Below are 55,683 nucleotides of genomic sequence, written 5' to 3'. Positions count from 1 at the left end.
CACCGTGCCGTCTTTTCCCTTAAGTCTGATTTCACATCGCTGCAGACCCTGTTTTTGCAAAACACTTGCGAGGTGTTTGGGGAAAAGCGCTCTCCCCTCTGCCTCGGCAATAAAACGACTGAAGGGTGTATTGACCAACATTTGCCTCTCGATTCCCAGCAGCTGCGCGCCGGTAAGATTTACCTCCCGAATCAAGCCGTGCGCATCAAAGGTGAAATAACCGACCGGCGCAAAGTCATACAGTTCGAGATACTTATTCCGCGAAAACTCAATCTCCTCCTGGGCACTGCGCAGTTCTTCATTCTGCATCTCCAGTTCGATCCGGTGCACCTCAAGTTCATGGACGAGCCCCATCGTCTCTTTTGCGTTCCGGGGTGGATGCGCGGAGTCCGTTTGCGCCCGCAACAGCTCTTCCACCTGCCGGCGCAACTCGGCCGGGGCCGATCGGCTTTTGTCTTTATCGATACCCATTATTTACTTCCTTTACTCTCTAGCAGAGCCTTGAGCCGCGCATTCTCCTCGCGCAGTTCCGAGTTCACAGTCTTAAACGCAGTGATGTCCACGAAGGTGATCACCACCCCGGCGATGACATCCTCCATGGTGCGGTAGGGCATGATGCGCACCGAAAACCAGCGCCCATCCGTGGCGGAAATCTGCTTTTCCGAAAAAGTCAGCTTCCGCAAAACTTCTCGCGCTTCTTCGGCCATGTCAGGGTAAAGCAGCTTGCTCGCGATATCCGAAAGCGGGCGCCCCACATCGCCGGGGATCAGCTTAAAGATTTTATCCGCCCCGGGGGTGTAGCGCCGGACATTGAGCTTGTTGTCCAGGAATACGGTGACGATTTCCGTGCTGTTGAGCAGGTTACGCATATCGTCGTTCACCCGCGAAAGCTCATCCATCTTGGACTGCTGCTCGGCGTTCACCGTTTGCAGCTCCTCGTTTAAGGACTGCATCTCTTCCCGGGAGGTGGTCAACTCCTCGTTGGTGGATTGCAACTCCTCGTTGGTGGACTGCAGCTCCTCGTTGGTGGAGGTGAGCTCTTCCTGCGAGGATTGCATCTCCTCGCGGGTCGCCTGCAGTGCTTCGCTGACCTCCTGGAGCTCCTGCTCCAGTTCGAGCACCCTGGCGCTGCCGACCGGAGTGATCCGGGAGTCGGCTGGCGTTTTCTTTTTCAGAACCGTTGCCACGTCGGTGAAGACGATCATCACCATCCCCCGCAACGCCTCGGGGTTTTTGACCACCTGGATGGTTATATCAACGGACTGTGTGCCGCCATTGGCCTCGATCTTGAGACCCTTGGCAGTGATCTTCTCTTTTTGCCGGATCGCTTTCTGGAAGGCGTTTCGCAGATCAAAACGGAGCCCTTCCCGGGCCATGGCGAAAATATTCCAGTTGGCCTTGCCGGCCGCCGGTTCGAGATATCTCCCGGTCCGGCCGCTGACATAGAGAATATCACCCAGGTCGTTGGTCAGAACGGCAGGGGGGGAAAAGTGCTGCAGAAGCAGTTGATCCGCGAGAGACTGGAGGTTGTCTGCAGGTTTCAAGATCTTTAACTCCTTGGAAATTCCCGGCCGAGGGTGGACAAACGACGAGGCAAACGCGAGCGGCTCGGAGAGCACGGCTGATTCGCGCCGCCGAAAGAGTCGCGACTTGATGCTCAACGGCGCGAAGAGATGGGTAAAGGTGCTGACGGCTTCCGAACTTCCCAAGAAGAGAATCCCGCCATGGTTCAGGCTGTAGTGAAAGAGCGGCAGAAGCTTTTTCTGCAGTTCCGGCGTCAGATAGATCAAGAGGTTGCGGCAAATGAGGATATCGAGCTTGGTGAAGGGAGGGTGCATGATGACGTTCTGCGTGGCAAAGGTCACCATCTCCCGAATCTCCTTGCCCACCCGGTAGCCCTTCGGTTCCTTGACAAAAAAACGGCGCAGCCGCTCGTCGGACACATGCGCAACGATATTGGCCGGATAGACCCCTTGCCGGGCATTGTCGATGGCGTCCTGGTCCAGATCGGTGGCGAAAATCTGCAGCGTGAAATTCTCCGTGGGCTTGAGCTGTTCCAGTGCCTCCGTGAAGGCAATCCCCAGCGAATATGCCTCCTCGCCGGTTGAGCAGCCGACCGACCAAGCCCGCAGCGTTCCGCCGGCCGGGCGATCCGCCAGGAGTGCCGGAATGGCCTCTTCTTGCAGTTGCGCCCAGGCCTCCGGATCACGGAAAAAGTTGGTTACGCCAATCAACAGTTCCTTAAAAAGTAACTCAATCTCCTGGGGATTCTCCTGCAGAAAGCGAACATAGGCGGCGATCCCGTTGATCTGGTGAATGCCCATGCGTCGCTCGATCCGCCGGTAGACGGTGTTTTTTTTGTACATGGAAAAATCGTGGCCGGTTTTGGCCCGCAACAGAATGACGACCTTTTCCAGGGAGCTTTGCTCCTTCGCCTCCAGCGGCAACCCCTCGGGCTTGGCCACGACCAAGTAATGCTTGAGATAGTCGATAATCTTTCCGGGCAACTCCTCCGCCGGGGCGACCAGATCGACGAGCCCGGCATCAATGGCGTTTTTGGGCATGCTGTCGAACTTGGCCGAGGCAGGTTCCTGCGCCAGCGTCACACCCGCTTTTTCCTTGATGGCCCGCAGGCCCATCGAACCGTCCGTGCCCATCCCCGACAGGATGACCCCGATACTCCCATTCTGCCGGTCCTCGGCCAGGGAAGAGAAAAAGTAATCGATGGGGAGCCGCAGGCCGCGGGGCGCCGTCGGATCGAACAGATGCAGCACTCCGTGCAGAATGGACATGTTTTTATTGGGGGGGATCACATAGACGCAGTTCGGCTTAACCCGCATCCGGTCCCTGACCTGAAAAACCTCCATCCCGGTGGTGCGCTGAAGCAGCTCGGGCAGGAGCCCCTCGTGGTTCGGGTCCAAGTGCTGGACGATGACAAAGGCCATGTCGCTTTTTTCCGGCACATGCCCCAGAAACTGTTCCAATGCCTCCAGCCCGCCGGCAGAAGCACCGATACCGACAATGGGAAAAAGGAGGTTCTTGGGACGAGGGGGGGCAACAACTGACGAAGAGGTGGGGGTTTTCTTGCCTTTTTCCAATGGTTCCCGTTGCTTTTTCACAACAATTCCGCCCATGTTTTAATATTATCCGAAAAAGACGCCATCCCTCCAAGATACTCATCGTACGTTACAACACACTCTTCCTGTCTGTGCCCCTCAGACAATTCTCTGACCACTTCATTATATCTTGAAAAGAGAGCCATAACTACAACAGAGGATTTTCCCGGATGATCTTGAGGAGCACCCGAGATATATTCCGGTCACGGTAACTGAATCTGAGCTCACCCTCTTTGAGGTGCGAGCTTGCAGCGCGGAGACAACGATTGACGGTGTTGCGATTACGAGATGCCAGCACACTTTCAAGGTGCTGTTTCGTCATGACGCTTTTTTCATAGGACAAAGACGGGGACTAAAATAACCGAAAAATGAAATATTTTTGGCGAAGCAAGAATGGTGCGCCCGGAGGGATTCGAACCCCCGACTCCCGGCTTCGAAGGCCGATGCTCTATCCAGCTGAGCTACAGGCGCACACGCACCATGGTTGCAAACAGACCTGCTTACCACCCCACGATGTTTCGCGGATCGGAAAGCACCTGCCAGGCCCGTTCCGTGATCTCGTCGATCTCGGCCACGGTAACGGAAAGCGGCAACCATAAATAGATCACATTGCCGATGGGGCGCAGCAAGAGCCCCTGCGCAAGCCCGGCCAGATAGATCGGCCAGCCGACTCGCTCCTGAAGAGCGTAAGGGGTCTTGGTTTCCTTCTCCTTCACCAGCTCCATGGCGCTGATCATCCCGATCTGCCGGAGATCTCCGACCCAGGGCAGGTCTCCAAAGCGTCGCATCCGCGCCTGGAGATGGCTGATCTTGGCCGGCAGCCCGGCCATGGTCTGCTCTTCGGCAAAAACCTGCAACGAACCAAGAGCCGCAGCAGCTGCCAGGGGATTGCCGCTGAAGGTATGGCCGTGGAAAAAGGTTTTTCCCGCCCCGTAGTCTCCATAAAAGCCCTGAAAAACCTCTTCGCTGGTCAGCGTCGCAGCCATTGGTAACATACCAGCAGTCAGCCCTTTTGACAAACAGAGAAAATCAGGCGCCACCCCGGCCTGCTCCAGAGCAAACAGGGTGCCGGTGCGACCAAACCCAGTGGCCACCTCGTCAAAAATCAGATGCACCCCATATTCCCTGGTCAAGGCGGCCAGCTTTTGCAGATACTTGGCCGGATAGATGATCATCCCCCCGGCGGCCTGGATAAGCGGCTCGATGATCAAGGCGGCAATTTGCGCCCCTTGCTCGGCCAGGAGTTCGGCAAGCGGCTGGAGGCACTGGCAGTTACAGCTCTCTTGGACAAGCCCGACCGGACATCGGTAACAGTAAGGGGATGGCAACCGATGGGAGTGAAAAAGCAGCGGGGCAAAGGGGCCATGGAATTCCGGCACCCCGCCCAGGCTCATGGTGCCGATGGTGTCGCCGTGGTAGCCGCGCTCTATCCCCACCAGCTGGCAGCGATCCGGCTGCCCAATCTGCCGCCAATACTGGAGCGACATCTTGATCGCAATCTCGCAGGCCGTGGAGCCATTATCGGAATAAAACACCCGGGAAAGCTGGGGCGGGGTCAGCTGCACCAGCTGCTCGGCCAAGAGAATCGCCGGCTCATGGCTGGTGCCGGCCAGCAGCACCTGATCGAGCCGCGTCAGCTGAGAGCGGATTTTTTCGATTATGGTTGGATGGCTATGCCCATGGACAATGCACCACCAGGAAGAAATCGTGTCGAAATAGCGTTTCCCCTGCTGGTCGAACAGGAAAATCCCCTCTGCCCTGTCGATAAGGAGCAGGTCGCGCTGGGCATAATCCTGCATCTGGGTGTACGGATGCCAGAGGAACCTCTTGTCTTTCTCCTGGAGGGTTGGCACGGGGGCTCACACGCCGCTGACAATCTTGTAAATTGCCGGATACTGACGGTGTTGTTCCGCATAATCAAGGCCATAACCAATCAGAAAGCCCTCCGCCACCACAAATCCGGCATAATCCACCGCCACCTCAACCTCCCGCCGTTCCTTCTTGTCGATCAGGGTACAAATTCTTACGGATTTGGCCTTTCTGGCAGCCAGGTGTTCCTTGAGGCAGGCCAGGGTTCTGCCGGTATCGACAATATCCTCCACCAGCAGGATATCCTTCCCGGCCAGCTCGAGTTCGGTGTCCTTGGCGCACTGAATGGCGCCGGAGGAACAGGTGGCAGAGCCGTAACTCGAGACCCGAATAAAGTCTATCTCCATGGGCAGCTCGATTTCCCGGACCAGATCGGCGAGAAAAATAAAGGCCCCATTGAGAATGCCGATCACAACCAACCGGCGCCCGGAATAATCACGGGTAATGGCCTGGCCAAGCTCCTTGACCCTCTTGGCGATATCGTTTTTAGAAACGACCTCTTCCTTCTCAATCATCTGTCCCTCTTTTCTGCTCCCACAGCAACACGCATCATCATGAATGGCAAGGCCAATAGTCGACAAGCCGTTGCCACAAAATAAGTTCGTCATTGGGGTGGTTAAAGCATTATAAAACGAGCCGCAGCATTTTCGTAACGGCTCCTGAAAATCGTTGACGTTGGCCAGGTGGAGCACCTATAAATAAAGGATGCAGCCTCTTGTCCGGAAGATTTCTCCGGACAGCCTCCATGCTTGCCAAAATAGAAAAGGAGCCCCGCCATGAAACGCTATGAATGTTCGGTCTGTGGTTACATCTACGATCCGGCGGACGGAGACCCGGACTCAGGCATCGCCCCGGGCACTTCTTTTGAGGATCTGCCGGATAACTGGGCCTGCCCTATCTGCGGAGCCAGCAAGGATCAGTTCACCCCCATCGACTGAAATCTAGAGCAGGATATCACCGGTGATACTGGCCCAGGTTTTGTCAAGCTCGGCAGAAAACGAATTGACAAACTGCGGCACATTGACCTCCTGGAACGGACGGTGGTGTTCTTCTATCAGCGCCCAGGAAAAAGAGCGCAAGGCGTCCTGCGTTGTCACCTTGGGCTGCCCCAGACAGGCACCCTTCATGGAGGCGAAAATATTCGCCAGATTCACCAGGGCCACCGGCACCGGGTTGGTCGTAGCCTTTTCCGGCACATGATGGAAGTGCATCACGTCCAGATAGGGTTGCGGCAGGCCGATGCCTTCGGCAAGCCAGACACCCGCCTGCCCATGATCCACGCCGATATACTCCTTTTCCGCCCTGACCATGTCTTGCATCTCTTCGGACGGCTGGGCACACTGCGGGTAAAAATTCGGCGACATGCCGTCCAGGACCAGCATGCCCAGATCATGGAGAAGGCCGCATAGATAGAGATCGGCCGAGGTGTTTATCCGAATTACATCCCGCAGCATCTCGGCAATTCTGCCCACCACCACCGCATGTTGCCAGAAATCCTTGGAGACCGAGGCAAAACCGCTGAAGGCCTGCGCTGATCTGGCTGCCCTGATGGTATCGACAAGCACTTCTTGGACCTGCTTGACTCCGACAATAACCATGGCCAGCGGAACGGTGCCCACCATGTTGGCCCTTCTGTAAAATGGCGAATTGGCTGTCTGGATAACCCGGCAACTCAGCACAGGATCAAGGGAGATCAAATCTGCCAGCCGCCGGGTATTGTCAATGCCCGCGCTGCTTTTCATCATGGCGGTCAGTTCGGCGGCCACAGCGGGATTCACTGGCAGAACCGCCTCCGGATGCACCCGAGTGTGCAGCTTACCGGGAGTCTGCCGATTTTCCTTGTCGGGCATGGGGGGGATGGCGATGGCTGCCCTGGTTTTTTCCGGCTTTTCGAGCCGTTCCATGCCCAGGCCCGGCTTGACCGGCGGCTTGCGCGGCTTTTCTTCGACGCCATCGGAAAGCACTTTCTGCAAAATGGAAGGATTCGCCTCTTCGCCATCACGCCCGGCAACTTTTTTATTAGCCAAATCCAGCCTGGCCACCAGCCGTTCACAGAACCGTTTATAAAATTTCAGTTGCAGAAACACATTGGAAGTACTGACAATCTCGGGTTCAACCCGCAGGATAAAGGATTCCGTGCTTGCCACCACATCGGCGGTCCGTTTTATTTCGGTGACCAGGGCCATTTCCCCGAAGCAATCCCCGGTGGTAAGGGTGGTGAGCAGAATGGGCTTTGCTTTTTCCGGCAGCCGTTTTTCCACCCGGACCTCGCCCTTGACTAGAATGTAAAAGGCCCGTTCGGTTGTGTTTTCCTTGATGATCACCGTGTGGGGAGGAACCCGGAGCCATTTGCTCACCTGGAGGAATTGCTTGAGCTCATGATCATCAAACCCATGGAAAAAACTCACCTTTTTCAGGAATTCAATCTGTTCGTCAAGATCGATCTCTTTGTGTTTCTTGCCTGAGGCCATGATTTTTCCTTCGTTGTTGCACTACTGCCGTTGCACTGCTGCTCCGAAATGCCCCAGCTATTTTCCGAGACAAAACTCTGCAAAAATCATATCCAAGACATCATCCGTGGTTGTTTCCCCGATGATGTCCCCAAGAAAAGCCAGCGCAGCCTGGAGATCAATGGCCAGGAGATCCGGCGGTAGGTCCGCAGCCAGCCCCTCGCCCACCTGTTGCACGGCGACGAGGGCACGTTGCAAGGCGGCGGCATGCCGCACATTCGGCGCGGCTACCCCCGGCTCCTGAAGACCATGCCCGCCGGTGGCTGCCTCGTACACCGCATTCTCCAGGTTGTGGATGCCCTCGCCGGTTGTGGCGGAAATGGCGACAACAGGTGCCCCGGGGAAAGCCTCTTCATACAGCCCAAGATTCAGGGAGGTGGTCCGATCAATCTTATTGACCACCACCACGACCTTCTTGTCCGCCGCCACCGCAAACAGGGTGCGGTCTTCAAGCTGCAACCCTTCTACCCCGTCAAGAACCAGCAAAACCAGATCGGCCTCTCCCAGTTTTTGCCGGGCGCGGCGGATTCCGATTTCTTCCACCGCTTCGACGGTTTCCCGGATGCCGGCCGTATCGACAATGCGTACCGGCACCCCTTTGATGTCCAGGCACTCCTCAATGGTGTCCCGGGTTGTTCCGGGAAGATCCGTGACAATGGCCCGGTCTTCCCGCAGAAGGCAGTTGAGCAGACTGGATTTGCCGACATTGGGCCTGCCGAGAATGACCACGGAGACCCCCTCGCGGATGATTTTCCCCCCTTCCGCCCTGGCCAGCAATCGGGCCAGGGGTTCCTGCACATCCTGCACCAGACGCGCCGTGAGCGCTGGAACGTCGAGGATCTCTACCTCCTCATCGGGGAAATCGATGGCCACCTCCATGATAGCACGAACCGCGACCAGCGCGTCACGAATTTTCCAGATCTCCCCGTGCAAGCCGCCGCGGAGCTGACTCACCGCAAGGCTGGCGCCCTCCTTGGTTTTGGCGCCCAACAGCTCGGCCACCGCCTCCGCCTGGGTCAGATCGATCCGGCCATTGAGAAAGGCCCGCTTGGTAAATTCTCCTGGCTCTGCCAGACGGGTGGCTGGGAAGGTCACGATCTGGGCCAGTATTTCCTGCAGCAGCAGATAACTGCCGTGGCCGTGGATTTCCACCACATCTTCCCTGGTGTAGGTCTGCGGCGCCCGCATGTACACGGCGAGCACCTCATCAATGGGTGTCCGGGTTTGCGGATGGACAATGGCGCCAAAATAAAGCCGGTGGCTGATGAATTTGGACGGGGGATTTTTCGGTTGGAAAAGCTGCTGGAGGATTGCCTGGGACTGGGGGCCGCTTATCCGGATGATGCCGATGCCGCCGGCACCGGGCGGCGTTGCTATGGCGGCAATGGTCGCCTCGTTGAAATCCGGGAAATCACGCATACCATAGGCTCCTTGCCTGGTGAAATCCGGCACCGGACAGCAGCTCGCCCGGCTGACCCGGCAAGCTGCTCGTGTTGAATGCCTAACAAGCGGCGACCACAAGGGTTGTCGCCCTGCAACCCTCCACCGTTGCTCTACTGATTATCTGTTACAAGCCTGCGCCTGCTCGCCCTTTTTTCGGGCCATTACTCCGGACTGTTTTCTGCGCTTTTCTTTTTCCGGGGAGAACGCCGCCGCCCTTTTCCAGGCAGATAGATGAGCACCTTCTTAAACAACCCCTCTCCCACGCTGCGGCTTCTGATCTCGGTGTCGTCCTGCAGGGCCATATGCACCATGCGTCTTTCCGCGGGATTGATGGCGGGAATGGTTCTGGTTTTCCCGGTTTCCTTGACTTCCTGGGCCAGGCGCAGGGCCCGCGCCTGGAGCTCACCCATCCGATTCTCCCTGAACCCTGCGGCATCGAGGGCAAAAAGAACCTTTTGCGGGAATTTTCTGGTGATGATCTTGCGCAACACATATTGCAGGCCGTCAAGGGTCTGCCCCTCCGGCCCGACAAGGACCTCGACAAACTCCCCGGTGATCTTGGCATGGACCTTGTTGTTCTGATCCTGCTCCATGCTGATTTCCGATGGGCAGCCCATGAGTTCGAGAATCTTGGCGATATCCGCCCGGATTGCCTCCATCTCCTCGGGGGTGACAGGATCTCCCACCACCTCTTCCGCCGGCTCAACATTGGCAGGAGACTGTTCAGCCCTGGCCCGCGGCGGACTCGGTTTCCTGTCCGAAGCGGGCTTTTCCGATCTGGTCCGTGGCATACTCGTTTTTTTCTCCGGCGCCGGTCGCTTCTGCTCGTGCCCAACCTCTTTTTTGAGAGAGACCTGCACCGCCGCCTTTTTTCGGCCCAAGCCGAAAATGCCGGTGGAACCGGTGGAGATTATGCGGATATCAAGCTCTTCCCGCGGCACATTCAGCGCCGCGCAGGCATTGCCGATCGCCTCTTCAACATCCGTTCCCTTATATTCCATCTTGGCAGACATCGTGTGACTCCTCCATCTCAGGCCATTTTCCGGCAGCCCGGCGTGTTCTCTTGGCAATTGTGGCCGGGGCTGCCCCTTACGCACTCCGTAAGTCAGCCAGTTTTATGCAGCGGCCTCATGCCGATTAACGAGGTACTGCTGACCAATGGACAGCAGGTTGTTGACAAACCAGTACAAAACCAACCCGGAAGCAAAATTCAAAAACATAAAGGTAAAGATGAGCGGCATGAACATCATGACCTTCTGCTGGGTGGGGTCCCCGGTGGCCGGGGTCATTTTCTGCTGGAGGAACATGGTTGCCCCCATCAGCAGGGTCAGCACCGGAATCCCCCCGAGAAACGGAAGATCGAAGCCGATCGACAACCGATCCGGCGCAGCCAGATCCGTGATCCAGAGGAAAAAAGGCGCGTGCCGCAGCTCGATGGTCTGGAGCAGCACCTTGTACAGGGCGAAAAAGACCGGAATCTGGATGACCATGGGCAGACAACCGCCCACCGGATTTACCTTGTAGGTCTGGTACAGTTTGATCATCTCCTGCTGCTGCAACTGCTTGTCGTCCTTATATTTCTCGCGCAGCTTCGCCATCTTGGGCTGCAGCTTCTGCATGGTCTTCATGGACTTCATGCCTTTCTGGCTCACCGGCCAGAAGAGCAACTTGATCAGCACCGTCACCAGAATGATGGCCACTCCGTAGTTGCCCACGTAGCCATGGAGAAAATTGAGCAGATAGAGGGTCGGTTTGGCCATCACGTCAAACCAGCCAAAATTGATACTGCGCTCCAGCTCGTGGCCGGCCGCCTTGAGCGCCCCCATGGTCTTGGGTCCGAAATACACCGAGTAGGTGTACTGCTGACGCTTGCCAGGCTCAATGACGTCGCTGGCCCCGGCCAACACCGTGGTTACCCTGTTTTCATCCTGCAGGGAAAAATGGGCGGTGTGCTGTTCGCCGGTGCGCGGGACAATGCCGCAGAAAAAATAGTTATCCTCGTAGGCTGCCCAGCCGAGCTTGCCGGTGAAGCTTTTGCTTCCCTTTTTCAGGTCGTCTGCCTTGAGTTCCTTCAAAACCCCATCGAGCAATACGGCGGGGCCGACGGAGACCATCTTGGTTTCTTTGGAAAACGGGCGGTTGTCAAGGGTGAGATACGGGGCGCCCTGCAGAGGGGCGGCGGTGTTGTTGACCACCTCAATGGTCAACTCCACCAGATACTGCTGATCGGAGAACCGCATGGTGCGGACAATCTCAAGGCCCGAGGGCAACTTGCCGCGCATGGTCAGCACCGCACCATCCTGCTCCGCCTTGAGCGGAGCAGCCTCATACACCACCGGCGGGATGCTGCCCGGCTCAATCCCCCAGGAAAAATTCAGGGGCAGATTGTCGCCGCTCTTTGGCTGGAGAAGCTCCTTGTTGCCGGAATCCTTGGGCAAAGCCTCCCGGTAATCCTTCAATTGAAAACTTTTCACCATACCGCCCGACTCTGTGACCACTGCCGAGTACAGGCTGGTTGTTACCGGAATCTCGCGCCCTTGCCGCACGGCAGCGCCGGCCAGCTGGACAGCCGATAGGCTTGCCCCAGTAACGGGAGCCGGCGCCTTGGCGACACTTTTCTCCGCTTCCTTGCCGCTTTGGGGGGAGGAGGCGACTGTGCTTTCCGTGACCGGAGGGGGAGTGGGGACAAAAAAGTACTGATAGCCAAGCAAAATGGCCAAGGAAAGGAAGATGGCCAAAAAAATTCTCTGTGTTTCCATAAAATCAATCCTTGTCAGGCTCTATTAAGTTGGGTGCAGGCCTGAAGCACCCGGAGCAACGGTGCCTGCTGTCGCCTCAAGAAGATCTGTCCACCGGATCAAACCCGCCGGGGTGAAAGGGATGGCAGCGCAGAAGACGGCGCAAGGCAAGATACAGACCACGGGCAGTCCCGTGGAGGGCAAGCGCCTCTATGGCATACTGTGAACAGGTGGGGGAAAAACGGCAGCTCGGCGCGAAAAGGGGAGAGATACACAGCTGGTAGCACCGTATCAGGGCAATGAAAATTCTTTTCACATCACTCCCTTATTCCGGGGGAAAACCCTGCCGCAACCAGAAAACATGCCGGGCATAAGGATATCACGAGACCTTCACCGCCACTACGCCCGAACCTGTTCCCTTGCCGACAGCCTTACGCCGGGCAAGAAGCGCCTGCACCGCCGCTTCGACCTCCCGAGGAGAATTGGGCACAAACCCGGGCCGCACGGCAAAGACCACATCGGAAAAAGGCTCGATAAAATCTCGATTATAACGGAAAAATTCCCGGATTATTCTCTTGAGCCTATTCCGCTGCACCGCCTGCCGTACTCCGTGGATGCTTATTCCCAGCCTGTTACCCGCGGTGCTGTTCGGCACATAGATCAGACTGAAGTTCTGACCACGCACCCTTTTCCCCTGCTCATACACCAGCCTGTACTGCCAAGGCTTGACCAGCAACATGGCCTTGGGAAGAGCCTGGGCTTTCATACTGCGCGTATGGTGCTTTTCGTCCGGACTGGAATAAACAGGCTAAACAGTCAGCCGCTTACGGCCCTTGGCCCGACGACGGTTGATAACAGCCCGCCCGTTCTTGGTCTGCATTCTGGCCCGAAAGCCATGGGTGCGGTGTCTTTTGAGATTGCTGGGCTGAAAAGTTCTCTTGCTCATAATCGTCTTCCTTTCTCTCTTCTGTTACGGCCTCTCGTTGGCCTTCCTTCAATTTTTGCTGTCTTGCAGCAGCTGGAGCCTTGCGTCACAGGCCATTGGGGGATACCCCGAAAGCGCGCGAAAAATCTGCCCAGCAATAAAGCAGGCTATATTACCCAGAGCCATACGACATGTCAAACGTTTTCCCAAGATGGTTACTGATCCGAAGATTCCTTGTCAAGACCGAACAACTGCCGGACAAAGGCCAGTTTGATCGCAGGATTGTCGTGGGGAGCGCTGTTTTTCAGGAAAACCATGGGCTCATGCAGCAGCTTGTTGACAATGGCATTGGCCAGCATCTCCACCGACCGCCGCTCATTTTCCGACAGCGATTTCAGCGTGCTCAAGGTTTTCGCCACCTCGGCCTCACGGATACCGTTGGCCTTTTGCCTGATGGCCGTAATGGTGGGGGCCAGCTCCATGCCTTCCAGCCACTGCCCGAACTTGACCACCTCCTCGGCGACAATGCCTTCCGCCCGCAAGGCCTCCTTTTCCCGCTCCGCCTTGTTCACATCGACCACGTTTTTCAGATCATCGATATCGTAGAGGTAGACATTGTCCAGATCGTTGAGTTCCGGGTCAAGGTCGCGCGGCACCGCAATATCGATAAGAAAGAGCGGCCTGTTTTTCCGTTGCCGCATGAGCGGCTTCACCTGATCTTTGGTGAGAATGAGGTCGGTGGCGCCGGTGGAACTGACCAGAATATCAACCTCCGCCAGCTGGGTGGTCAACTCGGCTAAGCCCACGGCGGTGCCGTTAAACCGGTGGGCCAGCTTGACCGCCCGCTCCAAAGTCCGGTTGGCCACGATGACCCGGCCGATCCCCTGCCTGACCAGATGCTCGGCTGCCAACTCCGCCATCTCCCCGGCCCCCACCAGCAAAACAGACTTGTCCTGCAGGTTGCCGAGGATCTTTTTTGCCAGCTGTACTGCCGCGTAGCTGATGGAAACCGCGCTGCCGCCGATATTCGTTTCGGTGCGCACCCTTTTGGCCACGGAAAATGATTTGTGCAGCAGCCGGTTCAGGATGACGCCGGTTGTTTTCTGCTCCAGCGCTTCGCGGTAGGCCTGCTTCAATTGCCCCAGGATCTGGGGTTCTCCCACCACCATGGAATCAAGGCTTGCCGCCACATTATACAGATGTTCCACCGCATCCTTGCCCTGATACAGATAGCTGTACTGCTGGGCTTCGGCGTCGGCAAGACCGCTCTTGGCAAAAAGAAAACCGCGCACAGCCACCGCTGCCGCGGCAGGATCGCTGGCCACAAAAATAACCTCCACCCGGTTGCAGGTGGAGAGAAAACAGCACTCCTGGCAACCCTCGATGTCCATCAAGGTCAGCAGCGGCCCGGCGCAATCCCCGGAAAAGGCCAACTTCTCCCGCACCGCCACCGGAGCGGTCTTATGATTCACGCCGATGATGACGATGCTCTCAGCCAACATAGGAATGCACTCCCCCCAAGAGATAGGTCACACCCCAGAGGGTGAAAAGAACCGCACCAAACCCGACAATGGCCATGATTGCCGCCCGCCTGCGCCGCCAGCCCATGGTGAGCCGCTGGTGCAGGATGGCGGCATAGATCAGCCAGGTAATCAACGACCAGGTTTCCTTGGGGTCCCACTGCCAGTATGCCCCCCAAGCCTGCTTTGCCCAGACCGAGCCGGTAATGATCCCCAGGGTCAGCAGCAGAAAACCCAGAGCCAGGCAGTGCTGATTCAGACTGTCAAGGGCCTCCAGAGAGGGCAACCGGCTGTAGAATATCCCGAATTTTTTCTTCTTGATCTCCCGTTCCTGCAAGAGATACATAACCCCGCCGCAGAAAGCCAGGGCCATGAAACCGTTGGCCATGATGGCGATGCTGGCATGCACCGGAAGCCAGTTGCTTCTAAGAGCCGGGGGCAAGGGTGCCATCTCCTGGGAGGAAAAGGCGGCGATCAGCATCAGCAGGGAAACAAGCGGCGAAACAAAGACACCAAAGTTTTTCACCCGGTACCGCCACCAGAAAGATAAAAAGGCCCAGGTCATCGACCAGGCAAAGAAGGAAACCGCTTCATGGTTGCTGGTTAAAGGGGTGTGCCCGGCGGCGACATAGCGAACAATAAAATACACGGTATGCAGGATGCCGCCGGCGAGAAGAATCGCCCGGGCAACGGTCCGCACCTGTTTCTGTTGGGAAAGAAAATGGGCCACATACACCGCGGTGGCCAGAAGGTACAGGTACAGGGTGAGTTGAAAAAACAGGGTCATCGCGTCGCTCCTGAAAGTTGCTGGTATTCCTGCCGAGCGGCCTCAAGGCAGCCAAGGGGCACATCAGAGCCCAGAACTTCCTGAATATGCCCAGCAAGCTTCTGCCAGAGACCATCTTTAATCCACACCGCCATTGCAGGGTCGGCCAACCGGGCAAAAATCAGCTTATTTTCCGCATGCGGCCTGCCTTCGGCCAAAACAGTGTCCCGCAGCGTCCCAAGAATATTCACCAATACCCCATATTCTGGGCCAAACTGGACCTCCAAGGCCTGGCGCAACGCGCTGGCCAGGGCCGGACTTTTCCCCGCGGTGGAAACGGAAAAGGACAGGTCTCCCCGCCGGGCCGTGGCCGGAAGAATGAAGTTACACCATTTCGGCACATCCGCCACATTGAGCAGGATATTGCGCTCTTCTGCCTCGGCATGAATTCGCTCCTGCACAGCCGGGTCATCGGTGGCGGCAATGACCAAAAAAGCCCCGGCCAGATCCCCTTCCTGATACAGGCGAGGCAGCCAGCCAATCGTCCCGGCCCGTTGCAGGGCGGACAGCGCCTGGCTCAAATCGGGGCTGATCACTTTGACCAAAGCGCCATGGGACAGCAGCCCTTGCACCTTGCGCTCGCCAACCCGCCCGCCGCCGATGACCAGGCATTGCCGCCCGGCGATCTTGAGGCAGACCGGGAAATATTGAGAATTATCCGCGGCCAAGGATTTCCACCCGCACCCGTCCGGCAAGCGCTGCGGCAAAGCGGGTCGCATCGTCGGTGGTCCCGACAATGTCGGCATAATGCATGGGCACCGCGATCTTGGGCCCGATAGCGATAGCTGCCTGCGCCGCTTCCTCGGCGGTCATCACATAGGTGCCTGAAACAGGCAGCAGGGCAATATCCGCCTGGATATGATTCATCTCCGGAATATAATCGGTATCGCCCGCATGGTAGACCCGCACTCCGTCAACGGTGAGAATAAACCCCAACCAGTTGTTGGACTGGGGATGAAACTGCTTATTGGTGTTGTACGCGGGAACCGTCTCGATGGTAATGCCCTCCACCTCGCACCGCTCACCCGGAGCAAGGGTGACAATCTTTCCCTGAAGTCCCTTAAGCTTTGCCGCCGCCTGTGTTTCGGTAACAATAAGGGTGGAGGGCTGCTGGATCGGGAGTACATCGGCGGGAGAGCAGTGGTCGTAATGCTCATGGGAGATACAGATGATATCGGCAGGCGGCAGCCCCTGCCCAAGCTTGAAGGGATCGAAATAGATAATCTTGCCCCCGGCCCGCAGCAGAAAAGCGTCATGGCCGAGCCAGTGAAGATTTTTAAAAATTTTCTCTACCATAGCCCCTTCCATATTTTTACCCAATCCGCTCTATAATCAATTTGACACGTTCCGCAATCTATTATAGTCATAACCGTACAGTTTTCTTGCAGAACTTAACCCATTGCCCCCCATCCTTTCGGCCCAGGAGATCTTCCATGCCAGCAGGAACCTTTGCCGTTTCCACCTCGAAGGCCATGCAATTTTTTGACATCACCGCCCAGGTGCAAAAGGGTGTGACCGCAAGCGGCATTGTTGATGGCGTCTGCCATGTGTACAATCCGCATACCACCGCCGGGCTGACCATCAACGAAGGAGCAGACCCTGCGGTGCAGACCGATATCCTGACCGCCCTGCAAAAAATCGTGCCGACGAATCATCCCTACCAGCATCTGGAGGGCAATTCTCCCGCCCATGTCATGGCCTCGTTGGTCGGCAGCTCAGTAACAATCTTTATTGAAAATGGCCTTCTGCAACTTGGCACCTGGCAGAAAATCTTCTTCTGCGAGTTTGACGGCCCTCGCTCCCGCAAGGTCTTGTGGCGCATCGCCTAGCCGTTCTTGCCAAGTCGCACGGGGAAAAAAATCAGAACATCCCTTTGCGCAACAAATCCCGCTCCCGCAGACGCACATACTGGAGAAGCGTTTCCTCTTCTCCCTTGGTAAGGTCAAAAAGGATACCGTAACAATATTTTTTATTGTCTCCCCGGGTTGCCCGCATTACCTTTGCCTTACTGATGTTCATATAGGTGCCTGCACTCAGTCCGGTGCCGGCGCCGGGAAAAAACACCGACAGATCAAGGAGAATATCCCCCGGCTCAAGGGGAGCAAACCTGTCCGTGCTCACAAAAATGCCGTTGGCGCTGACATCAATGACCTGGAACCCCTGGCGCATTTCATTTTTATGCATGAACATGACCGTGCTGCCGTTGGGCACGCCAACCCGATAGTTGGTCCGACGCTGCAGGCGAAACAGGGTCGAGGGAAACTCGGTAAAGATGCTGCTTTCGGTGGTGCGGCTTACCCGGACCCGCACCTTGTTCCAGACCATGGTTTCGTCCTTGAACAGGATATGGATAATTTCCTGGGTTCCGGGCCAATCAATGGGCTTGTCAATCTCAAGCATCCGGTCATCGTAGCTGACGATGACCGTCTTGGGAGACTGATAGCCTTTATGCACCAGGGAAACGAGTTCCCTTTTTTCCCGTAGCCGGTCAAGAGCCATCCGGATCAGCTCCGGAGACTCGGTGGATTGCGTCCCGTTTTCCAGGGTTATCCATTGTCTTGACATTTTTCCATCACTCACTGCTTGTTAAAGCAATCATTTTTTTAACCAAAAATTACCGGAAGCTGCCATGGACACCAAAGAAACACCCCCCACTCCTCTGAAAGCAGCAAACATCTGCTTTGGCCTGAACCGGGAAACCGATGAGCGTTCCCTGGCTGCATTCCTGCAGCGATTCGCCGAGCCGACCTTCCTGCAGACCCTTATCCCCCGGCTGGAAGAAGGGGAAATCACCTCCCTCCTTGATTTTCTTTCCCGCCTGATGCATAAGCATTGTAGCGAAAAGGAGTATCACCGCCTGTTTCTCAAGGATTGATGGTATCGCAACAACTCCCAGCTCCTGTTGCGTGGTCGCAAGCAGGGGCGAACCCGTCATTTATACTCACAAAATAGCATATCATCAAGGAGAGCGCAAAGGTGAGCCAGAATATTATCAGAGATCTCCGGGCCTTTCTCGAAATACTGCGCCGGGAAGATTCCCTGCTCGAGGTTTCCGCCCCGGTTGACCCGCATCTGGAGATTGCCGAGATCCATCGGCGGGTCATCGCCCAGGGCGGTCCTGCCCTGCTGTTCACCAATGTCAAAGGCAGCAGTTTTCCGGTGGTCACCAACCTCTTCGGCACTGCCCGCAGGCTTGAGCTGGCCTTTGGCAAAAGTCCCCAACAATTCGTGGCCGATCTGGTCAGGACGGCGGAAACCCTGATGCCGCCAAGCCTTGGCAAGATCTGGGAGATGCGCTCCCTGCTCAGCCAGGCCACCAAGGTGGGCTTAAAAAAGGTCCCGGCGGCCAAGGCCCCCATCCTGGAGGTCTGCCAGACCCCGGCCCGGCTGAGCGAGCTGCCCCTGCTCACCTCCTGGGCCACGGACGGCGGCGCCTTTGTCACCCTGCCTCTGGTCTACACCGAGCACCCGGACGGCCGGGGCCACAACCTGGGCATGTACCGCATCCAGCGTTACGACGACCACACCACCGGCGTCCACTGGCAGATCCACAAGGGCGGCGGCTACCATTACCATGCCGCGGAAAGCCGCAACGAAGCGTTGCCCATGACCCTGTTCATCGGCGGGCCGCCGGCCCTGATGCTGGCAGCCATTGCCCCCTTGCCGGAAAACATCCCGGAGCTGATGCTCGCCTCCCTGCTGCTTGGCGAAAAGCTGCCCATTACCCGCGATCCGGCCGGCGGCCACCCTCTGGTTGCCCACGCCGAATTCGCGGCCAAGGGCTTTGTCCCGCCCCATATGCGGCGGCCCGAAGGCCCCTTTGGCGACCATTACGGCTACAACTCCCTCACCCACGACTACCCGGTTTTCCACGTGGAACGGCTCTACCATCGCCGCGACGCCATCTATCCGGCCACGGTGGTGGGCCGCCCCCGGCAGGAGGATTTTTACATCGGCGACTATCTCCAGGATTTGCTCTCTCCGCTCTTTCCCCTGGTAATGAACGGGGTGCGCCAGCTCAAGACCTTCGGCGAGACCGGCTTCCACTGCCTGGCCGCGGCCAAGGTCACCAACCGCTACCCCCGCGAGGCCTTTGCCTCGGGCCTGCGCATCCTGGGCGAAGGCCAGCTCTCGCTCACCAAATTCCTGATCCTCACCGACGGCGACATCGAGGTCACGGACTTCAAACGGCTGTGGGTCCATGTGCTGGAGCGGATCAACTGGCAAACCGATCTCTTCGTCTTTGCCAATGTCTCCCAGGACACCCTGGATTACACCGGCCCCTCGGTGAACAATGGCTCCAAGGCCATGATGATGGGGCTTGGCAAGGAACCCCGCCGCATCCTGCCCGAATCCTTCCACGGCCAACTGCCCCAGGGCTGCGACCGGGCAGAGGTCTTTCTCCCCGGCACCCTGGTGGTTGAAGGGGAGAGCTTTGGTGCGCAGCAGGATCTTCCCGCCCGCCTGGCCCACTGCCCGGCGCTGGCCGACTGGCAGGTGGTCGTGCTGGTTGACGATGCCCAGGCAGCCACGGAAAATCTCCAGGAATTTCTCTGGACCGTTTTCACCCGCTTCGAACCGGCCGCAGATATCCATGCGGCCGCCACCGAATTACGCCGCTTCCACCCCACCCTGACCCCGCCCATCATCTTTGACTGCCGCCTGAAGCCCTGGTACCCGGAGGTTCTTGCGGTGGATGAAAAAACCCGTCGCCTGGTGGACGAAAAAATTAACGATATCCTGCCGCCCCGCTTTCGCTGAGCAAAGAAATTTTTTCCCATCTTTCTCTTAAAGATTGACGACCCTTCTGCCGAATAGCTATGGTATAGGAAAGGCAATCAATACGCATGGGGAGTTCATCATGAAGATCACCACGATTACTCCTGGCCAGCAGGATGTTTCAACCCTCGGCAAGGGCTCCGCCTCGGCCACGGGTCCCTCTTTTCAGGAGATCCTCGCCAATGAACTGGCCGCGGCCAAGAGTACGGCTACCCCAGCCATGGCCGCCGCTTCTGCCACCGCGCCAATCCCGGCAGCACTCCGGCTGGACGGCCTTACCCTGACGGAAGACACTATCAGCACCCTGGAAAAATTCAGCACCGCCTTGGGCAACCCTGCTTTTTCCGCCCAGGATCTTGAACCCTTTGCCGCTGCCCTTGAAGATGAAACCGCAGCCCTGGTCAGTCTGAAAAATCAGCTCCCAGGAAACAACCCTCTCTCCTCCCTGCTTGAGCGGGTGGCCACCGCCTCGTATGTCGAGGCCGCCAAGCTGAGACGCGGCGACTACCATGCCTGAAGCGCTTTCCCCCCACCCGGAACATCCCGCCCTTAAACGCCTGTTGTCTTACCGCCCCCTTGCCGCGCCCTTCTGCGCCTGATCCCCAAAGCACATTTCCATGCCCGAAGAACGGCTGCAAAAAATCCTGGCCCATGCCGGCCTCGCCTCCCGCCGCAATGCCGAAGAGCTGATCCGCCAAGGAAAAGTGACGGTGGACGGTAAGGTTGTCACCGAAATGGGCGTTCGGGTTGACCCGGACAAACAGGTGGTTGCCTTTGAGGGGCGCCCGCTGCGCCAGGAGGAAGAAAAAATATATCTCCTGCTCAACAAACCCCGGGGCTATGTCACCACCCTCAGCGACCCACAGGGCAGGCCCATTGTCTCCTCCCTGCTCACCGGCATCACCAGCCGGGTCTTTCCCGTGGGCCGCCTTGATTTCGATACGGAAGGCGCGCTCATCCTGACCAATGACGGCGATTTTGCCGAACGCATTCTCCACCCGCGTTTTGAAATAGAGCGAACATACCAGGCTGAAGTGCGCGGCCTGCCAACTGGGGAAAAAATCCGCCTGCTCGAGGAGGGATTCGAGCTGGAGGGGAAAAAAACCTGGCCCGCCAAGGTCAAGATCATTGCCAAGGAACCCGCGACAACCACTCTGGAAATCACCATCCACGAGGGCCGCAAACGGCAGGTCCGCATGATGTTTGCGGCCATCGGCCACCGGGTTCTCGCGCTCAAGCGCATCGCCTACGGAGGCCTGCGGCTTGGCGCCTTGCCGACCGGCAAATACCGGCGACTTACCCCTGCGGATCTCGCCCTTATTGTCTCTTAAAAAAAATCCTCTTTACAATTGAATACTTAGCTGTTTAAGATGTTTTATCTTGCTGTATTTAATCTTGTTTTTTTAACGGTAGCACATCGGAGAAGGACGATGAACAAATCGGAGTTGATCGAAGCACTTGCGGAAGAGATGCATGTTCCCTTACGGGACGCAAGCTCAGCCGTGACCACCATCCTTGAGGCCATGGGCGATGCCCTGGCAAATGGCGAGAGCATAGAAATCCGGGGTTTTGGCAGTTTTGTGGTCAAGGAGTACGACTCATATTACGGTCGCAATCCGAAAACCGGAGAGAAAATCAAGGTCAAGCCGAAAAAACTTCCCTTTTTCAAGGTCGGCAAGGAACTGAAGGAACGGGTCAACGAATCGGCTGATTAATCGTCGCCTTCCTCCTGCCCTGGCTCTACAATCTCGCCGACAAGATCATAGGGGTGGGCCTCGGTGATCAGCACATCCACAATATCCCCCGGCTTGCCAACCCCCGCATTGATATACACACAGCCATCTATCTCCGGGGCCTGAAAACGGGTCCGCCCTTCCAGCAAAAGATCGGTTTCCCGGCTCCAGCCTTCGACCAGCACCTTTTCCACCTTGCCAACCATGGCCTGGTTCCTAACAAGAGAAATCCCGCTCTGCAGCTCCATGAGCCGCTGACGGCGCTCGCTTTTCTCCTCTTCGGTGCAGTGTCCGGGAAGATTGTAAGCGGCGCAACCCTCTTCGTTTGAGTAGCCGAAGATTCCGACATGCGCCAGTTGCTGCGCCTCCATGAAATCGGCGAGTTGCTGCACATCCTCTTCGGTCTCCCCTGGGAAACCCACCATGAAGGTGGTTCGGATAGCGGCCTGGGGCAGAATCGAACGAATCCGCGCCAGGAGCGCCTCGATCTGCCGGCGGCCATAGGGACGGTTCATCCCCTTCAACACGGAATCCGAGACATGCTGGAGCGGAATATCCAGATAGGGAACAATCCGGGGATTGGCGGCCATGAACTCAAGAAGCTCGGCATTGACCCGAGTGGGATACAGATAGAGCAGGCGGAACCAGGGGATATCACTGGCCGCCAGCAGGGCGCGCAACAACTCCACCAGATGCGGGGCGCCCTGGCCAAGGTCATGGCCATAGGCGGTAAGATCCTGGGCCACCAAGGTCAGCTCTTGCACCCCGTTTTCCGCCAACATCTCCACCTCATTCACCAGGTCGGCAAGATGCCGGCTGCGTAGCTCGCCGCGCAGGGAGGGAATCAGGCAATAGGCACACCGGTTGGCGCAGCCCTCGGTCACTTTCATATAGGCCCGGTGCGCCGGAGAAGAAAGCTTTCGCGGCATGGTGGAATCTTGTAGAAAAGTGGGCGGGGCAATATGCACCTGCGGTTTTTCTGCCTCGGCAAGCTCCTGCACTCTGCTTACAATATCCTGGGTTCCCTCGGTGCCGATGAAGAGATCGACCTCCGGCAGCTCGCTAGCAAGATCAGCGCCGTAGCGTTGCACCATGCAGCCGACCACCACCAGCTTTTTTTCAGGCCTGCGCTCCTTGACCTCCGCCAGGGTCAGGATCTCTTCGATCCCCTCCTCCACCGCGGACTGAATGAAGCCGCAGGTATTGACCAACAGAAGATCCGCCTCTTCCGCCTCCTCGCAGGGAACGAAACCAGCCTCGACAAGCAGGCCAAGCATGAGTTCCGTATCCACCAAATTTTTGGGACAGCCTAGACTGACAGTAAAAACGGTACGCATCATCGCCTCAATAGTTTTTTTTATGCTGCAGCCAGACCGCCAACACAGCGCACAAGTTCAGTCACCAACCCCTGTGAACGCTTACGAAATTCCTTGCTCTGAAAAGAGGGCTGCCAGGGGTTCTGCCATAACAGGTCCGAAACCATCAGAACTGCCGCCAGCTCAACCCGACGAAAGGCCGCAACCTGCATCAACGCGGAACACTCCATGTCCACGGCAAGAATACCATCCTTGCCATAACGGACAACCTTTTCCCTGGTCTCACGGTACAGGGCATCGGTGGTCCAGATCGGCCCCTCCCTGAGTTCCTTGCCCGTGTCGGCAAAAAATTCCTTCAGATCCTTGCGCAACCGGGGAGAGGATTCGCTCTTGCCCGCCATGGGGTAATGGCCGGAGGTTCCCTCCTCGCTGACACCCCAGGTCGGCAGCACCAGTTCGCCCACGCCAAGATCCGGCTGGAGCGAGCCGCACCAACCGCAGACGATGATCCGTTTGGCCCCAAGAGCGATGAGCTTTTCCAGACAGATCACCGCCATGGGCGCGCCAACCGCAGGCCCCGCCCAGAACATGGGGGGCGATTCGGAGAGATGGAGGTTGCTGTGAAAAAGAAAATGCCGGGTCCAACCTGCCTGGCCTGAAATCTGCGTTGCCTGCCGGGTCTCGGAGGGATTCACCAACAAAATCCCACAGGGTGGGAGGTGTGGCTCGTTTTTGCTACGACAGGGCTGGACAACAACTTCGCTCATGACCGGAGGCCCCCAGAAAACGGAAAAGGCCGCAGGGTTTCCCCTGCGGCCTTACAAACCAAAAATATCGCGAAAAAATTACTTCAACAGCGGATTCGCGAACAGCAGGATCAGGGAGATAACCAGACCGTAAATGGTCAGAGACTCGATCAGAGCCAGACCGATGATCATGGTTACGGTGATCTTGCCGGAAGCCTCGGGGTTACGAGCGATACCGGAGCAAGCGCCGCCGATACCTGCGCCCATGCCGATACCGCAACCGAGCGCAGCAACGCCAACGGACAGCGCGGCAGCAAGGCAGATCAGGGCAAGGTTTGCACCGGAAGCTGCGGTGGTAGCCGCCTCAGCACCAGCCTCAGAAGCCATGGCCACGGTGGCCAGAGCCAAAACCATCAATACGGACAAAATTCCTGCTTTCTTCATCGTACTTCCTCCAAAAAATTTTTTATAATTGGCCTTCTTCATTAGTTCACAAGGACCCGGATACACTCATTAATGGGCATGCTCCATGGCGGCGGAAAAATAGAGAATCGAGAGCAGCAGAAAAACCAGCGCCTGCACGATGGAAACAAACACACCCAAGCACAGAATTGGCAGCGGGGCAAAGTAAGCGCCCGCCAGCATGAACAGGATGCCCAGCAAGGTCTCCTTGGCCATGATGTTACCGAACAGACGAATGGAGAGCGAAAGAATACGGGCGAAATGGCTGATAAGCTCGATGGGGAGCATGAGGGGAATCAGCCAGGGAATGGGCCCGAGGAAATGCTTGATATAACCAATGCCGTGGAACTTAATGCCCAGAATATGTGTGGTAAAAAACACAATCAGGGTGCAGGCCAGAGTGATGTTGAGATTGGAGGTCGGAGACATGAATCCCGGCATCAGGCCGATCATGTTCGCCACCAGAATGTAGAGGGCAAAGGTGGCCAGCATGGGGAACATCATCCGCGCCCCTTCCTTGCCCATGTTGTCCGCCATGAATCCCTCAAGGCCGCCGATGATGACCTCCCAAAAATTCTGGCCCTTGCCCGGCACCAGGGACATCTTGCCCAGGGTCAGCTTCGGAACGATGATCAAAAAGAGCATGACCAACCAGGTGTAGGTCATGTGCGGAGAAACCAGCTTGGCCAGCAAGGTGTCCCCAACCGGACCGTGGGGAACAGGCAGCCCCAGATGTTGCAGAATCAACGAGATAAATAGTATTGGATGTTCCATGGACCGTACGACCCTCCTTAACCTTGTACTACTTTGTCGAATAAATACTTCTTGCTGCGACCATAACGGCAAGCCCGATACCCAAGAGCACGGTGGACAGGCCAACCAGCAGTGCGGGAGTGTGAACCAACCGGAACCTGACCAGAAGGAAAAGCACCCCCACGACCACAAACAGACGCAGATAATATCGCATAAAGAACAACGGTTTGACCGCCTCAAGCGGTCCAGCCAGCAATTTGAGCAGATCCCGTTTTAAAAACAGGAAGCTCACGTTGGCAATCGCTCCGCCGATAAAAACGGAGCGGGCATGAAACCCTGAATACCCCAACCAGGCCAAACCGGTGAGCACCCCCAGCAACAGCCAACTCCAGACCATGACCTTGCCGAGCGACATCTCGCCCGGTGATGCGGGAGAACCACTGGCCGCCATCAGAGATCCTTGCGGCTGGCCATGTCATAGAGGTTTTTAAACGCCGCCGCCACCCCGAACCCGAGAAAAATCAGGGTCAACCAGGGCGAGGTTCTGCCGTCAAACACCTTATGATCCAGATAATAACCGATGCCGACTCCGATAAAGATGGAGAAGGCCACGGACATGCCAACGGTGCTGAACTGGGCCAGCAACCGCAGTGTATCCTTTCGGTTATTGGACATCTTCAGCCCCTGTGCCGTTGCTCTGGCAGAGAATCCATCGATTTACGACCGATAGGATTACTATCATTGCCTCCCCCCAAAGTCAACGGCTTTTTTCTCATTTGGCCAACTTTTTGAATGAGCATTCAGTTTTCTCCAGCGCCATGGCCAGCTCGGCTTCGCTCTGGGCTCCCGAGATAAAAAGGGCCTCGAACTGGGAGGGCGCAAGCCAGATTCCCTGGGCCTGCATCTGCCGGAAATGCTGGCCATATCTGGCGGTATCCGCCTGCATGGCGGAGTCGAAATCCACCACCGGCCCGGCAGTAAAGAAAGCGGTCATCATGGAGCCCACCCGATTCAGGGTGGTCTGGCCGGGCAGGTATTTTTCCGCAAGCATGGTCAGACTCTGGGCAAAGCGGGCCGCCTTCTCCTCCAGGGCGGCATAAAAACCGGGCTGGGCCAATTGCCGCATGGTGGCAGCGCCCGCTGCCATGGCCAGGGGATTGCCGGAGAGGGTTCCGGCCTGATACACCGGGCCCACAGGAGAGATGGTGTCCATCAGTTCTTTTTTGCCGCCATAGGCCCCAACCGGCAAGCCGCCGCCGATGATCTTGCCCAGACAGGTGAGGTCCGGCATAACGCCATAGTATTCCTGCGCTCCGCCCAGAGCCAGACGCAGGCCGGTGATGACCTCGTCGAAGATCAGGACAATGCCCAGTTCCGTAGTCAGGGCGCGCAGCTTTTGCAGAAATCCCGGCTGGGGCGCGACAACCCCCATGTTCCCGGCCACCGCCTCGATGATCACACAGGCGATATCCAGTTTTTCATCCCGCAGGGTCTTTTCCAATATCTCCACGTTATTATAAGGAATGGATACCGTGTTCTTGACAATATCCTCAGGCACCCCGGGGCTGCCGGGAATACCGAGGGTGATCACCCCGGAGCCTGCCTTGACCAAGAAACTATCGGCATGGCCATGGTAGCAGCCGTCAAACTTCACCACCACATTACGACCGGTGTAACCCCGAGCCAACCGGATGGCGCTCATGGTCGCCTCGGTGCCCGAGCTGACGAAGCGCACTTTTTCCACCGAGGGCAGCGCCTTGATCACCAGCTCGGCCAGTTCAATCTCCAGAGGGCAGGGGGCGCCAAAGCTGGTGCCGTCTTGCAGGGTTTTTTCAATGGCCTCGACCACGGCCGGGTGATTATGCCCAAGGATCATCGGCCCCCAGGAGCAGACAAAATCCAAAAACTCATTGCCATCCACATCATAAATTTTGGAACCGGCAGCTCTTTGAACAAAAAGGGGCTCGCAGCCCACGGATTTACAGGCCCGCACCGGGCTGTTCACTCCGCCGGGAATAAGCTGCTGCGCCTTTACAAACATGGTATGCGACAGGTCGGTCTTCATGCTCCTGGCCTCCTTGACTTCTCAATAGTTGCTGGTTCCGCACAACAAAAAAACGCGGACACCTGTCAATGACAATGCTACACCACCTGCGACAGGCACTTCCTGTCTCCGGCGAGCGGAAAATATAGCAGGCTGCTGCCACGCTGTCAAAATTCTTTCAAGGACAAAAAAAACACCGCGCCCAAAAACCCTTTGCTTTTCAGCATCCTTTCCCTTGACACGACAAAGCGGTTCATAGCAATATGAGGGGCAGAAGCAAGCAATCATAATGATTATTCTACCAGCAGAACCATGCCAGGAGGCGCCATGGAAATACATGACCCGAATCTTCATCTGAAACTTATGGAAATGTGCGACTGTTATCTCGGCACAGACTATGCCGCCACCATCCAGAAGGTCGCGGACGCCCCCTCCGCCGACACCCAGGAAGACGCCCTCCGTTATCTGGCGCTGGCCCTGCTTTTCACTCTGACCGAACAGGCCCGGCAGCTTTCCTTCAAACGAAAAAAAGACAAGATTACCGTCACCATCAAGCACGAGGATGAAAAGATCGCCCTGCGCCCGCCGACAAAACCTGTTTTCGACAGGATCATCGCCATTATGCGCACCATCCTCCATCTGGATGAAGACAAGGGGGGGTTGCCGCTGACCCTTGGGCTTAAAAATGACCAGATCGAGGTCCAGGTAAAGGTCGAACGCACCGCGGACAAGGAAACCCTCAAGGTGAAATTTCCCGAATTGGGCTAACCGCTTCGGTCCACCCTGCCGACAAGAAGCTGCAAGCGGAAAACCTTCGGCGAATCGCCTTCGGATTTTTTTCCGCTACCACCCAACGCCGCTCTGCCCTATCAAGGCGCAACAACTGACTGTTTTGCCTTGACAATCTTGGCAATGCCAATAAATAATCAAACATCTCCTGCATATTCGCACGTCTTTGGGAGCAGGCTCTTTTTCAGGCTTTTTTTTGCCTCCCAGCAGCACATGACCATAAGGAGCCGGTGATGACCAAGAAAAAAAGCGGACCCGAAGAAACAACGCCCTGGGAGCTTGCGGACCTGCCTGTCGCTCCAGCCGGCGCCAAACCTGCGGATGCCGATCTCCAAAAAATCATCCGCAAGAACTATCGCGAACCCATTCTCGAAGATGATACGGTCTGCGCCGAAATCGATGGCCGCACCCACCGGGTCTGCGATGTCGGCAATCGCGGCCTGGGCCTCATCGTCCCCTCCCTCGGCGGTTTTCTGGCAGGTGCGACATGCAGCGTCACGCTGCATGTCGGCGACAACACCATTGCCCTCCGGGGAAAAGTCACCCATACCTCTCCCAGCGAAACCTCCGGCGAGTGCCACTGCGGCATCGAGTTCATCGACCTGAGCAAAAAGGACGAGCAGACCCTCCAGCATTTTCTGACCACCCACCACGCCAGAATCTTTGGTGGGACAAGCCGCCCTGCCGATCTTGGCCTGGATTGAACCACAACCTCATCATGGACCCAGGGAAGAATGGCGGCAAAAAATAAACACGACATCATGGATGCCCTCCTGAAAGGCTCAGCGGAGGACGCAGCCCATGAAACCCCCTCCCTTGCCAAGCTGATTCATCGCACCGGCGAAAAGGCAGGCCCCAAACATCCTGACGGAAGCGCATCATGCAGGGATAAGAAGGAAAACCCTGGGGGCGACAGCAAGAAAAAATCCACCCACTATCTTTCCGGCGAGATTTTCGCTGATCTGGATGAAGCGCGGGATAAAATAAACGAACTGGTGCATCAGCGGTTGAAATCCCGTGTTTCAAAGTCCCGGATTGTCGATCAGGCGCTCAGAATGATCCTCAAGGAATTCGAGGAAAAGGGCGAGAAAAGCCCCCTGATCAAAGAGATTTTAAAGGGCATTCGCCAGAAATAACAAGAAGTTGGCCGCAGCAGGCCCGGAGACTTCACAATGATAATCACCTGCCCTCATTGCAAAAAACAGCACAATATCGATGAAAAAAGAATTCCGCCCAATGTCAAGATGGCGCGTTGCCAAGGCTGCGGGCAACAGTTCCCCCTTGACATTCCCCGCGAAGAAACACCGGCTCCTCCCCCCCCACAGCCCGCAACAATCGAGGCCGAGCCTGCTCCTCCTGCTCCCACCCCCGCAGCTCCATCCAGCCAGGAAACTAGAAGAATCGGCGTCTCGCTGAGCAAGGGCGGGGTCGGCAAGACCACAACCTCGGTGAATCTCGCGGCCGGACTTGCCTTGGCGGGCAAAAGGGTTCTCCTGGTTGACACAGACACCCAAGGGCAGTCGAGCTTCATGCTGGGCGTGAAACCCAAAGGCGGCCTTACTGAGCTGGTAACCGGCGAGCTACCCCCCGAGGAGGCAATCATTCAGGCCCGCAAGAACCTGTGGATCCTGGCCGGCGGCAAATCCCTGGCAGGCCTCAAGCGCCTCATCGACCGCAAGGACTACGGCGGCGAACTGACTATTGCCGAGGCCCTGACCCCGTTGGAAAAAGACTACGATTACGTGGTGGTGGACACCTCGCCGGGCTGGGATCCGCTCACGGTCAATGTTCTTTTTTATGTCAACGAACTGATGACCCCTGTCTCCCTGGAGGTCATGTCCATCCAGGGGTTTGGCGAGTTCCTGAAAAGCATCGCCTCCATCCAGAAATTCCGCAAGGAGGTTCAGCTCCAATACATCCTGCCCACCTTCCGCGACATGCGGGTGAAGAGGGGGACCGAGTTTCTGGAGGAGATTGAAAAAATTTACGGCGAGAAGGTCTGCGCCCCGATCCGCTACAACGTCCGGTTGTCCGAGGCTCCGGCCTATGGCCAGACCATTTTTGAGTTTGCCCCCGGATCAAACGGCGCCCAGGACTACCGCGATCTTGTCCGCAAGGTCACAGGCGAACCGGATCTTTTCACCTGAGCCGCCCTTTCCGCGGACTAAAATCACATACAGATAACTGTTCAGCAGCGCCGCTTCGCTGGTGCCACAGATGCGAGGAAGAGGTCTGCGAAGCGTGCTGTTGCCCAGGAGCAGGCCGATGACAGCCGCGTAGCGGGGCGAAGCAGATGTGGTGCTGCTGAACAGTTACAGAGGATGCTACCCATGGACTTTGAGAGCAAGCTGATTCCCATTCTGCGCGAGGGAGTCGAGATCGTGAAGATGATCTCTTTTAAAAAATTAAAAGAAGCGCTGGCCAAGAAACATCCCGACCGGGATGCCGCTTTCCTCGCCAAGGTTGCCGGGGCGCTGGTCAATACAATCTTCGGCTCTCCGGCCTATGATGAGCCCTTTGCCGTCTTTGCTAGAAACCACGCGAACCTTATTGCCCACGAGCAGACCAAGGTCGGAGCAATGCTTGAGGAATTGCGGATTCCCCTCACCGATGCCCTCCGCATCCAAGCCCTCTGCGACCATCAGGAGGGCCAGGACAGCACCGCCACCCTCCAGCAGGCACAAGCCCTGGGAATCCTGCTGGCTGACCGCGACCTCCCCCTGCCCCACAGCTTCATCGAGCTGGTCCGCAGGCTGGGCAGCGGATTTGGCCTGCTGTTGCCGCCCGCGCCAAACACCGACGGGGCAGCAACACCTTAACGACTGCTCTCAGCCCTCAAGCTCGTACTTCTTGATCTTGCGCCAGAGGGAGACCCGGTCAATACCCAGCGATTGGGCGGCCAGGCTCTTGTTATCCCCGTGTTCCTTTAACACCCACTCGATATAAGCCCGTTCTTGATCGGCAAGGCTCGGGATGCCGCCGCTTTTCCGGCGAAAGGTCTGGAAAGAGGCGCCGCGCAGGTCTTCGGGCAGGTGGCCAACCTCAATGGTGTCACCGCTGGCCAGGGCCACCCCGCGTTCGATGATGTTTTCCAACTCCCGGACATTGCCGGGAAAATCGTAGCGCATCAAAATATCCACCACCTCCGGCTCGATGTTGCGCACCTCCTTATGCATCAACACCCCGTATTTCCGAATAAAATACTGAATCAGTAGGGGCAGGTCATCTTTGCGCTCGGCCAGGGGGGGGATCTGGAGCGCCACTACGTTGATCCGAAAGAACAGATCCTGCCGAAAATGCCCCAGCTTCACCTCTTCCGGCAGGTTCCGGTTGGTGGCCGCGAGAAAACGGACATTGACCTTGATCGGCGCAACCCCGCCGAGATGCATCACCTCTTTTTCCTGGATCACCCGAAGGAGCTTCACCTGCATGGACGGTGACATCTCCGTGATTTCGTCGAGAAAAAGCGTGCCGCCATCGGCCATCTCCACCAAGCCCTTCTTCATTTCCACCGCGCCGGTAAAGGCCCCCTTCTCGTGACCGAAGAGCTCATTGGCCAGCAAATCCTCCTGAAAGGCGCCGCAATTCACGGACAACAGGGGGCCGTTTCGCCGGTTGCTGCAGGCATGGACAAATCGAGCCAGCAGCTCTTTGCCTGTGCCCGACTCCCCGCAGATCACGACATTGCTGTCCGAGGTGGCAACCTGGCTGGCCGTGGCCAGCAGCTTTTTCATCCCCGGATTATCGGTGATGATCCGGGCCTCTCCCTGAAAGGCCTTGAGGTGCTCCCGCAACCTGGAATTTTCCCGCTTGAGCCTGGTTTTCTCCAGGGCTTCCCGCACCACCTTGCGGACCTCGTCGAGCTTGTAGGGCTTGGCGATGTAGTGGTAGGCCCCGCCCTTCATCGCCTCGATGGCCGAGTCCACCGTGGCGTAGCCGGTGATCATGATCACCTCGGTGTCAGGATACAGCTCCCTGGTGCGCTTGAGTATCTGCATACCGCCGACCTTTTCCATCTTCAAATCGGTCAAGACAAGGTCGAAGATATTCTCCTCCAGCAGATGCAAGGCCCGGGGGCCGCTCTGGGAGGCGGTGACCTCGTAGCCCTCTTTTTTTAAAACATGCTTAAGGTTATTTAAGGCAATCTCTTCGTCGTCAACGACCAAGATTCTTGCGGGTTCGTCATTCATAATCATGTTCCTGTTGCTCTCCCGGGAGCCAAATGATGAAAGTGGTGCCAAGGCCGGGGCGGCTGTCCACAGTGATGGTGCCGCCATGCCACTCGATAATGTCATGCACTATAAACAACCCGAGACCGGAGCCCTTGCCCACGTCCTTGGTGGTGAAAAACGGATCGAAGATCCTCTTGACATGCTCGGCATCGATCCCCGGCCCGTCATCCTCGACGAGGATCTCCACCTCGGCAAGTCCGGTGGCCAGGCCGATGCCGCGAGCGGAAACCCAGATGTGGCCGTCGGCTTTCACCGCGTCTATGCCGTTCTTGATCAGGTTGAGGAGCACCTGCTGCATCCGCTGTTTATCGGCAATGATGTTAAGATCATCCGGCACATCCACGGCAATCACCACCTCGCTGGGGGCATGTCCGCGGATAAGCAGGATGGTTTCCTCCACCAGGGTTTTCAGGGGCAGCTTTTCCTTCCTGACCTCCTTAATCCGGGAGAATTCCAACAGGGTTCGCACGATGTCCCGGGCCTTGTCCGACTGGACCTCTATCTGGCCGATGAGACTCTTCTTGAACGCGATATTGTCTTCTTCGATCTCCTCGCCCAAAATCTGGGCCGAGGTGGAGATGTTGGACAGAGGGTTGTTCAGCTCATGGGCCACCCCGGACAACAAGGTGCCCAGCGCCGCCAGTTTTTCCGACTGCACCAACTGATGCTGCCGCATCTGTAGTTCCTTGGTCATCCGGTTAAAAGCGGTGAGCAGGGACCGGATTTCCGGTTCACCTTCTCCCACCGCGATCTCCACAAACTCCCCGTGAGAAATCCGCTTGGTGTAGCCCTCAAGCGCCTTAAGGGACGTCACCACCTTCCTCCCCAAAAGAGCGGCAATGGTCAGGGCGAAAACAAACAGACAGACCATGGAGGCAAGGAGAATATTCTGGGTCGTTTTCAGAAGGGTTTTGATCTTGTTCTTCACCGCCCCCCGGGTTCTTTCGCCAAACTCGGTAAGTTCCTTGCCCGAGGAGCGGAGTTGATCCTCGAGTTTTTCCTGGTGGCGGCTCATACCGGGGAAATCAGCACCCCTTGCAACCTCCAGATAATAGGCATGGAGTTGGCTCATGTGCCCGTTGTAGGCCTCGATCACCCGTCCCAACTGCTCCAACTCCAAGGCGGAAACCACCAGCCGCAGAGCCGCCGCGTTATTTTCAAAAAGATCCCGGATCTTCTCCCAGTAGAGCTGATTTTCCTGAAAATCCTTTTCCTGACGGTAGAGAAAATAATTTTTCTCGAACCGCCGCACCTCCAAAATCGTATTGAAAAAATCCTCGACAACCTCGCCGAAGGCAACCTGATCTTCCACCCGCTTGACAATGCCATAGGTCAAAACGGCTGAGCCCACCATGAGGGTGAGCAGCAGGTAGAAGCCAAAGGTGATCTTCTTGCGTATGCCGAGCTGGAACATGATCTGCCTTCCTTAATTCCGCGAGGGTGCCGATTTCCCTGCCGATTTTCTGTTCAAATGCACAATACCCCCACTGAAAAACAAAGTCCAGAGGTTGCATTTGGCAACACCGCCTTTCCCATTGCAACACCAGTTTATCTTATTGATATTATTAAATATTATTTTTTTATCAGAACAAGCGTTGCGATACTGAAACACCACCACCAATTAGCAACAACAACAGTAACCAGCTGAAACAAAACGACAAAACAGAATTATCATGGAGTGGCACGCTTGTTGCTAAATAACATAGGCAACAGCAACAAAGCATTCAATCTGTTCGAGCAACATACACATACAAAGGAGAAACGCCATGAACACCATCCTGAACCGAATCGACCGCCTGATGATGGCCGTTACCTTTGCCGAGGCCAACGAACCCGAGCTGGCACAAGAATGCCTTGGCAACAGGAAACCGACGCTGGGCAAACAGCCGAAACAGACCACAAAGATGGCTGGCGGCCAGGTCGTAGCGCACCACACCGCCCATTGAACCGAACACTCTTACCATTGGAACGGCCCATGAGCGCCCTGACGACGATGTTCAAAAAACTTGAAGAAGCCATGACTGCGGCGACCTTTGCCGAAGCCGGCGAGTTTGAGACGGCGCGCCAGCTCCTCAAGACCAACAAGAATGCACACAAACGGGTGCTCCTGGGAACCGACAAACCAGAAATCGCTGCTAGAACCATCAACTACGCCTTGCATCTCTGCCAGCGCCTCGGAGGCGGCCTGGAAATTTTTCATATGCTGCACCTGCTGGAAGATGAAGCAGCTTCCGGGCTGAGCCAGGCAAAAGAACCCCTCGCCGCGCTGAACTCCTCTCTGCAAGAAAAGGGCGTTATCTATCAACCGTTCAACAGCCCCGGTTGCCTGGCGGACGAAGTGCTCAAGCATGCCGGAAACCGCCGGGATATCCTCTGCGTTGTCTTCGATGTGCTGGAGCCGGACGGCACCAACTGCCGCAAGGCAAAAGAAAACATGATCGCCAAATTTCAGGCCCTGCACTGCCCTGTCATGATGTACGCGGGATCATCTGTCAGAGCCTGACTTCTATAACTAAACTTCATATCAATAAGGGAGAAAAGATGACCATCACCACCTTTGACAAAAACATGTCGGCTGTCGCCTTTGCCGAGGCCGGCGAACACGACACCGCCCGCCAGATTCTGGGTGCAAACGCCACAAAACAGTCCGGGAAATCTCCGGCTCCGGCAGTAAAGCGCAAACCCTACCTGAAGACCGTCATCTTCGGGACGATGTCGCTTTCCGCCTATTATATGCTCTTCACCAACGAAAAACTGGTCACCGAGATCTTCACCATGGGCGGTTGGCGCTGGGTGTATCCGGTAGGGGCGGCCTTCTTCTTTTCTTTCATCCACGGGGCCTTTGCCAGCAACCTGCTGAGCGCCATTGGCCTTGAAGCAAAAAAATAAATCCGCCGCCCCGGCTTATCTAAAGGAGATATACCCACAATGAAGAAGTTATTGCTCATACTCATGTTAGCCCTTGCCCCCCTGTCCCTGCTCGCCCAGTCGGCCTTTGCCGCTGGAGACGGGCCGTCCAAGGATATGCTCAAAGGCATTATCACCGAGGTGAATGCGGTGGACCGCACCATCGTCTTCCAGAAAGATGACACCAAGGAATTCATTACCCTTGTCATGGGCGAGAAGATGCTGCCCGAAGACATGAAGATGAACCAGAAGGTGCTGATCAATCTGGACAAACATGCTGCCAGTGCCAATACGATGAAAGATATCTCCATCATGTTCATCGACATGAGCGTCAGCAAGCTCCTTGCCCTGCTGGTTATCGGTGCGGTGGGCGGATTGCTCTCCGGCTTCATCGGCTCCGGCGGCGCCTTTGTCATGACCCCGGCCATGATGTCCTTGGGCGTACCGGGCGCGGTGGCGGTGGCCAGCAACATGTGCCACAAGTTCCCCAAGGCCATGGTCGGCGCCTACAAGCGCTGGAAATACGGGCAGGCAGACATCAAGCTCGGTCTGGTCATGGCCTCCACCGCTGTCATCGGCGTGCAGATCGGCATCAAGATCCAAAAATACATCCTGAACCAATTCGGCGGCGCAGGCTCCAACCTCTATATCAGCGCGGTTTTCATGGTTGTCCTGGTTTTTGTCGGCGGCTACGTGTTCTATGATGCCTGGAAACTCGCCAAGGGCGGCGGCAAAGAGACCGTAAGCAAGTTGGCCATTGCCATGCAGAAGATCAATCTCCCGCCCATGATGCACTTCAAAACCGCCAAAGTGACCATCTCCGCCTGGATCACCATCCCGGTCGGCCTGCTCACCGGCATGCTCGCCGCCACCATCGCCGTGGGCGGCTTCGTCGGCGTCCCCGGCATGATCTACGTGATCGGCGCCTCCGCCATGGTGGCCAGCGCCACCGAGTTGATCATCGCCTTTGTCATGGGCGCCTGGGGTTCCGTCCAGTGGGGTCTTTCCGGCCTTATCGATATCCGTCTCGCCCTGCTGCTCCTGGCCACCTCGCTGATCGGCGTCCAGCTCGGCGCCCTGGGTACCACCTATGTCAAAGACTACATCATCAAGGTGGTCATGGCCACCACCATGCTCATCGTCGCGATCAGTCGTGGCGTCAAGATCCCCGGCTATCTCATCGATCTTGACCTGATGAGCCCCATTAGCGCCAACACTCTTGCCCTGCTCGAAGGCATCAGCTTCTGGTCCCTGGTTACAGCCTTGGGTTCTGCCGCGCTCATCATCATCGTGGCCATGGTCAAGGGAATGACCGCCGACCGCCACAGCAAGAGGACTCTTGCCGGAGTAAGCAATGGCTAAGTACCGAAAGATCCTCGTTGCCTACGACGGTTCCTCCTCGGCCCGAAACGCTCTCTCCCTGGCAAGCCAGCTTGCCAGGGAGGACAAGAGCTGGATCAAGGTCCTGGCCGTTGTCCCCCCCTACCAGGGGGATTTGGAGCTCCTCGGGGTTTCGGATATCAAGGCGGCCATTACCGGCCCCGGCCAGGCGCTGTTGACCGAGGCCCGGCAACTGGCGGACCACGAAGGAGTTCACATCCTGACCAACCTGGAACAGGGTGAACCCTACGAGCAGATCGTCCATGTCGCCGAGGAAGAGAACTGCGATCTCATTGTCATGGGTCGCCGGGGCAAGGGCAAGATGGAGCGGACCCTCATCGGCAGCGTCACCGCCCGGGTCATCGGCCATACCAACAAAGATGTCCTGGTGATTCCGGAAACCAGCAAGCTCTCCTGGGAGAACATCCTGCTGGCCACGGACGGCTCCACCTGCTGCGACAACGCCCTGGCCCGAGCCTTGGAGATAGCCCAGGAACGAAAAGTAAAACTCTCCGCCGTTTCCGTGGTCTATACCAATGACGAGTTTTATGCGGTGGGCCAGGACGTTATGAAGGAACTGTACCAGGAAGCGGACAAGGTTCTGGACAAGGTCCGGAAATGGGCCGGGGATCTTGGGGTGCAGACGGAACTGTTCGTGCGGGATGGGGAGCCCCATCAGGCCATCATTGCCATGGCGGCGGAAATCTCCGCCAGCCTCATCGTCATGGGTTCCCATGGCCGGAAAGGCTTGACCCGTCTGCTCATGGGCAGCGTCACCGAACGGGTTATCGGCTACGCAGGTTGTCCGGTTCTGGTCTGCCACCTGTAATCTTTCACTTTACAAATCTGTTGTTTTCCACGGGCGCTCATCTGAGCGCCCGTTTTTTTCAGCGAAGGCCTTCCGCCAAGCTCTCTTGCCCATGGCATTCCCGCCCGCCTTCGGGTATCTTCACTCCCATGCTTCTCATCCATCCTCCTGCCGCCAAAGCCTGCGAACCGCCCGCCGGGATTGCCCGTCTGGCCGGGACCCTCCGTGGCCATGGCCTGACCTGTACCCTGCTGGACGCCAACCTGGAAGGCCAGCTATTCCTGCTCGCCGCCCCAAACCATGGCTCGGATACCTGGAGCCTCCGCGCGGGCCGGAATCTCTCCGATAATCTGACGGCCCTGCGTACCCCGGAGCTGTATCAGAACCCTTCCCGCTACCGACGGGCGGTGGCGGATGTCAACCGGGTGTTGGAACAAACGGGCAAGCGCCACCAGCTGTCCCTCTCTCTTGCCAACTACCAGGAGCATGGGTTCTCGCCCTTGAGCAGCACCGATCTTATCCGGGCCGCCGAGGCCCCCGAGACAAACATCTTCTTTCCCTACTTCGCGACCCGGCTTCCCGGCCTCATCGAAGAAAACCAATCTGCTCTCGTTGGCATCTCCTTAAACTACCTGAGCCAGGCCCCCACCACCTTCGCCATGGTCGGCTTTCTCAAAAAACGCTATCCCGGGCTGCCCATCGTGCTGGGGGGCGGGCTGATCACCTCCTGGCTGCGCAACCCCGCCTGGAACAATCCCTTTGCCGGCTTGGTCGACCATTGCCTTGCCGGACCCGGAGAAGAAGCGCTGGTCCGTCTCCTTTCCGGCGATTTTTCCCCGCGCCACCAGATGCCTTCGTATGCCGGCCTGCCGCTTACCGACTATCTGGCCCCCGGCCTGATCCTGCCCTACGCCGCCTCTTCCGGCTGCTACTGGAACCGCTGCCTGTTCTGCCCGGAAAAAGCCGAAGGCAACCCCTACCTCCAGATTCCCCCGGCCACGGTGCTGGCCGATATCGCCAGCCTCAAGGCCGCCACCCGACCTAGCCAACCGGCCTTGCTCCATTTTCTCGACAACGCGGTGAGTCCGGCCCTGATGCAGGCCCTGGCCGCCGAGCCGCCGGGTCTCGACTGGTACGGTTTCGCCCGGATCAGCCCCCTGCTGGGCGAGGCGGATTTCTGCCGGGCCCTGCGCCGCTCCGGCTGCCGGATGTTGAAGCTGGGCCTTGAGTCCGGCGACCAATCCGTGCTCAACGCCATGAACAAGGGCCAGGACCTGGCTCTGATCGAAAAAGTGCTGCAGACCCTGGCCCAAGCCGGGATCGCCACCTACATCTATCTGCTGTTCGGCACCCCCTCGGAATCCTTGACCGAAGCGCGGCGAACCATGGATTTTGTGGTCCGCCACCATGCAGCCATCACCTTTCTCAACCTGGCCGTGTTCAACATGCCCATCGGCAGCCCGGAAGCGCCCTTCGTAACACGCAGCGAGTTTTACGGGGGCGACCTCTCCTTGTACACCGATTTCGAGCATCCCAAAGGCTGGTCACGCAAGGAAATCCGGCGGTTCCTCGACCAGGAGTTTAAAAGGCACCCCGCCATTGCCCAGATTCTCCACCGCGACCCGCCTATTTTCACCTCCAATCATGCCGCTTTTTTCTGCTGATTGCAGAGAAGCCCAAGTCCATCCGTATTCTGTCCCAGTCTTTTTTTGTTTTGACAAAATCCCTGACGATTACAGATAATGATCTTAAGCTATCGGCCTTGCCAACCCGGCAAGATACCGCTGCCGCCGGTCCTGTTGGCAAACATCTGCGAGGGAGGGTTCTATGTATAAAAAAATCATGGTGGGCTATGATGGCACGAAATTCAGTGATTGTGCCTTGAAGGAGGCAATGGCCCTGGCAAAGAGTTCGGGCGCGAAACTGCTGCTGGTGACCGCCCCGGAAATCGATGTCGAGCTCCTGTCCTTGGCGCCGAAGGCAAATGAACTGATGGAAAAAAAGGCCCGCACCGATCTGGATATGGCGGCGGCAAAGGTGAAAAAGGCCGGGCTCACCTGTGAGACAAAGATCATCGTCACAACCTCCACCTCAGAAGAGCTGGTGGAAACAGCCAAAAAAAACAAGGTGGACCTGATCGTGCTCGGCACCCATGGCCGCACCGGACTCATGCGGCTGCTCATGGGCAGCACCACGGCGTGGCTGATCGGGCATGCCCACTGCAATGTGCTGGTGGCGCGCTGCCCGTAAGCCGCTATCCTTCGGCTCGAGCGTGGGGGAGGGCGTGACTACTTCACTCCGCAGGAACTGTTCAGCAGCGCCGCTTCGCTGCTGCTGCAGATGCACGAAAAAGGCCTGTCCGCTATACATCTGGTATGCGGACAGGCCGATGACAGGTCCGCGAATCTGAGACTCCGAAGCAGATGCGGTGCTGCTGAATGGTTACTACCCGCAGACCGGGCAGCCCTGCATGGCAAAAGGCTTTTCCAACCGACAGGCGGCAAGCAGGGCATCGTCTCGAAAGATATCCAGAGTCGGGCCATCGGCCCTGACCTCCCCCTCGTGCAGGACAATGGTCCGCTCGCACAGCTCCAACACCATATCCAGATCGTGGCTGGTGAAAATCCGGGTGTGGTGAAAATCTTTCAACAACGCCATGAGCTGCCGCCGGGCAAAGGGATCAAGTCCGCTGGTCGGCTCATCCATGACCAGGATATCCGGCGACATGGCCAGCACCGTGGCGATGGCCACCCGTTTTTTTTCCCCGCCGGAAAGCCGATAGGGCGGCTTGTCGCGCAGATGCTGGGCCCCCACCCTCCCCAAGGCTTCCTCCACCCGCTTTTCCACCTCCTCCCCGGCCAAGCCCAGATTCAACGGGCCAAAGGCCACATCGTCGAAAACCGTGGGCATGAACAGCTGGTCGTCCGGGTCCTGAAAAACCATGCCCACCGTGCGCCGGATCTCGGGCAGGGTGGCTTTATTCAGGGGAAAATCGCCGATGCGGATCGTTCCCTGGCTGGTTGCCAGATAGCCGTTCAAATGCAGGAGCAGGGTGGACTTGCCCGCGCCGTTGGCGCCGATGATCGCCACCGATTCGCCATGGGTGATCCGAAACGAAACGCCCCGCAGGGCCTCGGTTCCGTCGGGATAGACATGACGCAGATCCTTGACCTCGACAATATGATGGCTCATCCTCGCCCCCCTGTAGCGATCATCCCCAGAAAATGGGAGACATTGACCAACCGAAAAAAAAGAAACAACCCCGACCAGCCCACAAGAAAAAGAAATTCCCTGACCCCGAACCGGGTGGTGCGCCGCGGGTGAAATTCCCCGCTGAATCCCCTGGCCAGCATGGCAAGATGAATCCGTTCCGCCCGCAGCCAGGTGCGCAGCAGGAGATGGCTGAGCAACGAGCCGTAGGAGCGCAACCCCAAGCCCTTGTTGCCAAAAGCCCTGAGTTCGCGGGCCCGCGCCGTTCGGCCACCTTCTTCGGTAAGGACAAACAGATAGCGGTAGAGAAAAAGAAGCTGCACGGTGAAAATCCGGGGCATACCCAACTGATCCAGGGCCTGGCAGATCGCGGGAAAGCCGGTTACGGCTACGAGGATGAGGGCACCGCCGACGGTGAGCGTCGCCCGGACCAGAATGGAGGCGAAGGACAGCCAACCGCCGCTGATGCCAAGGGGGCCGAGACGGACCAGCACCGTCTGATCAAAAAGAGGGTTGAATATGCCCACCATCAAAGCAAAAGGAAGGACAACCACGACCTTCCTGGCGATATGGCGGGCTGGCAGATTACCCAGCGCCATGACCACCGCCGGGTAAAGGAAAAAAGGGAGCAGCGCGGCCAGCTCGTATTTCCCCAGGGAAACCACGGCCAGGATAAAGACCAAGGTCACCAACACCTTGGCCCTGGCATCGAGACGATGCACCCCCGTATCCCCGGTGGCCAGCAGGTCAAGCTGTCTGAAATCCCTTACTGCTCCGGCAATGGATGCCATCCGCTTCTCCCAAGCAAAAGGGGGGAAGAGGCATTCAGCCTCCCCCCCGTGTTCATAGGATCATCAACTTTCCGTGCGGTTTCAGGCCGCCCCACCCCGTTTCCGCAAAAAAATCCCACTTAAGAAGGCAATGGCCAGGGTCAGCAGGCCACCGACAATCCCGGCCACGCTGGTCCCTAGGGGCGATTCCGCCCCCCCCTCGTTTTCCGGTTGTTGCACCGGTTCTTTGAACGTATAATCGGGCAAAAAGGCGACTGATTCCTGAAGTGCGGCAAGTTTGGCGTGCAGCCCTTCCTCCGGGCCGGCAAGTTCTTCGGTGCCCGTGACCTTGGCAATAGCCCATTCCAGGCCGTCCGGATTTTCCGAGGCAAACCAGGAAACCAGACCGCCGGTCAGCAGAGCCAGAGCAAGAAAGGCTGCCAGGACGTTGCGCAACGGGGTTGCGCCGAGGGGCTTGGCGTCCTGGACGCTCTGGATGATTTCCGGACGGGCCTGATAGACAAAGGAAACCACGGCACCGGTCACCAACCCCTCAACCACGCCGATGGCCAAATGTATCGGCTGCATAAGGCTGACAAAGGTGGCAAAGGGCAGTGAGGAAATCCCCGAAGCCACCGTCTCCAAAACCACGAAGAAGGCTCCCAGTTGGAGACCGATGATGGCGGCCACCGTGGCGGCCACGGTTATACGGATCTTGCTCGGCGCATTGCCAACCAGCGGCTTGTAGATGAAGGGGTAAGCAAGAAAGGCCGGGAAAAACCCGAGGTTGAAGATATTACAGCCCAGGGCCAGCAATCCCCCGTCGGCAAAAAATAGCGCCTGCACCACAAGCACCGAGGCAATGGTGATGAAGGCGGCAGCAGGCCCAAGCAAAACCGCCAGGAGCAAGCCGCCGCCGAGATGGCCGCTGGAGCCGGTGGCCGGGATGGTGAAGTTGATCATCTGCGCGGCAAAAAGAAAGGCGCCCAGAACGCCCATGAGCGGCGCCTTGCCTGTATCCATTTCTTTGCGCAGCTTTCTGGAACAGTATATGATGGTGCCGGCGGAAATAGCCCACATGGTCCCGCCGACTGCGGGGGATAACAAAGCGTCTGCCATATGCATGTGTTTTCTCCTTATATTTAGAAGAAGTTGTGCGATTATCCGCTAAAATTTCCAGGTGACGCCCGCAAGCACGGTATAGTCAGTCTCGGGATCATTGAGCCCGTATTTGATTCCGCAATCGAGATCAACCTCCTCGGAGAGGGCATAAATCAGGCCTGCCAGAACAAAGGCGGGATCGGTGCCGACGAGCTTGTCCGGGGTACTTTCAACACCGAGGTTGACAACCGCGGTAAGATTTTCGGTCACGGCAAGAGTGGAGGCGATGGATGCTTGCCAAAGGTCCTTTTCTTCATCCAGGGTATTCTCGTTTCTGATGTAGCCGAGGTTCAGATGGAAGGCCCACGGGTCCATTTCCTTGGAGGTAACGAAAAAAAGGCTGTAGGTTGCCTTGCCCGTGCCCAAGCCTTCTTCGTCGTCCCCCGTGGGCAGGGTGACTCCTGGTTTGAGGGCAAGGCTTAAACCGTCATGCTCATAAAACCGCCACTTCACTGCGAGGGAGGTGTCGGAGAAACCGTTTTCGGTCATGGAGGTTGTTTCGTCGCTGGTTCTGACATGCAGATAGGGGAGGTCGATAACGAGATCCACCGCTTCGCTGAGCCCATAGGTAAAGCATGCGTCTCCCTGCCTTGTTTTTGTGGTAACCCCATCTTCCTTGTCATGCCCATATTCGCCGGTCAGTTCGAGCTGGGACTTGCCAGTGCCCATAGTGCCGGCATCGTCCGTGATCAACGGGTGGGCGGCAAAAGCGACGGTCGCAGAGGAGAGGATGCCGAAGATTACAAGGGGGGCAGACAGGTGTTGAATACGCCATACAGGGGATAATTTCATTTCAAGCATTCCTTCGATGTTATATTGGCAATTAACGTGTTACCTGGCCCCGTACCGGCTATTTCTCTAAAAAGAAAAATCCATCGCACGAAGGCGTGTGCCCAACGACCAGTAGCACGACATTTTATTTAGTGACACGTATTAAATAAAATATTCGCATATAGGTGTCAACACTTTTTGTAAGGAGAATCCATATGGGAAAAACCATCCGTTTCGGGATCTCGCTCGATGAAAAACTACTGGAGAGCTATGACCAGCACATAGAGGCCAAGGGCTACATGAACCGCTCCGAGGCGATCCGCGACCTGATCCGCTCAGCCCTGGTGGAGGAGAAATGGGATGCGGGAGACGCGGACGCGGAGATGGTCGGCACCGTGACCCTGGTGTACAACCACCATGTCCGGGATCTTTCCGACAAGCTGACCGAGCACCAGCACGCCCACCACGACCGGGTTATCTCGGCGCTCCATGTGCATCTCGACGCGCATAACTGCCTTGAGGTTCTGGTGGTGCGCGGACCGGTGGGAGAGGTGAAACGAATCGCCAACGAGCTCATCGGGGTGAAAGGGGTCAAGCATGGCCAATTGGTTATGACCACCACCGGCCAGGAACTCCACTGAAAGTCCGGCGCCATCAGGGCCAAACCGGCAGGAAAGCTCCGGGGCTTGCTTGACAGGCCTTACCCTTTTGTTCTATCCTGATACACAGAAGCAGCAGTCACCACAATTCCTTAGGCAGGGAGCCTTCATGCGTCAGACCGTGCTTTTCGTTGATGATAATCCGGTGATCCTGAAAACCATCGAACTGGCCTTTGCCAAGGAAGAATACGAGGTGCTTCTGGCCGGCAGCGGCGAAGAAGCCCTGCGGTTGGTGAAAGAAGACACTCCCCAGGTCATTGTCAGCGACCTGCGCATGCCCGGCATGACCGGGCTGGAGTTTCTCCGCCGGGCCCGGCAGACAAACCATTTTTTTGTCGGTATGATCTTCACCGCTTACCTGGACATCGACAGCATCATGCAAGCGGTGAGCGAAGAGGCGGTCTGGCGCTACATCACCAAACCCTGGCAGGACAACCGGGAACTGGTCATGGCCGTGCGCAACGCCTTCCAGTACCATGGGGCCATGGCCTCCCACCGTCAGGCAGAGGAACAGCTCCAGCGGGCGGAACGCCTCACGGCCCTGGGCCATCTCGTGGCCGGAATCGCCCACCAGTTCAACAATATTGATGTGGGCATTCTGGGCTATGTGCAGATGGCTCTGCTCCACAAGGACCTGCCGGACGAGGTCCGTGAACAGCTGGAACAGGTCAGGGTGTTCACCAGACGCGGCACGGAGATCGTCAGGGAGCTGGCCACCTTCAGCGACCAGAGCGCTCAATGGGGTTTCGCCCACGGCAGCCTGACGGATACGGTGACCGAGGCCCTTTCCTTCTGCCGCAAAGAGATGGAGGCGGCGGGAATCCAGATCGAAACCGAGTTTGCGCAAAACTGCGATACAGTGCTTAATTTCGGCTTGGCCAAACAGCTGATCATGAACCTGATTCGCAACGCCGCCCATGCCACCCTGGGAAAAGAGGTGCGCACCGTGCGCATCGAAACCGGGAGGCAGGACGAAAATATTTTTGTCCGGGTCACGGATAACGGCTGCGGCATTTCCAAGGAATATCTCCCCAAGATCTTCGACCCGTTTTTCACCACCAAGGGCGCCCAGGCCGCGCCTGGCTCTGCGCAGGCCGCCGTTTCCGGGGTCGGCCTGGGTTTGAGCCTGAGTCAGACCGTAGCCCAGGCCCATCGCGGCAAGATAACGGTGCGGTCAACCCCGGACAAGGGCTCGTGCTTCACCTTCAGCCTGCCCGTGGCCTAGCTGTAAACGACCACAGGCCGTCGCATCTGCTTCGGAGTCTCGCGCATTGCTCGCTTACCTGGCATCGGCCTGTTCGCATACCTGATGTATGGCGAACAGACCTCTTTCGCGCATCTGCACCACCCTGTGATCGTTTACAAATAATTATATGGGAGCAGGTTTAGCCTCAGGTCTTGGCCCGTGATCACTTACGCCTGACCACCATCAAACCGCTAGATCAATCTCCTGCACCGTCCCCGCTCCGCCGATTTCCCCTAAAAAGACCGAGGTTTCCCGCAGCTGCCCCTGCAAACCATTCCCGCTGTCTTTCAGGGCAAAAGCTGTTTCCGCCGGGCTAAGGAGAATGGCACCGACATTCTTTTGGGCAAGGCTGGACAACGAATCTTTTCCAGCCGCATCCCGCATCCATACGACCAGCTCGGCATACAGCGGATCGTTTTCGTCAAGCCAGCCGTTGCCGTCGCTATCCAGCTGGGCCAGTTCGCCAAACCCATCACCGCTGGCCGGGCCAAAGAGTTCCAGGCCGTTATTGATCTTGCCGTCTTGGTTGCGGTCAAAGGCGAGAAAGCCGCGGCCGGGAGCAAGGCTGGAGATCTGCTCGGTATTGCCGTCCGCATTAAGGTCAAAGGCGAATCGCCCGCCAGTCAGTTCCACCGCCTTGCCATCGAAGTTGATCACCAGCGGATCAACCAGCTTGGCGTCTCCCGCCCTGATCTGCACAGTATTCGTGGCCACGAACTCCCGCTGCATGGCCAGCCGAAGCTGAAAATCAATGGTCTGCCCGTCCGCAGTGATGACTTGGCCGGTTGCGGCAAAGGTCAGAGCTTCCTCCTCGCTCACCGTTTCCACCAAGTCGTATTCAAGGCCCCATCCCTGCCGGTCAGGCGGAGGCCCTGCCGGGCTCTCCCCCTGAACCACAGGATATGAGCCGCCATTTTCTGAGGAGAGAGACGCCAAACTGGCAATGCGGATCTTGCGGCCGGTAAGCGCCTCCAGAATAAGACGCATCGCCTTCAGCTTCTGGTCTTCCGGCGGAGAGGCATCAGCCGCAGTGGCGGCATCTCCGACCGCCAGAGACTGAGCTGCTGCCCGCTGGAGCTGCCGGGCCTCCGGGGAGATCCGTACCTGCGCGGCAGCCGGCTCTTTTTCCCCGGCAAAGACAGGCCGTTCATTGCCCACCCAGAACCGGAGCGATTCTTCCTTGGCGTGTTCTTCATGCAGTGCGTGGGTGCTTGCCAGACTGACAGCGGCAGTGGCGATTTCCATGGCGAAACCCTCCTTGAAGAAAATCTTCCCTCTTCAGGATACGTTTCGGTTTTGGGGGAGAAAAAGTTTAAAAACTCAAAAAAAATTAGACAGATGGTCCCATTTGCCCGCCATTTCTGGCGGTCTCTCTTTTCCTGAGCTTGCTGTCGTACATCAGCCCGTCGGCCCGGATCATGACCTGCCCCAAGGTTTCTCCCTCTTGCAGCTGAACCACGCCAAAACTGATGGCCAGGGTAAAGGGCAACTCCCCTCCCCTGTTTTCCTGAACAATATTGGCTTCCAGCCTGGAGAGAATGGCCTGTTCGCTGTCCGTTCCAGGCTTGCAGGAGAGGAAGACCGCAAACTCGTCGCCGCCCAGACGGGCAAGGATATCGGCCTGGCGGAAGGTCGTGCGCAAAAGCGCGGCCGCCGTGGCAAGGGCAAGATCCCCGGTCTCATGACCCTGGGTATCGTTGATCTCCTTCATGTTGTCCAGATCGGCAAAGACCAAGAACATATCGTGGTCGGCTCGCAGGGCGTTGCCCAGTTGTTTTTCGGCCAAGGTCAGGAACCCACGGCGGTTGAAAAGGCCGGTCAGCTCATCGGTGATGGCGATCTCCCGGAGATGCTGCTCCAGTTCCTTGTAGCGGGTGATGTCCTTGAAATCCTCGATAATGCCAATAACCTCGCCGTTGATGCCGAGATATGGGGTGGAGGTAACAGCGCATTGCACCCTGCGGCCCGAGGGCAGCACCTTAACAACCTCCGTCTCCAGCCGTTGCGCACCTTTGATGATGCGGGACAGGGGGCAATCGGGGGTCTGGCAGGCAGAGCCGCCAAAGGTCTCGTGACATTTCTTGCCAACAACCTCCTGCTCGGTCAGACCGGTGAGGGCATAAAATGTGGTGTTGGCCCGCAGGATGGTGTGATGCAGGTCCACCACCCGCATGCCGTTGGCTGCGGTGTTGAAGATTTGATCCAGCTCGGCATGGGATTTTTCGATCTCCGCCGCGCTCCGTTTCTGTTCGGTGATGTCAACGGCGGAGCCGATGACCCCCGCAATCCTGCCTTTCTCGTCAAAAAACGGCGCCTTGACCACCAGCAGATCGCGACTGGTTCCGTCCGGAAAGGAAAGATGCTGTTCTTCCTGCTGCCTATGGCCGTCGGCCAGAACCTTGCGGTCCAGGGCCTGCTGCTGAACGCCTGCCTCCGGGGTGGCGAAAACGCTCTCGGCCCGCCGGCCGATGATCTTTTCCCTGGGCAGACGCAGGAGATCGACAACGGCCTGGTTGCAGTTCAACAATACGCCATCGCGGTCTTTCAGGGTGATGGGGATGGGGATGGTCTCCATGAGCTGCCTCTGGAAACTGAGCTGCCCGGCAATCTTCCGGGTGGTCCGCCAGTGCAGGGCAAAGAGCAGAACAAGCAACGCCGTGGCCAGGAGAAGGGCGACGAGATAGCCATTCCGGATGGAAGCCAGGGACAACTCGTTGGCGTAGGCAACGATATAGCCTATCCTGTGCCCCTCCACATCGGCCACGGGCAGAAAGGTGACCAGATAGTCCTGGCCACCTGACCGGACGGCACGGGCAAAAGCCTTGCCTCCCGCCAGATCCATGGCAACCCCCGGCCGGATTTCGGCATTGAGCGCCGTCAGCACCTCCTCGGAAAGATGCCCTTTATGCTGGACGGTCTCCGCCACATCGGCTTTTTCCTGGAGATATCCCTGCGCAACCAGGCTGCCCTGGTAGTTGATTTCGGAGCCGGCAAAAAGCACCTTGTCCAGCGCCTCTTTTTTGAGGATCAGGGAATATTCTTCCTCGTACACCTGCTGCAAGGCCTGCTTGACCGCGTAAAAGGGCACGCCAAGTTCCACGATTCCCTGGTATTCCCCATCATGCTGCACCGGAAAGACATAGCGGAAGGCATGATACCACCTCCCCAGCTCAAAGCCCTGCACGAAGCGTTGCTCGGTATGGGCCAACCGCAGCGCGGGCCGGACCGCAAAGATCTGATCACCATAACGCTCGGGCGTGTGCATCCGCAAAAAACAGGTTCCATCGGGAAAGGTGTAAATTACCTGCCGAAACCCCTGGGGGATGATACTGTTGTAAGAGGAGTGAAGATGGGTGTAGAGCCGGGTGCGCAAACGGTCACGCTCCGGCCCCTTGTCTTGTGCCGCCTCGGCGAACATCGCCGCCGCCTCCGGCTTTAAAAAGGTATCGCTCGCCACGAAACGGGCCAGCCGACTGAAGGAATCCAGGATGGCGGCGTATTCACGCCGGTGTTGTTCGAGTACGGTCACGATGTAACGCTCTTCGGCCTGTTGCTTGCCAAAAGAGAGCAGGCCGAAGAACACGGCCTCGATACAGAGAAAAAGAACAAAATAGAGAATATTTTTTCTGGCCACCACAACCTCCAGGCGTTGTTGTCACAAGCCCCCTGAGGCGGAAGATAACAAGAAACGGTAATGCTGGCAATAGCGCAAGCCTGTGGGCCCGGCCTTTCAACCCAGCGGCACCAGCTCCACCTCACCCCAGGCACCCAACTCCTCGCCCCGGATGATGACCACGCCCAGAACCCCCGGGACGCCAGGGGCCTTGCCCAAGGCAAGCTCAAGGCTCTGCCCCGGCTGAACCGCATTGCCGACCAGGGTAGCCACCGCATCGGCCAGGGCGGTATCCTTGGCCAGCACGGTAACAGCATCGGCCTCGCCCAGACTTAAAGAATGGCCCACGGTGCCGGATGAGGTGCAGATACCTATGGGCATGAGGCTTGCCGGAATCTTCAATCCCACCCGGTTGCTGAGCGGCGAGGCTCCGGCAAAGATGGAGACCACGCTCTCCTGGTTGCGGCAACAGTAGATATCGCCGCCGTTTTCCACCACCACCTCCCCTGCGCCCGCAGCCAAAAGAGCCAACCCGACATACTCGGCCATGGCCCCGGCCACTGCGGCCATGGGCCCGACCTCCGCCGCAAGACCTGCGGCGAGCATATCCTTGACAATGGGCGGGGCCGTAAGATCGGTAGGTAAGGGGGTGAGGGAGGTGGCAAATTCAGGATGGCGGGCAATGTAGCCTTCCAACTGACTGCGGTACAGAAACACGGCCGCGCTGGCTGCATCGCGCAGCTCTTTTCCGGCAAGGATCTGCAGATCCGTTTCCCTGATCCGCACCTCAAAACTGATCAGTTCGCCAGGCTCAACACGGTTCCGGTAGGTTCTCTTCCGGTAGGAACAGGGGTCCGGGCGTTTGTTTTTTCTTTTGACGGTCACGGGATGGCTGGTATGGTGAGAGGTTATTGGGGTAAGGCCTTAGCGGCAGTATAGCGGAGAAGAGAACCAGCGGCAAGGATGTTCCGACCAAGCCCTCGGCCAGAAGAGCAGACGAAAAATGAACCAAGACAAGCAGGCGCGGCTCATTCTTTTTACCCGCTATCCCGAACCGGGCCGGACAAAAACCCGGTTGATCCCGGCCCTGGGCGCCGAGGGCGCGGCCTCGCTCCAGCGGCGGATGAGCGAAGCGATGGTCACCAAAATGGCCCAGTTTGCAGCCCAATATCCGGTGCGCCCGGAAATCCGCTATGCCGACGGAACCCAGCAAGCCGTGGAGGCCTGGCTTGCCAGCGACATCCCCTGTCTGGCTCAAGGCGAGGGAGACTTGGGCGACCGCTTACACAGAGCCTTTGCCCAGGCCTTTGCCCACGGCGCCGGAAAGGTGGTGGTTATCGGCGCCGATTGCCCCGGTCTCACCCCCGCCCTTTTCGCCCGGGCCTTTGCTGCCTTGGACACGCAGGATCTGGTGCTCGGCCCAGCCATGGACGGCGGCTATTATCTTGTCGGCCTTAACCGGCCGGCCTCGTCACTTTTTTCAGAGATTCCCTGGGGCACCGGGGAGGTGCTGGCCGCAACCCTGAAACAGGCGCAGTCCCTGAATCTTTCCACCCACCTTCTGGAATCTCTTGCCGATGTTGACCGACCGGAAGACCTTTTCAACTGTTCGGCAATGCCGCAGATGCGCGACATGGGGCAACTACCTGTGGCAGCTCAGCGAGCACAACGAGACAGCGAAGCAGATGCGGGGCAGCCGGACAGTTATGACCTTTCGATCATCATCCCGACCCTCAATGAGGCGGAATGTATCGGCCAAACACTATCCGGGCTGGTCGGTCAGCCAGGGGTGGAGGTAATCGTCGCCGATGGCGGCAGCCAGGATCGGACCGTGGCGGTGGCCACGACAGCCGGGGCCACGGTAATCCGTGCGCCACTCGGACGCGGAAGCCAACAGAACGCCGGAGCGCGGGCGGCACAAGGCCGGGTGCTCCTCTTTCTCCATGCCGACACCAGGCTGCCCGAAGGCTTTGCCGCGCACATCCGCGAAACTCTCGCTCAGCCTGGCATCGTGGCCGGAGCCTTCCGCTTCGCCATTGGTGCCGAGGGCTGGCGGTTCCGAGTGCTTGAGCATTGCGCCAATTGGCGGGCCGGTTGGTTGGGGCTGCCCTATGGCGATCAGGCGCTGTTTCTGCCCGCCGCCCGGTTTCAAGCAATGGGCGGCTTTCGGGAGGTTGCCCTGCTGGAGGATCTTGAGCTGGTGCTGCGTTTGCGGAAAATGGGGCACCTGGCCCTGCTCGCAAGTCCGGCTCTCACCTCACCCCGCCGCTGGCAACGCTTGGGGCTTGTGCGCACTACCGTGGTGAATCAGCTGATTCTACTTGGTTTTTTTTGCAGACTCAATCCGGGCCGGCTTACCCGCTGGTACGGCGGGAGTCGGGAGGGCAATGGCGGGTGCTCTGGGAAGTAGCTGCCGCTGCAGGTTCGGATCGGGGACAGAGGAAAGCAGGAACCCCGAACTTTTAAACAGATAGGGCGAGGTCAGGGAGCCGGTCATGAGCGGATTGGAGTCCGCCAGCAGCCCGGACATCACCATAAAAAGAACGGTGACAACCACTCCCGCCTTGACCAGACCGAAGATCCCGCCCATAAAGCGGTCAAACCAGCCAAGAAGCGAGAGACTCATGACCTTTTTGAGCACATACCCAAGAGCCAGAACCCCCACAAAAACCGCAAGAAAAAGCAGGGCGTAGGTCACCAGGAAAGAAAGTTGGGGCGAAGAGATAACGGAGGAAAGGCGCGGACTTATCTGCTCGTAATAGCGGCCGGCAAAAAGGTAGCCGAGAATGAGCGCAGCCAAGGAGGCCAGCTGGCGAATAAACCCGATCCAGATGCCACGAACAAGAAAGATGAGTATGATGGCGATGACGCCGAAATCAATTGCAGTCATGGTTGACCCCTGTGACATATTGTTTAAGGCTTACAAAAACTTGCGGACAAGAGCAAGGATTTTTATGAAAGGAGAGAACAATGGCGTTTGCCCAAGCCATTTTTGAGGAATGCTGGCCGCGCTGGCAGCACCATTTTGCCCCGGAGGCCCGGCTGCGGCTTGGAGGCGTGTGGCTTTCCACCCTGGCCGACTGCACGTCCGGGACAGCCAGCCAATATCTGCGCGCAGACGAACTGGACCGATGGACCGGGTTGAGTCATAAGAAGAGACGCATCGAATGGCTGGGGGGACGACTGGCCGCCAAATGGGCGACGGCTGGGCTTTTGGACGAGTCAGCAGTAGACTGGCAAGACCTGGTCATCCGAACCGAAGAAGACGGGCGCCCCTATGTGGCGACAGAGGCGCACGCCGTACCCTTGTTCATCTCCATCTCTCACAGCGGGCATATGGCTGCGGCCCTGGCGGCGAACCTGCCCTGCGGGCTTGACATCCAGCAGCCGGTTGCCAAGATCCACACGGTCAAAAAACGCTTTGCCTCTCCGGAAGAAGAGGATACCCTGAACGCCTCTCTGCCCCGATCTTTTGCGGAAACGGAACGGCTCACCATGCTGTGGGCGGCCAAGGAGGCGATACGCAAGATGGCCCCAATCAGCCCCCTGCTCGGCCTTCTGGAGATCAAATTGCTTGCCAGACAAGGCGGGGTGGGCACTCCGGAAGACCCACTGGCGCTGAGTTTTGCTTCGGGCCGGGAGCAGAGTTCCTGCCCCACAATCATTACCGTGCTCTGTTTTTTTGCGGACAATCTGGCCTGGGCCATGGCTTGTCCGGTGATGACAACCAAGGAGTAACCCATGGAACTCATGTCTTTTCTCAAACAGGTCCCGCTGTTTACCGGCCTGACCACCGAGCAGTATGACGAGCTGGCCATGATCATTACCCTCCAGGACTATGGCCGCGGCCAGGCCATCTTTGCCGAAGGCGATCCGGGCACCGGATTTTATGTGGTCATGGAGGGGTTGGTCAAGATATACAAGCTTTCCATGGAGGGCAAAGAGCAGATCCTCCATATCTTCGGACCTGGGGAGCCCTTTGCCGAGGCCGCCGTTTTCATGGGCTCAACCTTCCCGGCCCATGCCCTGGCTCTCGAAAAAAGCCGGACCATCTTCATCCCGCGCCGCGCCTTCATCGACCTGATCCAGACCAATCCGGCCCTGGCCATGAACATGCTGGCAGCCCTGTCCATGCGGCTCAAGAAGTTTGCCCATCTGATCGAGGATCTCTCGCTCAAGGAGGTGCCGGGGAGAGTGGCGGCCCATCTCCTTTTTCTCAGCACCCAGCAGGGGGACAGCGACACGGTGAAGCTCAATATCGGCAAGGCCCAACTGGCCAGCCTGCTGGGCACCATCCCGGAAACTCTCTCCCGCATCCTGACCAAGCTCTCCAAACAGGGGTTGATCAGCAGCGAAGGGTCGCAGATCACGATTTTGGATCGCGACGGACTTGAGGATTTGGCCATGGGGGAGAAATTGTAGGCGAGGAAGCGACACGCAAACGACCTGCTTGGTGCCGAAAATGGAGGAAACTGTTCAGCAGTGCCACAGATGCTAGGAAGAGGTTTGCGAAGTGTGCTGTCGCACACGAGTGAGCCGATGACAACGCAGATGTGGTGCTGCTGGACAGTTTACTGCTCCAGCACGAACTCGAAGGCCATCCCAGTCTTGTCCAGATGGACGAGGATATTCTTCAGCCCCTGCAGGGTCTCGACGTGAAAGTTGATCTGCCAGGCAGAGGTGCGGGACGGCTGGCTGGAAAGCAGATCGATCTCGCTGATCTTCATCTCTTCCGGGGCCACGCCCAACATCATGAGAACACGGTTGCGGGACGGGGCCTCCAGGACGAGGATGGTCTGCATCTTGGGCACCACCGTTTCCTTGAGCCGCCAGCGCACCTCCACCACATCCTCCCGCTGGATATTGAGGGAGGTGATGGTGGCGCACTCCTTCTGGTGGATGGAAAGCCCCCGTTCGCTGAGCAGACCGTACAGCCCTTTGTCCGTGGGAGTCGGGTTGCAGCAGCGGGAAAACTTGATGCAGACCGGGTCCAGGGTGGCAAGTTCGATGCGATTCAGGCTGCCGGTTGGGGGCAGCAGGGTTTCCCTGCCCGCGTACAGGCGACCTTTGATTTCGTTGATGAGTTCCCGCAACCGGACTCTGCCCTCACCCAGACCAAGAAAGAGGTCCGGCAGATCCCGGGCCTCGAAAACAGCCAGGATGCCGGCCATGCCGGGTTTTTCCAAGAGATCGGCGGGCAGGCCGTAGTGTTTGAGCTCCTGGAGGAGGATGCTCTCGCCGATCATGCGGGCCAGATCCTCGCGCCGCTGGCGGAAGAGCTTGGAGAGCTCCGCCCGGGCCCGGGGGGTTTGGCAGAGATGCTGGATTTCCGGCTCGAAACGCACCGGCTCTTTCTGGCAGATGATCTCCACCTGATCGCCGTCTTCGAGAGGGGCGTCGGGCTCCACCTGGCGCTTGCCGATTTTGGCCTTGATGCAGCGCTTGCCCACATCGGTGTGCACCTTGAAGGCGAAATCCAGCACGATACTGTGGGCGGGCAGTTCAACCGGATCGCCCTTGGGGGTGTAAGTGTAGATCGCCTTCTTGCCGCTGACCGCAATCATCTCCCGGTAGGAGAGATCCTCGTCCGTCCCCAGGATATCCAGCATCTCCCGCAGTTCGACCTCAAAACTGGAGGGCACCTTTTTATGGGCAAACCATTCCCGCACCAAGCCGGTGCGGGAGGAGGTGGTCATCTCGGCGGTGCGGATCTTGAAGAGGTAGTTGCACCCCTTGATGTTGGCCCGGGTATGCAGACTCTGGTAACCGGTGGCCTTGGGGTTGGCGATAAAGTCCCGGATGGTGCGGGGGATGGGCGGGTAATTCTGGTGAATGATCCCGAGAATCCGGTAGCAGGTCTGGATGTCGTTGGCAACGATGATGAATTCCAGGGGGTTGGCGATGGTTTTGTTGAGAACCTTCTGGGCCGGATCAAAGTAGGCCCAGAGCCCCTTGGGGTTGAGACGGATTTCGGGGGTGATCCACACCTCTTGCATCCGCTCCTCAAGGGTGCGCTTGATGGTCAGCACCTCTTCGCTGCCCTGCAGCCGTTTGATGGCAGCCAGCACCTTCTGGCTCTGGCGCGGGAATTTATACATCAGGGCCAGGGTGTACAGCTCGCGCTTGATGGAGTTCAAGCCCATGACCTTGGCCAGGGGCGCGTAAATGTCCAGGGTTTCCTCGGCAATTTTCTGCCGCTTGTCCTTGGGCATGGAACCCATGGTCCGCAGGTTGTGCAAGCGGTCGGCCAGCTTGATCAACAGGACCTCAAGATGGGCCGCGGCCCCGGAGAAAAGTTTGCGGTGGACCAGCTTGTAAAAGGTTTGTTTGTTTCCGGCGAAGTTGGCGATCTTGGTGCAGGCATCGACAATGATCTCGATGTTCTTGCCGAAGATCTCGCCGATCACCTCGCTGGTCACCTCGGGCACATCCTCCACCGTGTCGTGGAGCACGGCGGCGGCCAGCAGCTCCGGGTCGCGGATGTCCAGCTCTTCCACCAGGATTTTCGCCACCTGGAGGGGATGGCTGACATAGGCCTCGCCGGACTTGCGCCGCTGGTCCTGATGGGCGGAAACGGCAAAGGAGAGGGCCTCCCAGAAGATCTTGGCCGACCCTTCCTGGCCGCCGAGGATCTGCTCCATGCGCTCGCAATAGGCGGCTATGTTAAATTTTTTGGAGGGGGCCATGGCTGGTCGCTGTTCTTTCTTGTCCGGTCATCTGGGTAAATTGGATGCTCTGTCCCTGCAAATAAGGTACAATCACAGGTATCAGTTTATTTTGTAAGGGTATTTCGTTCTCAGCCCTTGTGCAATGATTTTCCATTTCTGCAAAAAAATAGCCGGGAAGAGGTGCGCCTGTGACACACAACAGAAGGGGTTCCCACAGCAAACAGGGTCGGCCGGGAAAACGACAGCGCGAGGGCGGCAGACCGCCTCGGCAACACCAGGAGGCACGCTTTGAAGGCGAAATCCTGGGCCGACTCTACACGGCGGAGATGCCGCTTTCAGCGCCCGAGCTGCTTGCGGCCCTGGGCTTAGGCAAGAGCCATCGGCAGGAGGTGCTGGGGGTGCTCGACGATCTCTGCCGGCGCAAGGTGCTTTCCTGCAAACGGGATACCTTTACCCTGCGCAAGAGCGTGGAGCTGTTTGCCGGCCCGATCAGCGTGACCACCAAGGGGTATGGCTTTGTCTCCCCCGCCGAGGCCCCGGCCGAACTGGAGATCGACCAGGACGTCTTCATCCCGCCCGGCATGCTGGGCGGCTCGGCCCACAACGACAAGGTGCTGGTCCAGTTGATGAGCCGCCGCCAGGGGCGTTACGAAGGCAGGGTGATCGCGGTCCTGACCCGGGCCACCACC

Annotated in this window: 59 protein-coding genes and 1 tRNA gene (2 of these 60 cut by a window edge); 25 read left to right on the top strand and 35 right to left on the bottom strand. The window is 57.6% G+C overall.

Features of this window, described 5'->3' with window-relative positions; genetic code table 11:
- The 5 genes from ACZ46D_RS12705 to hpt form a co-directional block, all read right to left on the bottom strand.
- Positions 1-471: the beginning of a hybrid sensor histidine kinase/response regulator gene (locus ACZ46D_RS12705; protein ID WP_464927807.1), read on the bottom strand. It extends 2,847 nt beyond the left edge of the window; only the first 471 of its 3,318 coding nucleotides appear in the window; it begins with the start codon at positions 469-471; its stop codon lies beyond the left edge, outside the window.
- Complete coding sequence (locus ACZ46D_RS12700) at positions 471-3,134, bottom strand: chemotaxis protein CheB (RefSeq protein WP_464927806.1); 2,664 nt, start codon at positions 3,132-3,134, stop codon at positions 471-473. The genes ACZ46D_RS12705 and ACZ46D_RS12700 overlap by 1 nt, the downstream gene beginning before the upstream one ends.
- 376 nt (positions 3,135-3,510) lie before the next feature.
- Positions 3,511-3,587, bottom strand: a tRNA-Arg gene (locus tag ACZ46D_RS12695).
- A 29-nt stretch (positions 3,588-3,616) separates the two neighbouring features.
- Positions 3,617-4,969, bottom strand: coding sequence for an adenosylmethionine--8-amino-7-oxononanoate transaminase (gene bioA, locus ACZ46D_RS12690; protein ID WP_464927805.1), 1,353 nt, complete (start codon positions 4,967-4,969; stop codon positions 3,617-3,619).
- A 6-nt stretch (positions 4,970-4,975) separates the two neighbouring features.
- On the bottom strand, positions 4,976-5,500 hold the full coding sequence (gene hpt / locus ACZ46D_RS12685; protein WP_464927804.1) for a hypoxanthine phosphoribosyltransferase: 525 nt from the start codon (positions 5,498-5,500) through the stop codon (positions 4,976-4,978).
- A 261-nt stretch (positions 5,501-5,761) separates the two neighbouring features.
- Here hpt and rd point away from each other — a divergent pair, with 261 nt between their 5' ends.
- The gene (gene rd / locus ACZ46D_RS12680; protein ID WP_464927803.1) at positions 5,762-5,923 is read left to right on the top strand and encodes a rubredoxin; all 162 of its coding nucleotides are present in this window, start codon (positions 5,762-5,764) and stop codon (positions 5,921-5,923) included.
- A gap of 3 nt (positions 5,924-5,926) precedes the next feature.
- Here the strand turns inward: rd and ACZ46D_RS12675 are convergent, their stop codons facing one another.
- From ACZ46D_RS12675 to ACZ46D_RS12625, 11 genes are all read right to left on the bottom strand, one after another.
- Entirely contained in the window at positions 5,927-7,456 is a 1,530-nt protein-coding gene (locus tag ACZ46D_RS12675; RefSeq protein WP_464927802.1) for an HDOD domain-containing protein, read from the bottom strand.
- Between the two features lie 57 nt (positions 7,457-7,513).
- Positions 7,514-8,914 carry a tRNA uridine-5-carboxymethylaminomethyl(34) synthesis GTPase MnmE gene (mnmE, locus tag ACZ46D_RS12670; RefSeq protein ID WP_464927801.1) on the bottom strand — a complete coding sequence of 467 codons (1,401 nt, stop codon included), beginning with the start codon at positions 8,912-8,914 and terminating at the stop codon, positions 7,514-7,516.
- A 185-nt stretch (positions 8,915-9,099) separates the two neighbouring features.
- Positions 9,100-9,951, bottom strand: coding sequence for a Jag family protein (locus ACZ46D_RS12665; protein ID WP_464927800.1), 852 nt, complete (start codon positions 9,949-9,951; stop codon positions 9,100-9,102).
- A gap of 102 nt (positions 9,952-10,053) precedes the next feature.
- A complete protein-coding gene (gene yidC, locus ACZ46D_RS12660; RefSeq protein ID WP_464927799.1) occupies positions 10,054-11,697 on the bottom strand; it encodes a membrane protein insertase YidC in 1,644 nt (547 codons plus the stop codon).
- Between the two features lie 76 nt (positions 11,698-11,773).
- Complete coding sequence (yidD, locus tag ACZ46D_RS12655; RefSeq protein WP_464927798.1) at positions 11,774-11,992, bottom strand: membrane protein insertion efficiency factor YidD; 219 nt, start codon at positions 11,990-11,992, stop codon at positions 11,774-11,776.
- A gap of 63 nt (positions 11,993-12,055) precedes the next feature.
- Positions 12,056-12,442 (bottom strand): ribonuclease P protein component, encoded by a 387-nt coding sequence (gene rnpA, locus ACZ46D_RS12650; RefSeq protein WP_464927797.1) that lies wholly within the window; start codon positions 12,440-12,442, stop codon positions 12,056-12,058.
- Between the two features lie 42 nt (positions 12,443-12,484).
- Positions 12,485-12,622 carry a 50S ribosomal protein L34 gene (gene rpmH, locus ACZ46D_RS12645; RefSeq protein ID WP_307632211.1) on the bottom strand — a complete coding sequence of 46 codons (138 nt, stop codon included), beginning with the start codon at positions 12,620-12,622 and terminating at the stop codon, positions 12,485-12,487.
- Positions 12,623-12,816: 194 nt separating this feature from the next.
- Entirely contained in the window at positions 12,817-14,103 is a 1,287-nt protein-coding gene (gene hemA, locus ACZ46D_RS12640) for a glutamyl-tRNA reductase (RefSeq protein ID WP_464927796.1), read from the bottom strand.
- On the bottom strand, positions 14,093-14,908 hold the full coding sequence (gene ccsB / locus ACZ46D_RS12635) for a c-type cytochrome biogenesis protein CcsB (protein WP_464927795.1): 816 nt from the start codon (positions 14,906-14,908) through the stop codon (positions 14,093-14,095). Before ccsB ends, hemA begins: the two co-directional genes overlap by 11 nt.
- Positions 14,905-15,615, bottom strand: a complete 711-nt coding sequence (locus ACZ46D_RS12630; protein WP_464927794.1) for a precorrin-2 dehydrogenase/sirohydrochlorin ferrochelatase family protein — start codon at positions 15,613-15,615, stop codon at positions 14,905-14,907. Before ACZ46D_RS12630 ends, ccsB begins: the two co-directional genes overlap by 4 nt.
- Positions 15,602-16,243, bottom strand: a complete 642-nt coding sequence (locus ACZ46D_RS12625; RefSeq protein WP_464927793.1) for an MBL fold metallo-hydrolase — start codon at positions 16,241-16,243, stop codon at positions 15,602-15,604. The genes ACZ46D_RS12630 and ACZ46D_RS12625 overlap by 14 nt, the downstream gene beginning before the upstream one ends.
- Before the next feature lie 137 nt (positions 16,244-16,380).
- Between ACZ46D_RS12625 and ACZ46D_RS12620 the strand changes: the two genes are divergently transcribed.
- Positions 16,381-16,776 carry a secondary thiamine-phosphate synthase enzyme YjbQ gene (locus ACZ46D_RS12620; protein WP_464927792.1) on the top strand — a complete coding sequence of 132 codons (396 nt, stop codon included), beginning with the start codon at positions 16,381-16,383 and terminating at the stop codon, positions 16,774-16,776.
- 31 nt (positions 16,777-16,807) lie between these two features.
- On the opposite strand, the gene ACZ46D_RS12615 is transcribed toward ACZ46D_RS12620, so the two are convergent.
- Entirely contained in the window at positions 16,808-17,512 is a 705-nt protein-coding gene (locus ACZ46D_RS12615; protein WP_464927791.1) for a flagellar brake protein, read from the bottom strand.
- Between the two features lie 64 nt (positions 17,513-17,576).
- Between ACZ46D_RS12615 and ACZ46D_RS12610 the strand changes: the two genes are divergently transcribed.
- The 5 genes from ACZ46D_RS12610 to ACZ46D_RS12590 all read left to right on the top strand — a co-directional run bounded on the left by ACZ46D_RS12610 (position 17,577) and on the right by ACZ46D_RS12590 (position 21,441).
- The gene (locus ACZ46D_RS12610) at positions 17,577-17,822 is read left to right on the top strand and encodes a hypothetical protein (RefSeq protein WP_464927790.1); all 246 of its coding nucleotides are present in this window, start codon (positions 17,577-17,579) and stop codon (positions 17,820-17,822) included.
- 101 nt (positions 17,823-17,923) lie between these two features.
- Positions 17,924-19,708: a UbiD family decarboxylase gene (locus ACZ46D_RS12605; protein ID WP_464927789.1), complete on the top strand. Its 1,785-nt coding sequence runs from the start codon at positions 17,924-17,926 to the stop codon at positions 19,706-19,708.
- 100 nt (positions 19,709-19,808) lie between these two features.
- Complete coding sequence (locus ACZ46D_RS12600; RefSeq protein WP_464927788.1) at positions 19,809-20,243, top strand: hypothetical protein; 435 nt, start codon at positions 19,809-19,811, stop codon at positions 20,241-20,243.
- 100 nt (positions 20,244-20,343) lie between these two features.
- Complete coding sequence (locus tag ACZ46D_RS12595) at positions 20,344-21,057, top strand: pseudouridine synthase (RefSeq protein WP_464927787.1); 714 nt, start codon at positions 20,344-20,346, stop codon at positions 21,055-21,057.
- Positions 21,058-21,156: 99 nt separating this feature from the next.
- Entirely contained in the window at positions 21,157-21,441 is a 285-nt protein-coding gene (locus ACZ46D_RS12590; protein ID WP_464927786.1) for an integration host factor subunit beta, read from the top strand.
- Here the strand turns inward: ACZ46D_RS12590 and rimO are convergent.
- From rimO to hemL, 7 genes are all read right to left on the bottom strand, one after another.
- Entirely contained in the window at positions 21,438-22,796 is a 1,359-nt protein-coding gene (rimO, locus tag ACZ46D_RS12585) for a 30S ribosomal protein S12 methylthiotransferase RimO (protein WP_464929288.1), read from the bottom strand. The genes ACZ46D_RS12590 and rimO overlap by 4 nt on opposite strands.
- 20 nt (positions 22,797-22,816) lie before the next feature.
- On the bottom strand, positions 22,817-23,470 hold the full coding sequence (locus tag ACZ46D_RS12580; RefSeq protein WP_464927785.1) for a nucleoside phosphorylase: 654 nt from the start codon (positions 23,468-23,470) through the stop codon (positions 22,817-22,819).
- 150 nt (positions 23,471-23,620) lie between these two features.
- Entirely contained in the window at positions 23,621-23,965 is a 345-nt protein-coding gene (gene atpE, locus ACZ46D_RS12575; RefSeq protein ID WP_464927784.1) for an ATP synthase F0 subunit C, read from the bottom strand.
- A 69-nt stretch (positions 23,966-24,034) separates the two neighbouring features.
- Positions 24,035-24,757: a F0F1 ATP synthase subunit A gene (gene atpB / locus ACZ46D_RS12570; protein ID WP_464927783.1), complete on the bottom strand. Its 723-nt coding sequence runs from the start codon at positions 24,755-24,757 to the stop codon at positions 24,035-24,037.
- 28 nt (positions 24,758-24,785) lie between these two features.
- Positions 24,786-25,187 carry an ATP synthase subunit I gene (locus ACZ46D_RS12565; protein ID WP_464927782.1) on the bottom strand — a complete coding sequence of 134 codons (402 nt, stop codon included), beginning with the start codon at positions 25,185-25,187 and terminating at the stop codon, positions 24,786-24,788.
- Positions 25,187-25,411, bottom strand: coding sequence for an AtpZ/AtpI family protein (locus ACZ46D_RS12560; RefSeq protein WP_464927781.1), 225 nt, complete (start codon positions 25,409-25,411; stop codon positions 25,187-25,189). Before ACZ46D_RS12560 ends, ACZ46D_RS12565 begins: the two co-directional genes overlap by 1 nt.
- A gap of 97 nt (positions 25,412-25,508) precedes the next feature.
- Entirely contained in the window at positions 25,509-26,801 is a 1,293-nt protein-coding gene (hemL, locus tag ACZ46D_RS12555; RefSeq protein WP_464927780.1) for a glutamate-1-semialdehyde 2,1-aminomutase, read from the bottom strand.
- Positions 26,802-27,107: 306 nt separating this feature from the next.
- Here hemL and ACZ46D_RS12550 point away from each other — a divergent pair, with 306 nt between their 5' ends.
- From ACZ46D_RS12550 to ACZ46D_RS12530, 5 genes are all read left to right on the top strand, one after another.
- The gene (locus ACZ46D_RS12550) at positions 27,108-27,548 is read left to right on the top strand and encodes a hypothetical protein (protein WP_464927779.1); all 441 of its coding nucleotides are present in this window, start codon (positions 27,108-27,110) and stop codon (positions 27,546-27,548) included.
- Positions 27,549-27,802: 254 nt separating this feature from the next.
- On the top strand, positions 27,803-28,273 hold the full coding sequence (locus tag ACZ46D_RS12545; protein ID WP_464927778.1) for a PilZ domain-containing protein: 471 nt from the start codon (positions 27,803-27,805) through the stop codon (positions 28,271-28,273).
- Between the two features lie 30 nt (positions 28,274-28,303).
- A complete protein-coding gene (locus tag ACZ46D_RS12540; protein WP_464927777.1) occupies positions 28,304-28,705 on the top strand; it encodes a hypothetical protein in 402 nt (133 codons plus the stop codon).
- Between the two features lie 36 nt (positions 28,706-28,741).
- Positions 28,742-29,716, top strand: coding sequence for an AAA family ATPase (locus tag ACZ46D_RS12535; protein ID WP_464927776.1), 975 nt, complete (start codon positions 28,742-28,744; stop codon positions 29,714-29,716).
- A gap of 183 nt (positions 29,717-29,899) precedes the next feature.
- On the top strand, positions 29,900-30,388 hold the full coding sequence (locus ACZ46D_RS12530) for a hypothetical protein (protein WP_464927775.1): 489 nt from the start codon (positions 29,900-29,902) through the stop codon (positions 30,386-30,388).
- Between the two features lie 9 nt (positions 30,389-30,397).
- Here the strand turns inward: ACZ46D_RS12530 and ACZ46D_RS12525 are convergent, their stop codons facing one another.
- Both ACZ46D_RS12525 and ACZ46D_RS12520 read right to left on the bottom strand, forming a co-directional pair.
- Positions 30,398-31,765: a sigma-54-dependent transcriptional regulator gene (locus ACZ46D_RS12525; RefSeq protein ID WP_464927774.1), complete on the bottom strand. Its 1,368-nt coding sequence runs from the start codon at positions 31,763-31,765 to the stop codon at positions 30,398-30,400.
- On the bottom strand, positions 31,752-33,215 hold the full coding sequence (locus tag ACZ46D_RS12520; protein ID WP_464927773.1) for a sensor histidine kinase: 1,464 nt from the start codon (positions 33,213-33,215) through the stop codon (positions 31,752-31,754). The genes ACZ46D_RS12525 and ACZ46D_RS12520 overlap by 14 nt, the downstream gene beginning before the upstream one ends.
- Before the next feature lie 352 nt (positions 33,216-33,567).
- Here ACZ46D_RS12520 and ACZ46D_RS12515 point away from each other — a divergent pair, with 352 nt between their 5' ends.
- From ACZ46D_RS12515 to ACZ46D_RS12485, 7 genes are all read left to right on the top strand, one after another.
- Positions 33,568-33,747: a hypothetical protein gene (locus ACZ46D_RS12515; protein WP_464927772.1), complete on the top strand. Its 180-nt coding sequence runs from the start codon at positions 33,568-33,570 to the stop codon at positions 33,745-33,747.
- Positions 33,748-33,776: 29 nt separating this feature from the next.
- Positions 33,777-34,304, top strand: a complete 528-nt coding sequence (locus ACZ46D_RS12510) for a hypothetical protein (RefSeq protein ID WP_464927771.1) — start codon at positions 33,777-33,779, stop codon at positions 34,302-34,304.
- A gap of 38 nt (positions 34,305-34,342) precedes the next feature.
- Positions 34,343-34,690, top strand: a complete 348-nt coding sequence (locus ACZ46D_RS12505) for a hypothetical protein (RefSeq protein ID WP_464927770.1) — start codon at positions 34,343-34,345, stop codon at positions 34,688-34,690.
- 312 nt (positions 34,691-35,002) lie between these two features.
- On the top strand, positions 35,003-36,070 hold the full coding sequence (locus ACZ46D_RS12500) for a sulfite exporter TauE/SafE family protein (protein ID WP_464929287.1): 1,068 nt from the start codon (positions 35,003-35,005) through the stop codon (positions 36,068-36,070).
- On the top strand, positions 36,063-36,917 hold the full coding sequence (locus ACZ46D_RS12495) for a universal stress protein (RefSeq protein WP_464927769.1): 855 nt from the start codon (positions 36,063-36,065) through the stop codon (positions 36,915-36,917). The genes ACZ46D_RS12500 and ACZ46D_RS12495 overlap by 8 nt, the downstream gene beginning before the upstream one ends.
- A 128-nt stretch (positions 36,918-37,045) precedes the next feature.
- Positions 37,046-38,560 (top strand): B12-binding domain-containing radical SAM protein, encoded by a 1,515-nt coding sequence (locus ACZ46D_RS12490; protein WP_464927768.1) that lies wholly within the window; start codon positions 37,046-37,048, stop codon positions 38,558-38,560.
- Between the two features lie 163 nt (positions 38,561-38,723).
- Positions 38,724-39,146 (top strand): universal stress protein, encoded by a 423-nt coding sequence (locus tag ACZ46D_RS12485; RefSeq protein ID WP_464927767.1) that lies wholly within the window; start codon positions 38,724-38,726, stop codon positions 39,144-39,146.
- Positions 39,147-39,341: 195 nt separating this feature from the next.
- Here ACZ46D_RS12485 and ACZ46D_RS12480 read toward each other — a convergent pair whose 3' ends face one another.
- From ACZ46D_RS12480 to ACZ46D_RS12465, 4 genes are all read right to left on the bottom strand, one after another.
- Positions 39,342-40,088, bottom strand: coding sequence for an energy-coupling factor ABC transporter ATP-binding protein (locus tag ACZ46D_RS12480; RefSeq protein WP_464927766.1), 747 nt, complete (start codon positions 40,086-40,088; stop codon positions 39,342-39,344).
- Positions 40,085-40,897 carry a cobalt ECF transporter T component CbiQ gene (gene cbiQ, locus ACZ46D_RS12475; protein ID WP_464927765.1) on the bottom strand — a complete coding sequence of 271 codons (813 nt, stop codon included), beginning with the start codon at positions 40,895-40,897 and terminating at the stop codon, positions 40,085-40,087. The genes ACZ46D_RS12480 and cbiQ overlap by 4 nt, the downstream gene beginning before the upstream one ends.
- 81 nt (positions 40,898-40,978) lie before the next feature.
- A complete protein-coding gene (locus ACZ46D_RS12470) occupies positions 40,979-42,001 on the bottom strand; it encodes an energy-coupling factor ABC transporter permease (protein WP_464927764.1) in 1,023 nt (340 codons plus the stop codon).
- A 42-nt stretch (positions 42,002-42,043) separates the two neighbouring features.
- Entirely contained in the window at positions 42,044-42,829 is a 786-nt protein-coding gene (locus ACZ46D_RS12465; RefSeq protein WP_464927763.1) for a transporter, read from the bottom strand.
- Between the two features lie 194 nt (positions 42,830-43,023).
- Here ACZ46D_RS12465 and nikR point away from each other — a divergent pair, with 194 nt between their 5' ends.
- Positions 43,024-43,449 carry a nickel-responsive transcriptional regulator NikR gene (nikR, locus tag ACZ46D_RS12460; protein ID WP_464927762.1) on the top strand — a complete coding sequence of 142 codons (426 nt, stop codon included), beginning with the start codon at positions 43,024-43,026 and terminating at the stop codon, positions 43,447-43,449.
- A 127-nt stretch (positions 43,450-43,576) separates the two neighbouring features.
- Positions 43,577-44,692: a sensor histidine kinase gene (locus ACZ46D_RS12455; RefSeq protein WP_464927761.1), complete on the top strand. Its 1,116-nt coding sequence runs from the start codon at positions 43,577-43,579 to the stop codon at positions 44,690-44,692.
- Between the two features lie 204 nt (positions 44,693-44,896).
- On the opposite strand, the gene ACZ46D_RS12450 is transcribed toward ACZ46D_RS12455, so the two are convergent.
- The 3 genes from ACZ46D_RS12450 to ACZ46D_RS12440 form a co-directional block, all read right to left on the bottom strand.
- The gene (locus ACZ46D_RS12450; protein WP_464927760.1) at positions 44,897-45,958 is read right to left on the bottom strand and encodes a VCBS repeat-containing protein; all 1,062 of its coding nucleotides are present in this window, start codon (positions 45,956-45,958) and stop codon (positions 44,897-44,899) included.
- A gap of 85 nt (positions 45,959-46,043) precedes the next feature.
- On the bottom strand, positions 46,044-48,347 hold the full coding sequence (locus ACZ46D_RS12445; RefSeq protein ID WP_464927759.1) for a sensor domain-containing diguanylate cyclase: 2,304 nt from the start codon (positions 48,345-48,347) through the stop codon (positions 46,044-46,046).
- A 96-nt stretch (positions 48,348-48,443) separates the two neighbouring features.
- Entirely contained in the window at positions 48,444-49,211 is a 768-nt protein-coding gene (locus tag ACZ46D_RS12440) for a UPF0280 family protein (protein ID WP_464927758.1), read from the bottom strand.
- Between the two features lie 118 nt (positions 49,212-49,329).
- Here ACZ46D_RS12440 and ACZ46D_RS12435 point away from each other — a divergent pair, with 118 nt between their 5' ends.
- Positions 49,330-50,736: a TIGR04283 family arsenosugar biosynthesis glycosyltransferase gene (locus ACZ46D_RS12435; RefSeq protein WP_464927757.1), complete on the top strand. Its 1,407-nt coding sequence runs from the start codon at positions 49,330-49,332 to the stop codon at positions 50,734-50,736.
- On the opposite strand, the gene ACZ46D_RS12430 is transcribed toward ACZ46D_RS12435, so the two are convergent.
- A complete protein-coding gene (locus ACZ46D_RS12430; RefSeq protein WP_464927756.1) occupies positions 50,644-51,216 on the bottom strand; it encodes a CvpA family protein in 573 nt (190 codons plus the stop codon). The two genes, ACZ46D_RS12435 and ACZ46D_RS12430, sit on opposite strands and share 93 nt — an antisense overlap.
- Before the next feature lie 80 nt (positions 51,217-51,296).
- On the opposite strand from ACZ46D_RS12430, the gene ACZ46D_RS12425 reads away from it, so the two are divergent.
- Positions 51,297-52,064, top strand: coding sequence for a 4'-phosphopantetheinyl transferase family protein (locus ACZ46D_RS12425; RefSeq protein WP_464927755.1), 768 nt, complete (start codon positions 51,297-51,299; stop codon positions 52,062-52,064).
- 3 nt (positions 52,065-52,067) lie between these two features.
- Positions 52,068-52,748 (top strand): Crp/Fnr family transcriptional regulator, encoded by a 681-nt coding sequence (locus ACZ46D_RS12420; RefSeq protein ID WP_464927754.1) that lies wholly within the window; start codon positions 52,068-52,070, stop codon positions 52,746-52,748.
- 149 nt (positions 52,749-52,897) lie between these two features.
- Here ACZ46D_RS12420 and ACZ46D_RS12415 read toward each other — a convergent pair whose 3' ends face one another.
- Positions 52,898-55,012: a RelA/SpoT family protein gene (locus tag ACZ46D_RS12415; RefSeq protein ID WP_464927753.1), complete on the bottom strand. Its 2,115-nt coding sequence runs from the start codon at positions 55,010-55,012 to the stop codon at positions 52,898-52,900.
- Positions 55,013-55,182: 170 nt separating this feature from the next.
- Between ACZ46D_RS12415 and rnr the strand changes: the two genes are divergently transcribed.
- Positions 55,183-55,683, top strand: partial view of a ribonuclease R gene (rnr, locus tag ACZ46D_RS12410; protein ID WP_464927752.1) — the 5' portion only. It continues 1,818 nt past the right edge of the window; the window shows 501 of its 2,319 coding nt (coding positions 1-501); the start codon lies at positions 55,183-55,185; its stop codon lies off the right edge, out of view.

The sequence above is a fragment of the Thiovibrio sp. Mzg5 genome, assembly GCF_055379285.1.
Note: the sequence above shows the minus strand (reverse complement) of the source record. Positions and strands in the feature narration are given on the sequence as shown.

Bases quoted from the DNA above. Each gene is read 5' to 3' on its own strand.
- atpE (WP_464927784.1), bottom strand. From the start codon at position 23,965: ATGAAGAAAGCAGGAATTTTGTCCGTATTGATGGTTTTGGCTCTGGCC.
- ACZ46D_RS12470 (WP_464927764.1), bottom strand. From the start codon at position 42,001: ATGCATATGGCAGACGCTTTGTTATCCCCCGCAGTCGGCGGGACCATG.
- ACZ46D_RS12530 (WP_464927775.1), top strand. From the start codon at position 29,900: ATGGACTTTGAGAGCAAGCTGATTCCCATTCTGCGCGAGGGAGTCGAG.
- ACZ46D_RS12420 (WP_464927754.1), top strand. From the start codon at position 52,068: ATGGAACTCATGTCTTTTCTCAAACAGGTCCCGCTGTTTACCGGCCTG.
- ACZ46D_RS12615 (WP_464927791.1), bottom strand. From the start codon at position 17,512: ATGTCAAGACAATGGATAACCCTGGAAAACGGGACGCAATCCACCGAG.
- yidC (WP_464927799.1), bottom strand. From the start codon at position 11,697: ATGGAAACACAGAGAATTTTTTTGGCCATCTTCCTTTCCTTGGCCATT.
- ACZ46D_RS12485 (WP_464927767.1), top strand. From the start codon at position 38,724: ATGTATAAAAAAATCATGGTGGGCTATGATGGCACGAAATTCAGTGAT.
- ACZ46D_RS12515 (WP_464927772.1), top strand. From the start codon at position 33,568: ATGAACACCATCCTGAACCGAATCGACCGCCTGATGATGGCCGTTACC.
- ACZ46D_RS12435 (WP_464927757.1), top strand. From the start codon at position 49,330: ATGAACCAAGACAAGCAGGCGCGGCTCATTCTTTTTACCCGCTATCCC.
- rpmH (WP_307632211.1), bottom strand. From the start codon at position 12,622: ATGAGCAAGAGAACTTTTCAGCCCAGCAATCTCAAAAGACACCGCACC.
- ACZ46D_RS12620 (WP_464927792.1), top strand. From the start codon at position 16,381: ATGCCAGCAGGAACCTTTGCCGTTTCCACCTCGAAGGCCATGCAATTT.
- ACZ46D_RS12425 (WP_464927755.1), top strand. From the start codon at position 51,297: ATGGCGTTTGCCCAAGCCATTTTTGAGGAATGCTGGCCGCGCTGGCAG.
- ACZ46D_RS12525 (WP_464927774.1), bottom strand. From the start codon at position 31,765: ATGATTATGAATGACGAACCCGCAAGAATCTTGGTCGTTGACGACGAA.
- ACZ46D_RS12565 (WP_464927782.1), bottom strand. From the start codon at position 25,187: ATGGCGGCCAGTGGTTCTCCCGCATCACCGGGCGAGATGTCGCTCGGC.
- ACZ46D_RS12490 (WP_464927768.1), top strand. From the start codon at position 37,046: ATGCTTCTCATCCATCCTCCTGCCGCCAAAGCCTGCGAACCGCCCGCC.
- ACZ46D_RS12455 (WP_464927761.1), top strand. From the start codon at position 43,577: ATGCGTCAGACCGTGCTTTTCGTTGATGATAATCCGGTGATCCTGAAA.
- ACZ46D_RS12415 (WP_464927753.1), bottom strand. From the start codon at position 55,012: ATGGCCCCCTCCAAAAAATTTAACATAGCCGCCTATTGCGAGCGCATG.
- cbiQ (WP_464927765.1), bottom strand. From the start codon at position 40,897: ATGGCATCCATTGCCGGAGCAGTAAGGGATTTCAGACAGCTTGACCTG.
- atpB (WP_464927783.1), bottom strand. From the start codon at position 24,757: ATGGAACATCCAATACTATTTATCTCGTTGATTCTGCAACATCTGGGG.
- ACZ46D_RS12465 (WP_464927763.1), bottom strand. From the start codon at position 42,829: ATGAAATTATCCCCTGTATGGCGTATTCAACACCTGTCTGCCCCCCTT.
- rimO (WP_464929288.1), bottom strand. From the start codon at position 22,796: ATGCGTACCGTTTTTACTGTCAGTCTAGGCTGTCCCAAAAATTTGGTG.
- ACZ46D_RS12590 (WP_464927786.1), top strand. From the start codon at position 21,157: ATGAACAAATCGGAGTTGATCGAAGCACTTGCGGAAGAGATGCATGTT.
- ACZ46D_RS12430 (WP_464927756.1), bottom strand. From the start codon at position 51,216: ATGACTGCAATTGATTTCGGCGTCATCGCCATCATACTCATCTTTCTT.
- rd (WP_464927803.1), top strand. From the start codon at position 5,762: ATGAAACGCTATGAATGTTCGGTCTGTGGTTACATCTACGATCCGGCG.
- ACZ46D_RS12700 (WP_464927806.1), bottom strand. From the start codon at position 3,134: ATGGGCGGAATTGTTGTGAAAAAGCAACGGGAACCATTGGAAAAAGGC.
- mnmE (WP_464927801.1), bottom strand. From the start codon at position 8,914: ATGCGTGATTTCCCGGATTTCAACGAGGCGACCATTGCCGCCATAGCA.
- ACZ46D_RS12510 (WP_464927771.1), top strand. From the start codon at position 33,777: ATGAGCGCCCTGACGACGATGTTCAAAAAACTTGAAGAAGCCATGACT.
- ACZ46D_RS12610 (WP_464927790.1), top strand. From the start codon at position 17,577: ATGGACACCAAAGAAACACCCCCCACTCCTCTGAAAGCAGCAAACATC.
- ACZ46D_RS12625 (WP_464927793.1), bottom strand. From the start codon at position 16,243: ATGGTAGAGAAAATTTTTAAAAATCTTCACTGGCTCGGCCATGACGCT.
- ACZ46D_RS12495 (WP_464927769.1), top strand. From the start codon at position 36,063: ATGGCTAAGTACCGAAAGATCCTCGTTGCCTACGACGGTTCCTCCTCG.
- ACZ46D_RS12480 (WP_464927766.1), bottom strand. From the start codon at position 40,088: ATGAGCCATCATATTGTCGAGGTCAAGGATCTGCGTCATGTCTATCCC.
- hpt (WP_464927804.1), bottom strand. From the start codon at position 5,500: ATGATTGAGAAGGAAGAGGTCGTTTCTAAAAACGATATCGCCAAGAGG.
- ACZ46D_RS12595 (WP_464927787.1), top strand. From the start codon at position 20,344: ATGCCCGAAGAACGGCTGCAAAAAATCCTGGCCCATGCCGGCCTCGCC.
- nikR (WP_464927762.1), top strand. From the start codon at position 43,024: ATGGGAAAAACCATCCGTTTCGGGATCTCGCTCGATGAAAAACTACTG.
- ACZ46D_RS12500 (WP_464929287.1), top strand. From the start codon at position 35,003: ATGAAAGATATCTCCATCATGTTCATCGACATGAGCGTCAGCAAGCTC.
- ACZ46D_RS12505 (WP_464927770.1), top strand. From the start codon at position 34,343: ATGACCATCACCACCTTTGACAAAAACATGTCGGCTGTCGCCTTTGCC.
- ACZ46D_RS12545 (WP_464927778.1), top strand. From the start codon at position 27,803: ATGACCAAGAAAAAAAGCGGACCCGAAGAAACAACGCCCTGGGAGCTT.
- ACZ46D_RS12450 (WP_464927760.1), bottom strand. From the start codon at position 45,958: ATGGAAATCGCCACTGCCGCTGTCAGTCTGGCAAGCACCCACGCACTG.
- ACZ46D_RS12540 (WP_464927777.1), top strand. From the start codon at position 28,304: ATGGCGGCAAAAAATAAACACGACATCATGGATGCCCTCCTGAAAGGC.
- ccsB (WP_464927795.1), bottom strand. From the start codon at position 14,908: ATGACCCTGTTTTTTCAACTCACCCTGTACCTGTACCTTCTGGCCACC.
- ACZ46D_RS12560 (WP_464927781.1), bottom strand. From the start codon at position 25,411: ATGTCCAATAACCGAAAGGATACACTGCGGTTGCTGGCCCAGTTCAGC.
- ACZ46D_RS12535 (WP_464927776.1), top strand. From the start codon at position 28,742: ATGATAATCACCTGCCCTCATTGCAAAAAACAGCACAATATCGATGAA.
- ACZ46D_RS12550 (WP_464927779.1), top strand. From the start codon at position 27,108: ATGGAAATACATGACCCGAATCTTCATCTGAAACTTATGGAAATGTGC.
- hemL (WP_464927780.1), bottom strand. From the start codon at position 26,801: ATGAAGACCGACCTGTCGCATACCATGTTTGTAAAGGCGCAGCAGCTT.
- rnpA (WP_464927797.1), bottom strand. From the start codon at position 12,442: ATGAAAGCCCAGGCTCTTCCCAAGGCCATGTTGCTGGTCAAGCCTTGG.
- ACZ46D_RS12600 (WP_464927788.1), top strand. From the start codon at position 19,809: ATGAAGATCACCACGATTACTCCTGGCCAGCAGGATGTTTCAACCCTC.
- hemA (WP_464927796.1), bottom strand. From the start codon at position 14,103: ATGTTGGCTGAGAGCATCGTCATCATCGGCGTGAATCATAAGACCGCT.
- ACZ46D_RS12520 (WP_464927773.1), bottom strand. From the start codon at position 33,215: ATGTTCCAGCTCGGCATACGCAAGAAGATCACCTTTGGCTTCTACCTG.
- ACZ46D_RS12665 (WP_464927800.1), bottom strand. From the start codon at position 9,951: ATGTCTGCCAAGATGGAATATAAGGGAACGGATGTTGAAGAGGCGATC.
- ACZ46D_RS12675 (WP_464927802.1), bottom strand. From the start codon at position 7,456: ATGGCCTCAGGCAAGAAACACAAAGAGATCGATCTTGACGAACAGATT.